Source organism: Gloeomargarita sp. (assembly GCF_053491055.1).
In genome coordinates this window covers 1-57,671 of the sequence record NZ_JBRCEP010000086.1, presented here as the reverse complement: position 1 = coordinate 57,671, position 57,671 = coordinate 1, and the positions used below count along the sequence as shown (strand labels likewise).

50 protein-coding genes, 1 tRNA gene and 1 riboswitch (1 of these 52 running past the window's edge) are annotated in these 57,671 nt (G+C 58.8%); of the genes, 27 read left to right on the top strand and 24 right to left on the bottom strand.

The features are described 5' to 3' along the window. The 7 genes from ACWISF_RS09455 to murD all read left to right on the top strand — a co-directional run. On the top strand, window positions 1-1,536 hold the 3' portion of the coding sequence (locus ACWISF_RS09455) for an ammonium transporter (RefSeq protein ID WP_448381336.1). Its footprint begins 21 nt before the window's first position; only the last 1,536 of its 1,557 coding nucleotides appear in the window; its start codon lies off the left edge, out of view; it ends in the stop codon at window positions 1,534-1,536. 225 nt (window positions 1,537-1,761) lie between these two features. Next, window positions 1,762-2,817, top strand: coding sequence for a photosystem II D2 protein (photosystem q(a) protein) (gene psbD / locus ACWISF_RS09450; RefSeq protein WP_448381335.1), 1,056 nt, complete (start codon window positions 1,762-1,764; stop codon window positions 2,815-2,817). Next, window positions 2,801-4,186 (top strand): photosystem II reaction center protein CP43, encoded by a 1,386-nt coding sequence (gene psbC / locus ACWISF_RS09445; protein WP_448381334.1) that lies wholly within the window; start codon window positions 2,801-2,803, stop codon window positions 4,184-4,186. Before psbD ends, psbC begins: the two co-directional genes overlap by 17 nt. A 138-nt stretch (window positions 4,187-4,324) precedes the next feature. Further along, entirely contained in the window at window positions 4,325-4,636 is a 312-nt protein-coding gene (locus tag ACWISF_RS09440; protein ID WP_448381333.1) for a hypothetical protein, read from the top strand. An 11-nt stretch (window positions 4,637-4,647) separates the two neighbouring features. Then, window positions 4,648-5,205: a hypothetical protein gene (locus ACWISF_RS09435; RefSeq protein WP_448381332.1), complete on the top strand. Its 558-nt coding sequence runs from the start codon at window positions 4,648-4,650 to the stop codon at window positions 5,203-5,205. A 44-nt stretch (window positions 5,206-5,249) separates the two neighbouring features. Beyond that, window positions 5,250-7,376: a glycine--tRNA ligase subunit beta gene (gene glyS / locus ACWISF_RS09430; RefSeq protein ID WP_448381331.1), complete on the top strand. Its 2,127-nt coding sequence runs from the start codon at window positions 5,250-5,252 to the stop codon at window positions 7,374-7,376. Beyond that, entirely contained in the window at window positions 7,376-8,740 is a 1,365-nt protein-coding gene (gene murD, locus ACWISF_RS09425; protein WP_448381330.1) for a UDP-N-acetylmuramoyl-L-alanine--D-glutamate ligase, read from the top strand. Before glyS ends, murD begins: the two co-directional genes overlap by 1 nt. A gap of 67 nt (window positions 8,741-8,807) precedes the next feature. Here the strand turns inward: murD and ACWISF_RS09420 are convergent. Then, window positions 8,808-8,879 (bottom strand) — tRNA-Lys (locus ACWISF_RS09420). Between the two features lie 55 nt (window positions 8,880-8,934). Beyond that, a complete protein-coding gene (gene groL / locus ACWISF_RS09415; protein WP_448381329.1) occupies window positions 8,935-10,566 on the bottom strand; it encodes a chaperonin GroEL in 1,632 nt (543 codons plus the stop codon). A gap of 158 nt (window positions 10,567-10,724) precedes the next feature. Here groL and map point away from each other — a divergent pair, with 158 nt between their 5' ends. Together map and ACWISF_RS09405 are read left to right on the top strand one after the other, a co-directional pair. Further along, window positions 10,725-11,525, top strand: coding sequence for a type I methionyl aminopeptidase (gene map, locus ACWISF_RS09410; protein WP_448381328.1), 801 nt, complete (start codon window positions 10,725-10,727; stop codon window positions 11,523-11,525). A 27-nt stretch (window positions 11,526-11,552) separates the two neighbouring features. Then, window positions 11,553-12,020, top strand: coding sequence for a CRR6 family NdhI maturation factor (locus ACWISF_RS09405; protein ID WP_448381358.1), 468 nt, complete (start codon window positions 11,553-11,555; stop codon window positions 12,018-12,020). 155 nt (window positions 12,021-12,175) lie between these two features. Here the strand turns inward: ACWISF_RS09405 and ACWISF_RS09400 are convergent, their stop codons facing one another. Both ACWISF_RS09400 and ACWISF_RS09395 read right to left on the bottom strand, forming a co-directional pair. Continuing rightward, on the bottom strand, window positions 12,176-13,789 hold the full coding sequence (locus tag ACWISF_RS09400; protein WP_448381327.1) for an FAD-binding oxidoreductase: 1,614 nt from the start codon (window positions 13,787-13,789) through the stop codon (window positions 12,176-12,178). 356 nt (window positions 13,790-14,145) lie between these two features. Then, the gene (locus ACWISF_RS09395) at window positions 14,146-15,204 is read right to left on the bottom strand and encodes a branched-chain amino acid ABC transporter permease (RefSeq protein ID WP_448381326.1); all 1,059 of its coding nucleotides are present in this window, start codon (window positions 15,202-15,204) and stop codon (window positions 14,146-14,148) included. 209 nt (window positions 15,205-15,413) lie between these two features. On the opposite strand from ACWISF_RS09395, the gene ACWISF_RS09390 reads away from it, so the two are divergent. After that, window positions 15,414-16,019, top strand: coding sequence for a superoxide dismutase (locus ACWISF_RS09390; protein ID WP_448381325.1), 606 nt, complete (start codon window positions 15,414-15,416; stop codon window positions 16,017-16,019). Between the two features lie 134 nt (window positions 16,020-16,153). Beyond that, window positions 16,154-17,119 (top strand): RNA polymerase sigma factor, RpoD/SigA family, encoded by a 966-nt coding sequence (locus ACWISF_RS09385; RefSeq protein WP_448381324.1) that lies wholly within the window; start codon window positions 16,154-16,156, stop codon window positions 17,117-17,119. Here ACWISF_RS09385 and ACWISF_RS09380 read toward each other — a convergent pair. Then, the gene (locus ACWISF_RS09380; RefSeq protein WP_448381323.1) at window positions 17,116-18,267 is read right to left on the bottom strand and encodes an NAD-dependent epimerase/dehydratase family protein; all 1,152 of its coding nucleotides are present in this window, start codon (window positions 18,265-18,267) and stop codon (window positions 17,116-17,118) included. The two genes, ACWISF_RS09385 and ACWISF_RS09380, sit on opposite strands and share 4 nt — an antisense overlap. Window positions 18,268-18,438: 171 nt before the next feature. Here ACWISF_RS09380 and ACWISF_RS09375 point away from each other — a divergent pair, with 171 nt between their 5' ends. Then, the gene (locus tag ACWISF_RS09375; RefSeq protein WP_448381322.1) at window positions 18,439-19,032 is read left to right on the top strand and encodes a tetratricopeptide repeat protein; all 594 of its coding nucleotides are present in this window, start codon (window positions 18,439-18,441) and stop codon (window positions 19,030-19,032) included. A gap of 69 nt (window positions 19,033-19,101) precedes the next feature. Here ACWISF_RS09375 and ACWISF_RS09370 read toward each other — a convergent pair whose 3' ends face one another. Further along, complete coding sequence (locus ACWISF_RS09370) at window positions 19,102-21,009, bottom strand: iron uptake porin (RefSeq protein WP_448381321.1); 1,908 nt, start codon at window positions 21,007-21,009, stop codon at window positions 19,102-19,104. A gap of 141 nt (window positions 21,010-21,150) precedes the next feature. Next, window positions 21,151-22,833 carry an EAL domain-containing protein gene (locus ACWISF_RS09365; RefSeq protein WP_448381320.1) on the bottom strand — a complete coding sequence of 561 codons (1,683 nt, stop codon included), beginning with the start codon at window positions 22,831-22,833 and terminating at the stop codon, window positions 21,151-21,153. A gap of 230 nt (window positions 22,834-23,063) precedes the next feature. On the opposite strand from ACWISF_RS09365, the gene clpS reads away from it, so the two are divergent. Genes clpS through cbiB form a run of 4 tightly spaced genes read left to right on the top strand, consistent with a single transcriptional unit; the run spans window position 23,064 to window position 27,103 of the window. Then, window positions 23,064-23,366, top strand: coding sequence for an ATP-dependent Clp protease adapter ClpS (clpS, locus tag ACWISF_RS09360; RefSeq protein ID WP_448381319.1), 303 nt, complete (start codon window positions 23,064-23,066; stop codon window positions 23,364-23,366). Continuing rightward, window positions 23,363-25,363 (top strand): excinuclease ABC subunit UvrB, encoded by a 2,001-nt coding sequence (gene uvrB / locus ACWISF_RS09355; RefSeq protein WP_448381318.1) that lies wholly within the window; start codon window positions 23,363-23,365, stop codon window positions 25,361-25,363. Before clpS ends, uvrB begins: the two co-directional genes overlap by 4 nt. Beyond that, window positions 25,360-26,133 (top strand): peptidase, encoded by a 774-nt coding sequence (locus ACWISF_RS09350; RefSeq protein ID WP_448381317.1) that lies wholly within the window; start codon window positions 25,360-25,362, stop codon window positions 26,131-26,133. Before uvrB ends, ACWISF_RS09350 begins: the two co-directional genes overlap by 4 nt. Further along, the gene (gene cbiB, locus ACWISF_RS09345; protein ID WP_448381316.1) at window positions 26,117-27,103 is read left to right on the top strand and encodes an adenosylcobinamide-phosphate synthase CbiB; all 987 of its coding nucleotides are present in this window, start codon (window positions 26,117-26,119) and stop codon (window positions 27,101-27,103) included. Before ACWISF_RS09350 ends, cbiB begins: the two co-directional genes overlap by 17 nt. Here cbiB and ACWISF_RS09340 read toward each other — a convergent pair. From ACWISF_RS09340 to ACWISF_RS09330, 3 genes are read right to left on the bottom strand one after another with little or no spacing between them, the layout of a single operon-like run. Further along, on the bottom strand, window positions 27,035-28,834 hold the full coding sequence (locus ACWISF_RS09340; protein WP_448381315.1) for an Rqc2 family fibronectin-binding protein: 1,800 nt from the start codon (window positions 28,832-28,834) through the stop codon (window positions 27,035-27,037). The genes cbiB and ACWISF_RS09340 overlap by 69 nt on opposite strands. 1 nt (window position 28,835) lies before the next feature. Continuing rightward, the gene (locus ACWISF_RS09335; RefSeq protein ID WP_448381314.1) at window positions 28,836-29,726 is read right to left on the bottom strand and encodes a tetratricopeptide repeat protein; all 891 of its coding nucleotides are present in this window, start codon (window positions 29,724-29,726) and stop codon (window positions 28,836-28,838) included. A 54-nt stretch (window positions 29,727-29,780) separates the two neighbouring features. Next, the gene (locus tag ACWISF_RS09330) at window positions 29,781-30,230 is read right to left on the bottom strand and encodes a pentapeptide repeat-containing protein (protein WP_448381313.1); all 450 of its coding nucleotides are present in this window, start codon (window positions 30,228-30,230) and stop codon (window positions 29,781-29,783) included. Window positions 30,231-30,457: 227 nt separating this feature from the next. Here ACWISF_RS09330 and ACWISF_RS09325 point away from each other — a divergent pair, with 227 nt between their 5' ends. The 5 genes from ACWISF_RS09325 to ACWISF_RS09305 are packed head-to-tail and all read left to right on the top strand — an operon-like array spanning window position 30,458 to window position 36,038. After that, window positions 30,458-31,747, top strand: coding sequence for a tetratricopeptide repeat protein (locus tag ACWISF_RS09325; RefSeq protein ID WP_448381312.1), 1,290 nt, complete (start codon window positions 30,458-30,460; stop codon window positions 31,745-31,747). A gap of 44 nt (window positions 31,748-31,791) precedes the next feature. Beyond that, the gene (fabG, locus tag ACWISF_RS09320; RefSeq protein WP_448381311.1) at window positions 31,792-32,538 is read left to right on the top strand and encodes a 3-oxoacyl-[acyl-carrier-protein] reductase; all 747 of its coding nucleotides are present in this window, start codon (window positions 31,792-31,794) and stop codon (window positions 32,536-32,538) included. Window positions 32,539-32,598: 60 nt separating this feature from the next. After that, window positions 32,599-33,336, top strand: a complete 738-nt coding sequence (locus ACWISF_RS09315; protein WP_448381310.1) for a YaaW family protein — start codon at window positions 32,599-32,601, stop codon at window positions 33,334-33,336. After that, window positions 33,321-34,481 carry an O-antigen ligase family protein gene (locus ACWISF_RS09310; RefSeq protein ID WP_448381309.1) on the top strand — a complete coding sequence of 387 codons (1,161 nt, stop codon included), beginning with the start codon at window positions 33,321-33,323 and terminating at the stop codon, window positions 34,479-34,481. Before ACWISF_RS09315 ends, ACWISF_RS09310 begins: the two co-directional genes overlap by 16 nt. A 27-nt stretch (window positions 34,482-34,508) precedes the next feature. Next, the gene (locus tag ACWISF_RS09305; RefSeq protein ID WP_448381308.1) at window positions 34,509-36,038 is read left to right on the top strand and encodes a DUF2254 family protein; all 1,530 of its coding nucleotides are present in this window, start codon (window positions 34,509-34,511) and stop codon (window positions 36,036-36,038) included. Here the strand turns inward: ACWISF_RS09305 and gpmI are convergent. Further along, window positions 35,998-37,596 carry a 2,3-bisphosphoglycerate-independent phosphoglycerate mutase gene (gpmI, locus tag ACWISF_RS09300; RefSeq protein WP_448381307.1) on the bottom strand — a complete coding sequence of 533 codons (1,599 nt, stop codon included), beginning with the start codon at window positions 37,594-37,596 and terminating at the stop codon, window positions 35,998-36,000. The two genes, ACWISF_RS09305 and gpmI, sit on opposite strands and share 41 nt — an antisense overlap. A 526-nt stretch (window positions 37,597-38,122) precedes the next feature. Between gpmI and sigC the strand changes: the two genes are divergently transcribed. Further along, window positions 38,123-39,283, top strand: coding sequence for an RNA polymerase sigma factor SigC (sigC, locus tag ACWISF_RS09295; RefSeq protein WP_448381306.1), 1,161 nt, complete (start codon window positions 38,123-38,125; stop codon window positions 39,281-39,283). Window positions 39,284-39,293: 10 nt separating this feature from the next. Here sigC and ACWISF_RS09290 read toward each other — a convergent pair whose 3' ends face one another. The 13 genes from ACWISF_RS09290 to ACWISF_RS09230 form a co-directional block, all read right to left on the bottom strand. Next, on the bottom strand, window positions 39,294-40,322 hold the full coding sequence (locus ACWISF_RS09290) for an NAD(P)/FAD-dependent oxidoreductase (RefSeq protein ID WP_448381305.1): 1,029 nt from the start codon (window positions 40,320-40,322) through the stop codon (window positions 39,294-39,296). After that, entirely contained in the window at window positions 40,319-43,321 is a 3,003-nt protein-coding gene (locus ACWISF_RS09285) for an AAA family ATPase (RefSeq protein WP_448381357.1), read from the bottom strand. The genes ACWISF_RS09290 and ACWISF_RS09285 overlap by 4 nt, the downstream gene beginning before the upstream one ends. Before the next feature lie 107 nt (window positions 43,322-43,428). After that, window positions 43,429-44,652, bottom strand: a complete 1,224-nt coding sequence (locus tag ACWISF_RS09280) for a tetratricopeptide repeat protein (RefSeq protein WP_448381304.1) — start codon at window positions 44,650-44,652, stop codon at window positions 43,429-43,431. Between the two features lie 505 nt (window positions 44,653-45,157). Continuing rightward, window positions 45,158-46,675, bottom strand: a complete 1,518-nt coding sequence (locus ACWISF_RS09275; RefSeq protein WP_448381303.1) for a serine/threonine protein kinase — start codon at window positions 46,673-46,675, stop codon at window positions 45,158-45,160. 50 nt (window positions 46,676-46,725) lie between these two features. Then, window positions 46,726-47,799 (bottom strand): adenylate/guanylate cyclase domain-containing protein, encoded by a 1,074-nt coding sequence (locus tag ACWISF_RS09270; RefSeq protein ID WP_448381302.1) that lies wholly within the window; start codon window positions 47,797-47,799, stop codon window positions 46,726-46,728. A 360-nt stretch (window positions 47,800-48,159) separates the two neighbouring features. Further along, entirely contained in the window at window positions 48,160-48,993 is an 834-nt protein-coding gene (locus ACWISF_RS09265) for an energy-coupling factor ABC transporter ATP-binding protein (RefSeq protein WP_448381301.1), read from the bottom strand. A 4-nt stretch (window positions 48,994-48,997) separates the two neighbouring features. Further along, complete coding sequence (gene cbiQ, locus ACWISF_RS09260) at window positions 48,998-49,783, bottom strand: cobalt ECF transporter T component CbiQ (RefSeq protein ID WP_448381300.1); 786 nt, start codon at window positions 49,781-49,783, stop codon at window positions 48,998-49,000. 37 nt (window positions 49,784-49,820) lie between these two features. After that, entirely contained in the window at window positions 49,821-50,126 is a 306-nt protein-coding gene (locus ACWISF_RS09255) for an energy-coupling factor ABC transporter substrate-binding protein (protein ID WP_448381356.1), read from the bottom strand. A 5-nt stretch (window positions 50,127-50,131) separates the two neighbouring features. Further along, a complete protein-coding gene (locus ACWISF_RS09250; RefSeq protein ID WP_448381355.1) occupies window positions 50,132-50,881 on the bottom strand; it encodes an energy-coupling factor ABC transporter permease in 750 nt (249 codons plus the stop codon). Window positions 50,882-50,904: 23 nt separating this feature from the next. Beyond that, window positions 50,905-51,048, bottom strand: a riboswitch (cobalamin riboswitch). A 42-nt stretch (window positions 51,049-51,090) separates the two neighbouring features. Further along, window positions 51,091-51,903, bottom strand: coding sequence for a thiazole synthase (locus ACWISF_RS09245; RefSeq protein WP_448381299.1), 813 nt, complete (start codon window positions 51,901-51,903; stop codon window positions 51,091-51,093). Window positions 51,904-51,950: 47 nt separating this feature from the next. Beyond that, window positions 51,951-52,751, bottom strand: coding sequence for a phosphate ABC transporter ATP-binding protein PstB (gene pstB / locus ACWISF_RS09240; RefSeq protein WP_448381298.1), 801 nt, complete (start codon window positions 52,749-52,751; stop codon window positions 51,951-51,953). Between the two features lie 134 nt (window positions 52,752-52,885). Further along, complete coding sequence (locus ACWISF_RS09235) at window positions 52,886-53,368, bottom strand: hypothetical protein (protein WP_448381297.1); 483 nt, start codon at window positions 53,366-53,368, stop codon at window positions 52,886-52,888. Between the two features lie 7 nt (window positions 53,369-53,375). Then, entirely contained in the window at window positions 53,376-54,434 is a 1,059-nt protein-coding gene (locus ACWISF_RS09230) for a ParM/StbA family protein (protein ID WP_448381296.1), read from the bottom strand. Between the two features lie 112 nt (window positions 54,435-54,546). Between ACWISF_RS09230 and ACWISF_RS09225 the strand changes: the two genes are divergently transcribed. From ACWISF_RS09225 to ACWISF_RS09205, 5 genes are all read left to right on the top strand, one after another. Next, window positions 54,547-54,936 (top strand): ATP-binding protein, encoded by a 390-nt coding sequence (locus ACWISF_RS09225; protein WP_448381295.1) that lies wholly within the window; start codon window positions 54,547-54,549, stop codon window positions 54,934-54,936. A 10-nt stretch (window positions 54,937-54,946) separates the two neighbouring features. Beyond that, window positions 54,947-55,579, top strand: a complete 633-nt coding sequence (locus tag ACWISF_RS09220) for a cofactor assembly of complex C subunit B (RefSeq protein WP_448381294.1) — start codon at window positions 54,947-54,949, stop codon at window positions 55,577-55,579. Then, window positions 55,576-55,980, top strand: a complete 405-nt coding sequence (locus ACWISF_RS09215) for a hypothetical protein (protein ID WP_448381293.1) — start codon at window positions 55,576-55,578, stop codon at window positions 55,978-55,980. The genes ACWISF_RS09220 and ACWISF_RS09215 overlap by 4 nt, the downstream gene beginning before the upstream one ends. Before the next feature lie 66 nt (window positions 55,981-56,046). Then, the gene (gene argC / locus ACWISF_RS09210) at window positions 56,047-57,099 is read left to right on the top strand and encodes an N-acetyl-gamma-glutamyl-phosphate reductase (protein WP_448381292.1); all 1,053 of its coding nucleotides are present in this window, start codon (window positions 56,047-56,049) and stop codon (window positions 57,097-57,099) included. Between the two features lie 72 nt (window positions 57,100-57,171). Further along, a partial coding sequence (locus ACWISF_RS09205) for an ArnT family glycosyltransferase (RefSeq protein WP_448381291.1) occupies window positions 57,172-57,671 on the top strand: 500 nt, incomplete at its 3' end.

Below are 57,671 nucleotides of genomic sequence, written 5' to 3'. Positions count from 1 at the left end.
ACTCGTTTGCCTTTTCGTCTGCGCCCACGGAAGGTGCGCTTTCGGGAATTTCGGATTCCCCGCGCTTGGTTGACCCTGCTGGGGTATCTGTACGCGCCGCTGGTGGTGTTGGGCATTGTTACCTGGGCTACTTGGGTGGGTGCCCAGACCCCGACCCCTAGCCCGGTGATGACGCCTGCGGCGGGGGAGGTCACTGCGATTAAGGAGGGCCTCAAGGCGGTCACGGACCAGGCAACGAACTTGAAGGTGGCTGTCGATACGGTGTGGGTGTTGCTGGCGGCCTTCCTGGTGATTTTTATGAACGCCGGGTTTGCCATGGTGGAGGCAGGCTTTTGTCGGCAGAAAAATGCGGTGAATATCCTGTCTAAAAACCTGATTGTGTTTGCCGTTAGCACCATTTCGTTTTGGATTTTTGGCTTTGCGTTCATGTTTGGGGATGGCAATGAGTTTTTGGGTCTGAATGGGTTTTTCTTGACGGGGCCGGATAACAGTCCGGCAACTGGCGATGCCTATCAGGGGATATTTAGTGCTTTGAATTGGACGGGTGTCCCCCTGGCGGTGAAGTTTTTGTTCCAGGTGGCCTTTGCAGGGACGGCAGCGACGATTGTCTCTGGGGCAGTGGCGGAACGGATCAAGTTTATTGACTTTCTGTTTTTCAGTTTTATTTTGGTGGGTTTTGTGTACGCCATTGGCGGTCACTGGGTTTGGGGCGGTGGCTTCCTGGCGGATTTGGGCTTTTGGGATTTTGCCGGTTCGACGGTGGTGCATTCGGTGGGGGGTTGGGCGGCCCTGATGGGGGCGGCGCTGCTGGGTCCCCGCATCGGCAAGTACACCGAAAGCGGCATCAATGCCATTCCCGGCCATAATTTGGGGTTTGCTACCTTGGGGTGTTTGATTTTGTGGTTGGGCTGGTTTGGGTTTAATCCCGGTTCGACGATGGCGGCCGACCCGGCGGCGATTGGGCATATTGCGCTGACGACGAACTTGGCGGCGGCGGCAGGGGCAATTGCGGCGACGGTGACTTCCTGGAGTTGGTTTGGCAAGCCGGATTTGTCCATGATTATCAACGGTATTTTGGCGGGGCTGGTGGGGATCACGGCAGGCTGCGCCTTTGTTGGCCAGGTGTCGGCGGTGATCATTGGTCTGGTGGCCGGGGTGCTGGTGGTGGCAGCGGTGGCCTTCTTTGACCGGCTGAGAATTGACGACCCGGTGGGGGCAGTGTCGGTCCACTTGGTCTGCGGGGTGTGGGGCACGCTGGCGGTGGGCTTGTTTGCGGAAGGGGCCAAAGAGGGGGGTCTCTACACGGCTGGCCCGGCGGCGGGGCTGTTTTTTGGCGGTGGCTTGGGTCAACTCTGGGCGCAATTTTTGGGGGTGGTCATTGTCGGCGGCTGGGTGGTCGTCACCAGTACGGTGGCTTGGTTAATTCTCAAAGGGGTGTTTGGCCTGCGGGTGCCCCCGGAAGAGGAACTCAAGGGGCTGGATATTGGGGAACATGCCATGGAAGCCTACGCGGGCTTTGTCAAAGAGGAACTGTAATGCCGGGGGCCAAGGCGGCGGGTCAGACCCGCCGTTTTTTTTTGCCAGGGGTTGGACAGGAACCCCACAATCTGCCAGGTTGCGCCTATAATTTAAGACAAACCGTAAAGAAACGTAAATTTTCCTTATAGCCACACGGACTCCGTTGGGAGGCTAGAGTGGTAACTACAGGAGAATTTACGGGGCGGTTGTGTCCTACATTTTTTCTCGGTTTGGAGAACTATCATGACCATTGCACTTGGACGCACCCAGGAGCGGGGATGGTTTGACGTCCTCGACGACTGGTTGAAGCGGGATCGGTTTGTGTTTGTGGGCTGGTCGGGGCTGTTGCTGTTCCCCTGTGCCTATTTGGCGTTGGGGGGCTGGCTGACCGGCACGACCTTTGTTACCTCTTGGTACACCCACGGTTTGGCTTCTTCGTATCTGGAGGGCTGTAATTTCCTGACGGCGGCGGTTTCCACGCCGGCGGATGCCTTTGGGCATTCGTTGCTGTTTTTGTGGGGGCCGGAGGCGAATTGGGATTTCACCCGTTGGTGCCAAATTGGCGGCCTGTGGACCTTTGTGGCGTTGCACGGGGCGTTTGGCCTGATTGGATTCTGTCTGCGCCAGTTGGAGATTGCCCGGCTGGTGGGGGTGCGCCCCTATAATGCGATTGCGTTCACGGCGCCGATTGCGGTGTTCGTGTCGGTGTTTTTGATCTATCCCCTGGGGCAATCCAGTTGGTTTTTTGCGCCCAGTTTTGGGGTGGCGGGGATTTTCCGCTTTATTTTGTTTTTCCAAGGGTTCCACAACTGGACCTTGAACCCCTTCCACATGATGGGAGTGGCGGGGGTGCTCGGTGGGGCGTTGCTGTGCGCCATCCACGGGGCGACGGTGGAAAATACCCTGTATCAGGATGGGGATTCGCCGAACACCTTCCGGGCGTTTGAACCGACCCAGTCGGAGGAAACCTATTCGATGGTGACCGCCAACCGGTTCTGGTCGCAAATTTTCGGGATTGCCTTTAGCAACAAGCGCTGGTTGCACTTTTTCATGTTGTTTGTGCCGGTGACGGGGCTGTGGATGTCCTCGATCGGCGTGGTGGGTCTGGCGCTGAACCTGCGGGCCTATGACTTTGTGTCCCAGGAGTTGCGGGCGGCCGAGGACCCCGAGTTTGAAACCTTCTATACCAAGAACATTCTCTTGAACGAGGGCATCCGGGCCTGGATGGCACCGATGGACCAACCCCACGAAAACTTTGTCTTCCCCGAGGAGGTTTTGCCCCGTGGAAACGCTCTATAGTCCTGGTTTGGTGGCAGGCGGTCGGGACCAGGATTCCACTGGTTATGCCTGGTGGGCCGGCAATGCCCGTTTGATCGAGTTGTCGGGTAAGTTGTTGGGGGCGCACGTGGCCCATGCGGGTCTGATCGTGTTTTGGACGGGGGCGATGACCCTGTTCGAGGTGGCGCATTTTAACCCCAACCAACCGATGTATGAGCAGGGGCTGATTCTTCTGCCCCACCTGGCGACCCTGGGGTATGGGGTTGGTCCGGGCGGGGAAGTGGTGGATATCACGCCCTATTTTGTGACCGGGGTGCTGCACCTGGTCTCGTCGGCGGTGCTGGGCTTTGGCGGGCTGTACCATGCCCTGATCGGCCCGGATACCCTGGAGCAGTCGTTTCCGTTTTTCGGCTACGACTGGCGGGACAAAAACAAGATGACCACCATTTTGGGGATTCACCTGATCATCTTGGGGTTGGGGGCGCTCCTGTTGGTGGTCAAGGCCATGTTCCTAGGCGGGGTGTATGACACCTGGGCGCCGGGGGGTGGCGATGTGCGGGTGATTACCAATCCCACCTTGGACCCGCGGGTGATTTTTGGCTATGTGCTGAATTCGCCCTTTGGGGGTGCCGGTTCGATTGCCGGGGTGGACAATATGGAGGATGTGATCGGCGGCCATATCTGGGTCGGGTTCCTCTGTATCCTCGGCGGGATTTGGCACATCCTCACCACGCCGTTTGGTTGGGCGCGGCGGGCTTTGATTTGGTCCGGGGAAGCCTATTTGTCCTACAGTCTGGGGGCCTTGTCCCTGATGGGCTTTATCGCGTCCTTTACGGTGTGGTACAACAACACGGTCTATCCCAGCGAGTTTTACGGGCCGACGGGGCCGGAAGCGTCGCAAGCGCAGGCGTTGACGTTTTTGATCCGGGACCAAAAGCTGGGGGCCAATATCGCTTCGGCGCAGGGGCCGACGGGTCTAGGGAAGTACCTGATGCGCTCGCCTACCGGGGAAATCATCTTCGGTGGGGAAACCATGCGCTTTTGGGATTTCCGGGGGCCGTGGTTGGAGCCGTTGCGCGGGCCGAATGGTCTGGACTTGAACAAGCTGAAAAATGACATCCAACCCTGGCAAGAACGGCGGGCGGCGGAGTACATGACCCATGCGCCCTTGGGTTCGATCAACTCGGTCGGTGGGGTGGCGACGGAAATCAACTCGGTGAACTATGTGTCTCCCCGGGCGTGGTTGGCCGCTTCCCACTTCATCCTGGCCTTTTTCCTGTTGGTCGGACACCTGTGGCATGCGGGGCGTGCCCGGGCGGCGGCGGCGGGCTTTGAAAAAGGCATTGACCGCAAGGCCGAACCGGTGTTGTCCATGCGGGAGTTGGATTAAGGGCCAAGGCTGCCGGGATGCCAAGCCCCTGGGAGCGATCCCAGGGGTTTGGTTTTGGGGCGGCTATGTTATAACTGGGTTTAGGGGATGAGCTAGGTAGGCGGCGGTTAGGCAGCAGAGAGAGGGAGAGAAAGGGGGATGCGTGCGATTGTTGTTTGGACTGTGGGGGCGATGCTGGCAATGGCCACACCGGCCTGGGCGCAGGCCAGCAATCTTTTTGCGCCCCGGCGGCAGGATGAGTACCAAGGCCCGACGGCAGAAACTACTTCACCGGTGGTAAATATGCTGGAATTTATTAACCATGCGTCCTTCAAGGCCAACAGCCGCAGTATGGCTGAGTTTCTCGAAGACAGCCAGGGGGGAATTTCCCGGGCAGCGGAGGCCTTTCGGGCCAAACAGCGGCAACTGCTCAACCCGACGAGCACTGTTGAGGTGAAACCTGCTCCCTAGGTTGGTCGTCCATGCCACCCACCTATCGCCCGGAGGAAGTGCAGGGGATTTTGCAGTGGGCGATTGCCCGGCAGATGCAGCAGGGGACGGCGGCGGATACCTTGACCCAGGCGCAGTTGCAGGAAATTGCTCAGGAATTGGGGATTTCGCCAGCGGATTTGGCGGAGGCGGAGCGGGCCTGGCGAGAAGCGCAGCAGTTGGACCAGCAGCGGCAGGCATTTCACCAGTGGCGGTGGCGGGCTTGGCGGGCGCATGTAACCCGCTCCGGGGTCATTACGGTTTTGGTGACCCTGCCTTTTGTGTTGCTGGATTGGGCTTGGGACGGGCAGGTGGTGGTCTGGACCAGCCGCGGGTTGGCCTGGCCTTACTACATGCCGTTGGTGGTGGCGACGTCTTTGGGGCTGGCGGTGCTGTGGCATCTGTGGCAGACCCTGCAACGGGAGGGGGAAGCCTACGAGCGGGATTGGCAAGCCTGGCAACGGCAGCAGCGGTTCCAACAGCTCAAGCAAAAGGCGGTGCGGAAGTTGGCGGGGGTGGTCGCCTGGCTCGAACGGCTGCTGGGAGATTAGCGCCCGCTCCTGGGGTACACTAGGAGGCGGGTTTAGGGCAGGCCATGACCGATTTTGTCTGGGAATTGGGGACGGAGGAATTACCGGCCGATTTTGTGGCGGCGGCGCTGGCGCAATGGCAATCCCTGATTCCGGCCAGTTTCCAGGAAGTGGATGTGCAGCCGCAGCGGATTGAGTATTACGGCACGCCCCGACGTTTGGCCGTCTATTGCCAGGGGTTACCGGCAAAGCAGGCGGACCAGCAGGTGGAAGTCAAAGGCCCGGCGGTGCAGGTCGCCTACCGGAATGGGGAACCGACCCCGGCGCTGTTGGGGTTTTTGCGGGCGCGGCAGGCGGAATTGTCCCAGGTCGAAAGGCGGCAGACCCCTAAGGGTGAATTTGTCTATCTGCGGCAAACGTTGCCGGGACGTCCCATGCCAGAGGTGCTGGCGACCTTGATCCCGCGTTGGTGGCAGGGGTTGAGCGGGCCGCGGTTTATGCGGTGGGGAGATGGGCCGGTCAAATTCAGCCGTCCCATTCGCTGGCTGCTGGCGCTGTGGGGGGAGCAGGTGGTGCCGGTGACCCTGGAAAATGGCTCGGAATGTCTGCACAGCGACCGTATCAGCTACGGCCATCGGGTGTTGCATCCGGGTCCGGTGGTCATTCCGCGGGCAGAGGCGTACTTAGACTGTCTGCGCCAAGCGGGGGTGGAACCGGATGTGCGCCTGCGCCAACGCACGATTCAGCAAGAACTGGAGCGGGTGATTCCTGCCGACAGTCGGGTGGATGTGCCGGATGAGCTGTTGGCGGAGGTGACCCAACTGGTGGAATGGCCAAGTGGCATTTTGGGCCGTTTTGACCCGGCCTATTTGCATTTGCCCCCGGCGGTCATTACGACCGTCATGACCCAGCACCAGCGCTATTTCCCGGTGTTTGCCGCCCAGGGAGACCTATTGCCCTATTTTGTTGCCGTCAGCAATGGTCATCCGGCCTGCGCGGACACCATTCGCCAGGGGAATGAGCGGGTGTTGCAGGCGCGATTGGCAGATGCCCAATTTTTTTACCAGACGGATATGCGCCAGCCCCTGGCTGCCTACGTTCCCCAACTGGCGCAGGTGACGTTTCAGGAGCAATTGGGTTCGGTGTGGGACAAGGTGCGTCGCATCGAACGGTTGCTGACCCAAACCCTAGGCGAGACGTCCTACCCAGAGGCGTGGGTGCGGGACATTCTGCGGACGGCCCATCTGTGTAAAGCGGATTTGGTGACCCAGATGGTGGGGGAATTTAGCGAATTGCAGGGGGTGATGGGGGGGCATTATGCGGCGCAGACGGGGGAAACGGCGGCGGTGGCGCAAGCGATTGCTGAACATTACCAGGATGTGCCGACCACGTTGGTAGGGCAGTGGGTGGCCTTGGCAGACCGGTTGGATACGGTGGTGGGCATTTTGGCGGTGGGCCTGATCCCGACGGGTTCTTCTGACCCTTTTGCCCTGCGGCGGGCGATGCGGACGATTGTGTTGATGACTGTGCAGATTTATCCCACCTATCCGTTGAATTTGGCGCAGTTACTCGCCAGGATGATGGACATTTTGGCGGCAGATTACCCTGGCTTTCATCGGGAAGAACTCCAGCACCACTGGTATTTCCTATTGGGGCAACGGCTCCAGAGTTTGTTGCAAGAAAAAGGGTTGGATTACGACTTAATTCAGGCGTTGGTTGACCCGCACCAACCGGCGATGCTGGCGAAAATCAGCGCCAATCTCCCGGACCTGTTTCACCGGGCAGACCTATTGCAAACACTGCGGGCCAATGGCGTTTTGCAGGCTATTTATGCGACGGTGAATCGGGCGACCCGTTTGGCCAATCAGGGTACTTTGCCGCCGGATGTATTGACGCCGGAGGGTGTGATTGACCCGCAGCACTTTCAGCAACCGATTGAGCAGGAGCTGTACCAGGCGGTGACCCAATTGCTCAATCAAGCAACGGCGACCCAGCGCACCGGGAATTACGACGGTTTGATTCAAGGGTTGCAGGCAATTAACCCGGTGTTGGCGCGGTTTTTTGACGGCCCGGAAAGTGTGTTGGTCATGGATGCCAACCCGGATATTCAACGCAATCGCTTGAATTTATTGGGTCTAATTCGCAATAGCGCTTTGGTGTTGGCGGACTTTGCCCAGATTGTCAAAACCTGATGGCTAAGGCGTTGGTGTTGGGGTTAGGCAAATCGGGATGGGCGGCGGCGCAGCTTTTGCATCGCCAGGGGTGGCAGGTGGAGGTGCAAGACAGTCAGGTATCCCCCGCTTTGCTGCAGCAGCAGGCCGAGTTGGCGGCCCTAGGGATGACGGTGCGCCTGGGACAACCGTTTGCGGTGGCGGCTCCCTGGCCGGAACTGGTGGTGGTCAGTCCGGGCGTGCCTTGGGATGTGCCTATTTTGCAGCAACTGCGGGCGGCGGGTGTGGATGTGGTGGGGGAACTGGGGCTGGCCTGGCGTCACCTGCGGGCCTATCCCTGGGTGGGGATCACGGGCACCAACGGCAAAACCACCACGACCAGTTTGGTGGGGGCCATCCTCAAGGCGGCAGGGTATCGGGTGACCGTCTGCGGCAATATCGGTACGCCTGCCTGTGCGGCGGTGGGAGAAGCGTGGGATTGGGTGGTGGCGGAAATAAGCAGTTTTCAGATTGAGTCTTCCGGGGAAGTTGCCCCCAGAATCGGGGTATGGACCACCTTTACGCCTGACCATTTGGATCGCCATTACACCCTAGAAAACTACTGCCGCATCAAAGCCCATTTACTCTCCCAATCCCAGATCAAAATTCTCAACGGCGATGACCCCTACTTGCGGGCGCATTTTCCTCAGGTTTGGCCGGATGCCCTTTGGACCAGTACCCAGGGGCCTGAGGCCTTACCGCCATCTCAGCAACCCGGCATTTACATCGAAAAAAATCAAGTGATGTGGGAGAATCAGGCGATTTTTTCCCTAGAGGATTTCCGTATGCCGGGGCAACACAATCGGCAAAATTTATTGCTAGCCATTGTTGTCGCCTGTGTGTTGCACGTTGATCCCCAAATCATTACCCAGGCGATGCGTACTTTTCCGGGGGTGCCGCACCGCTTGGAAGTGTTGGGCAGTTATCAAGGCATTACCTACATCAACGACAGCAAAGCCACAAATTACGATGCGGCGCAAGTGGGTCTGGCAAGTATGACCACGCCGACGGTGCTCCTAGCCGGGGGGCAGGCCAAACAGGGCGAGGATGGGGCTTGGTTGCAGACCATTCAACAGCACGCGGTGGGGGTGGTGTTGTTTGGGGCGGCGGCCAACCAGTTTGCCCAACGCCTACAGGCCATCGGCTATACCCCTTTTATCCAGGTACAAACCCTAGAGGAGGCGGTACCGGCAGCCCACCAATTGGCCCAGGCCACCGGGGCGCAGACCGTTCTCCTATCCCCCGCCTGTGCCAGTTTTGACCAGTACCCCAACTTCGAGGCCAGGGGGGAGCATTTCCGGCAACTGTTCCACGCCTTGCAAGCCTCAGCGTCGGTGTCGGCGTAGGGCTATGACTCCTGCAAATGCCCATCAGAGGCGGGCTTTGTGGGAATTGAATCCAAAAATCCAGATATGGGTGACCAGGGATTCGAACCCTGAACCAGCGGATTAAGAGTCCGATGCGCTACCGTTGCGCCAGTCACCCTTGGCCCCCTGCCCGCGCAGGGGGTTCCTCAATAATTACATCAAATCTTACATAATTACATACCTGCACCGTTCATGCCACTCCCGCCCGGTTTGGATGCCGGTTTGGGTTCCGGTTTCTCGACAACTAGGGCTTCCGTGGTCAAGAACATACTGGCTACGGAAGCAGCATTCTCCAGCGCCGTGCGGGTGACCTTGACCGGGTCAATGATCCCAGCGGCAATGAGGTCTTCGTAGGTGTCGGTGAGGGCGTTGTAGCCCATAGGTAACTCCATTTGCCGCACTTTTTCGACCACGATGGGGCCGTTGGCTCCACTGTTGGTGGCAATTTGCCGGAGGGGGTAACTCAAGGCCCGCGCCACGATGTCCACCCCGGTTTTCATTTCCGGATCATCCAGGGATTGTGCCAGGGTGGGCAGTTGTTTGGCCAGATGCACCAGAGTCGCCCCGCCACCGGGAATGATCCCTTCTTCCACCGCGGCCCGGGTGGCATGCAGCGCATCTTCAATGCGGAGTTTTTTCTCCTTGAGTTCGGTTTCGGTGGCCGCACCCACTTTGATCACCGCCACCCCACCGGCCAGTTTGGCGATGCGCTCTTGCAGTTTTTCCCGGTCGTACTCGGAATCGGTTTCCGCCAATTGTTGCCGAATCTGGGCAATCCGTTGCTGGACTTGGGTTTGGGTGTTTTGGTCGGCCACGATCACGGTTTTGTCTTTGCTGACCGTGACCCGGCGCGCCGTCCCCAGCATATCCACCTGCACCTGGTCGAGCTTGAAGCCCAGGTCTTCCGAGAGAAATTGCCCGTTGGTGAGAATGGCAATGTCTTCCAGCATGGCCTTGCGCCGGTCGCCAAACGAGGGCGCTTTGATGGCACACACATTCAAAACCCCCCGCATTTTGTTCACCACCAGCGTCGCCAGGGCTTCGCCTTCCACATCCTCGGCGATGATCAACAGGGGTTGCCCCACCCGGGTCATTTTTTCCAGAAGGGGCACCAGGTCGGCCACGGCACTGATTTTTTTATCCGTAATCAACAGCCGTACCGACTCGTACTCGGCGACCATCCGCTCTTGGTCCGTGACCAAGTAGGGGGAAATGTAACCCCGGTCAATCTCCATGCCCTCGACCACTTCCAGTTCCGTGAGCAGGGATTTGGATTCTTCGACCGTGATCACCCCGTCTTTGCCCACTTTCGCCATCGCTTGGCCGATCATCTCGCCGACTTCCCGGTCGTTGCCCGCCGAAACGGTCGCCACTTGGGTCACCATGTCCCCCGAAACGGGCTGGCTGACTTCGCTCAGTTTTTGCACCAGGTAGTGGACCGCCTGCTCCATCCCCCGGCGGAGGTTCACAGGATTGGCCCCGGCAGCTACGTTTTTTAAGCCCTCGAGGATCATCGCCTGCGCCAACAAACAGGCGGTGGTGGTGCCATCGCCGGCCACATCCGCCGTTTTTTCCGCCACTTCCTTGAGCAGTTGCGCCCCGGTGTTTTCCATCGGGTTGCTCAGCTCGATTTCTTTGGCAATCGTGGCGCCGTCATTGATAATCTCCGGAACCCCATATTTTTTCTCTAAAACGACATTGCGCCCCCGCGGACCCAGGGTGACGCGCACCACATCGGCCACGGCATTGACGCCCCGCTCTAGAGACTTCCGGGCTGCTTCGTCAAAATCGATCAGCTTGACCATGGTGCTTGTCCCGAAATCACGTCACCGTTGATCCTAGCACCCCTTAGCACTCAACGGTGGAGACTGCTAAATTTGCCAGAAAGGGCGGGACTCGTTTAACATAACTTAAGTATCTTAACCATGGTTCCATGAACGTTTTTGGCTCGTTGAGTGTCCCGATGCGGCGGCCAGCGGTCGAACCGGCGCGTCCGCAGCAGCGCCCGATTACCATCAAATCTGCCCGTGAGATTGAGGTGATGCGGGTGGCAGGCCGGATTGTGGCGACGGTTTTACGGGAAATCAGCGAGTTGGTCCGACCGGGGATGACCACGTTGGATTTGGACCGCTATGCGGAACAACGGATTCGTGAGTTGGGGGCGACGCCCAGTTTCAAGGGGTATCACGGGTTCCCGGCCTCGATTTGCGCCAGTGTGAATCACGAGGTGGTGCATGGCATTCCCAGCAGCAAGAAGGTGCTCAAGGCGGGGGACATTCTCAAGGTGGACACGGGCGCCTATTACCAGGGATTTCACGGGGATTCATGCATCACGATTGCGCTTGAACCGGTCAGCCCGGAGGCCCGGCGGTTGATGCAGGTGGCAGAAACGGCCTTGTACAAGGGGATTGAGCAGGTGAAGGCGGGCAATACGTTGATGGACATTGCCGGGGCGATTGAGGATTACGTGCGGTCGCAGGGGTTTCAGGTGGTTGAGGATTTTACCGGGCATGGGGTGGGGCGGTATTTGCACGAGGAACCGTCGGTGTTCAACTACCGCACCAATCAGTTGCCGAATGTGAAATTGCGGGCGGGGATGACCTTGGCGATTGAACCGATTGTGAATCAGGGGTCGGCCAAAACGAAGATTCTCCGGGACCGCTGGACGGCGGTGACGGTGGACAACAAATTGTCGGCGCAGTACGAACACACGGTGCTGGTGACGGCCACCGGGTATGAAATCCTCACGGATCGCAATTTTTAGCTGGTGGGGCGAGCGGGTGCGGCGGTGATGGGTCTGGTGGAAGTTCCCCTCTCGCGCCAGGTGATTGAGCGGCTGGATTTAAGCCCGGTGCGGCAGGTACTGCCGGCGTGTCCTGACCCGGATTGGCAGTTGCGGTTTGCCATTGATTACCCCCGCGACCCCAGCGACCCGCGCGAGTTGTCGGAGGTGCCGGAGGTGCGCCTGTGGTTTATCCGTTTGGATGCCCATTACCCCTGGTTGCCGTTGTTTTTGGATTGGCAGGGGGAGTTGGCCCGTTATGTGGCGATGTTGGTGCCCCATCAGTTTAGCCCCCAGGACGGGATTCAGTTCAACCCGGAGGCCCTGGATATTTTTATCATGAGCAAGGTGTTTTATCTGTACCATTGGCTGCAACAGCAGGGCCAGGAACGGCTGGGGAAGTTGCAACAGATGACAGAGGTGCTGGGCTATCAACTGGACCCGGCCCTATTCGACCTGTTGGCGGCGGCTCCCTAAAGGCGGCGGTGGCCTGTGATGGCGTTCACATCAATTCTCGCAGGTTGTGCTAATATAAAAAATGTTCCGATGATCCTTGAGGACAGGTATACCCGTCAGTCATGGTTGGCTGATGGTTTTTTTTTGTACCTGATTTCGCTGGGGTGGGGAACAATCTAGCGTATGGTTGGCAGGACATAATCCCGGCCACTGCCGTAGTGAAGTTGTTCCCAGAGGCGGGCTTGGGTGTAATTGAGCGTGGTTGGCAGGGGTTTTTCGCCCCAGGCGTGCGCCAAGAGGGTGTAGAGGCTGAGCATGGCGTAGTGCCCTGTCCAATCCAGGAGCGCCCCCACGCCAACCCGTTGAACCACCTGCGCGACCAAGCAGGGATTTTGACGCACCATCCCGACCAGGGTGTGGGTTAACCCCGACAGTTGGATCACATCCCGCAAAAAGGGCTTGAGGACTGCATCCCCGGCTGTGGCCATCACCCCAAACGCTGTGGCCAACACTTCGTTGACCAAGTTGGGCGGCCAATTTGCCCCCACCGGCACCCGCATCACCTGCTGGAACAGCCAAGTTAACGCCAGATTGGGCTGGTAGGGTTGCAACAAACTCAAACTGTGCCGATCCAGCGCATCCGCTTGGAGCGCCGCATCGATTCCATTGAGCAGCCGCGGTAAATGCCGTAATAGGGCGCCAAAGCCGCCAAAACTCAGGGGCGATTGCATCCCACTACTGTCACCCACCGGCAGAATACGCGCCCAATGACTCCCCAAAGGACTGCGCCGATAACTGGGGAAGAAACCAAAAACAAAGCGCTGCCACATCAAGGCATCCACATCCACCCCTTGATAGGCGGGTAAATGCGCAAAATAGGCAGCAAACAACTCGGTTAAACTCGGTCGTTGCGGGTGGGTATCCACGTAGGTAAATAGGTAGGTTGTCCGTCCGTCCTGCGCCGGAAATGCCTCCCAAAAATACTGGCAATCGTTGATGATCGGCGTGGTCGTAACGATTAAATCTCCATGGGAACTTTCTGGGAATCCTTGGGCGCACCCCCCCACCACCAAACACACCCCATCCGGCACTTGCCCCCGGCGCGCCAACTGCGTTAATGGGGAAAAATGCCCCATCATATCCAACAAAAGACGGCTACGATAGATGCGCTGCTGCCCCTGGTGCACGGTGGTAATTTCAATCGCATCCGCCCCAATTTTGAGACCAACCACGGGTTGAAATTCCCCGATGTAGCCTCCCTCTTGCAGGAATTTCTGTTGCAACACCTGCAAAAAAATATCGGGACGCACCCCCACATTCAAAACATCCGTAACCCACCAGGCGGGACTATTGGCAAATTGAATCCGCCCAGGGTTATATTCCGTCACGATGGCCGTCGCCAACTCCGCTGGCGTGAGCAATTCCAAATCCAACAAAGACTGTAACTCCGCGCGGGAGATATTCCATTCCTGCCGCCGTCCCTGGAGTGCCCCCCGCTCCAGCACCGCCACCCGATACCCCCGCCGTCGCAGCCCCCACGCCACGAGCAGTCCCAGCGTGCCCCCGGCAACCATCACATCCCAATCCGCCGCCCCCAGCACTGCCGCCGTTTCCTGCACCGGCATCGGTGTCGCCCGGACATCCGTCCACGTGCCCCGCCCCGCCCCCCCTACCGCCGTCGCCGTCATCACCTGCCCCTGCTTGCACGCCGCCCACGCCCGGTCGGCCCGTTGCAACTCTTGCCAAGGGTTCCCCGGTACACGCTGCAATCGCTCCTGAACTGATGGCACAGGGAGAAAGGAAGCGAGTAACTACACTCTCATGATACAAACCTCCCAAACCCGTTTTTGGCAGCCAGAGCCATGCTCCCTGCCAACATGGCCGCACAATTCCTAGCAAAAAACAACTTCCAGAATCCTAACTGCTTGCAACCCAATCATCAAATTGCGGGTGCGCCCAAGCTGTGGCCTCACCCCACAAAAATACGTCACTTCCAAACCAACAAATTCAGGAGTTGCCCGGTGTTACCGAGTGACACCCCCAGGAGCGAACCACCAAACGATACGCTCGGTAACACCGGCTATGGTCGAGGATAGCAACCCACATTTTATGCGTAAATCCCCCGCCGTCTCAGCAGTGCCTCGCCTCAACCCAAGGTCAGTTCTTCCTTTTTGCCCAGCAATCCTTGCGGCCGCCACACCAGCACCAAAATCAACAAAAGCCCAATGACCATCACCCGCAACGCCCCCATGCGCCCACCGTCCAAAGGCAGGATCGCAGGCAAAACAAAACGGGTCACCGAATCATACAGCCAAAAAATCAAAGCACCCAGAAGTGTCCCCGCATGATGGCCACTGCCACCCAGAATCACAATGATCCAGGCTTGAAAGGTAATTAAAGGCACAAATGACTCCGGGTTAATAAAGGTCAATTGCCACGCGTAAAATGCCCCACTCACACCGCCAATGAGGCCCCCCAAAACCAGGCTGTGTAACTTGTAAACAAACACATTTTTGCCCAACGCCGCCACCGCCACCTCATCCTCACGAATACCCTTGAGCAGACGCCCCCAAGGCGAATGGCTCAGGTGTTCCAAAAGCAAAAATATCCCCAACAACATGGCCGCCAACAACACCAGCAACCTGGCTTTGTAATCCCCGGCATACAAGGCTGTCAAACCCGCCAAATAAATACTGAACAATAAAAGCGCTGTTCCCAAAATCAACAAACGTCTAGACCAGAGCGGTATCCGCAGGGCATAGCACAAACGCTGGACGCTCACCCCAAACAACACCGTCCACAGCGCCAGCGCCGGCCAACGACTCCACGCCCCCTGCCAGGGCAACGGATAGCCAAACACCCCCAACGCCCCCCGAGTTAACCACTGTTCATTCAGGGCAATCAAACGCACCAGTTCCGATACCCCAATCGTGACAATCGCCAGATAATCTTCCCGCAAACGCAAGGTAGTCAAGCCCATCAGCACCGCCAACACCATGGCCAACCCCACCCCCACCGCCATCGCCCAAAACCAAGGCAACCCCTGCAAACTCAGCAAAACCGTGGCATAAGCCCCCAAAGCCATAAACGCCACATGACCAAAATTAATTAACCCCGTAACCCCCCACTGCACATTTAACCCCAAACTAAAAAGGGCAAAAATTCCCGTATTCAGGGCCAAGAAAATCAGATAATCGCGAAACATGAATGGCTTACCCAAGACAGCCGCTACCGTATTGTACCGGAATCGCCCCCGCCCCCTCGACCCATCCGTAACACAGGCGTTATGCTAAGGGGGGGGGGAGAGGGGAGCATTCAAGGAAGGGGCATTAAACAAACTCATTACGAGTACGTTTGGCACGGGGATGCGCTACAGTAGAGGGGCAAAGCATTCCATCTGAGGACGTTTGGATTATGTCTTACGAGTTACCCGAATTGCCCTATGCCCAGGACGCCTTGGCGCCCTACCTGACGGCAGAAGTGTTGAATTACCACTACGGCAAACATCACGCCGCTTATGTGACCAACTACAACAACCTGGTCAAGGACACCGAGTATGCCGACCAGCCCATCGAGGACGTGATCAAAAAAACCTACGGCGACCCCAGCAAGGCGGGGATTTTCAACAACGGCGCCCAAGCCTGGAACCATACGTTTTACTGGCGCTGTATGAAGCCGGGCGGCGGCGGCGCACCCACCGGCGCACTGGCAGAGAAAATCAACGCCGATTTTGGCAGCTTTGAGGAATTCAAGACCGCCTTTAAGCAGGCAGGGGTGACCCAATTTGGCAGCGGTTGGGCGTGGCTGGTGTTGGAAAACGGCACCCTCAAGGTCACCAAAACCGCCAACGCCGACAACCCCTTGTGCTTTAACCAAATCCCCCTGCTGACGATGGACGTCTGGGAACACGCCTACTACCTGGTGTACCAAAACCGCCGTCCCGACTACGCCCAGGACTTTATTGACCACCTGATCAACTGGGATTTCGTCAGCGAACAGTACGCCGCCGCCACCGCCTAACCAACTCCCATCACCGCAGAGCGCCAACACGGCAGGGACACCCCCTGCTTTTTTTGCCTTGCCAGACTTTGACAACATTGCCGTTGTTAAAGTAGGCTAGAGGAGACTTAAGAAACATTGGAGTTGTTTTAGTGATGGCTTCTCGGGCAGCGCTTGACCCTTCCTTCGACCCGGTGCGGGTGTATTTGCGGGATATTGGCCGGATTCCCCTGTTGAGTCACGAGGAGGAAGTGGCCTTGGGGCGGCAAGTCCAGATGTTGACGCAGTTGCAGGCCCAGCGGGCCCAGCGGGAGCAGGAACTGGGGCGTCCGATTACCCAGGAAGAGTGGGCGGCATTGGCGGGGTGTTCCCTGGCGGAGTTGGAACAGCGGTGCAAAGCGGGGGAACGCGCCAAGCGGAAGATGATCGAGGCAAATTTGCGGCTGGTGGTGTCGGTGGCGAAAAAGTACGTGAAACGGAATGTGGATTTATTGGATTTGATCCAAGAAGGGACGATTGGCATGCAGCGGGGGGTGGAAAAATTTGACCCCAGCAAAGGGTATCGCTTTAGCACCTACGCCTACTGGTGGATTCGCCAGGCCATCACCCGCGCCATTGCCGAAAAAAGCCGCACCATCCGCCTGCCCATTCACATCACCGAAAAAATGAACAAATTCAAGCGCACCCAGCGGGAGTTGGCCCAGCAGTTGGGGCGGGCAGCCACGATTACGGAATTGGCCCAGGCCTTGGAACTGACCCCCAACCAGGTGCGGGAATACCTCGAGCGGATGCGGCAGCCCCTGTCTCTGGACGTGAAGGTAGGGGAAAATCTGGACACGGAGCTGGGGGATTTGCTGGAGGACCAAGGGCCGAGTCCTGAGGATTACGCCGCCCAACATTCCCTGCTGGCGGACATTGACCGGGGGTTGCAGGAATTGACGCCCCAACAGCGACAGGTCATCGAGCTGCGCTATGGCCTGAGTGGGGAAGGCCCCCTGACCCTTTCCCGGATTGGCGAATTGATGAACATCAGCCGGGAGCGGGTGCGGCAGATCGAGCGGGAAGCCCTCACCCGCCTCAAGCGCCGCCGGGGGGATATGCGGCACTACCTGGCCGGTTAACGTCGCCAGGTCACCTTGGGGAGAATCTGTTGCTGATCCACCCGGTGTTTGTAGCGCAGGGCAAAATTCAGCAGCGAATCCAGCAGCGAATCGGAGAGGTAGTGGGGTTGCAGGCCCAAATCCAGCAGTTTGGTGTTTTTGGCGTTGAAGTAATGCTCCTCCTTTTCCACCCGCGGGTTTTCCAGGTGCTGAATCGTCACCTTGAGGCCCATCGCCGCCCCCGCCTGTTGCACCTTATAGGCCAGCTCCGCCACGCTGAACTGTTCCGTGAACTGGTTAAACACCCGGAATTCGCCCGGCTGCGCCGGATGGTTCACCGCCAGTTCCACACAGCGCACCGTATCGCGGATGTCCAAAAAGCCGCGCGTTTGGCCCCCCTTGCCATACACCGTCAGGGGATGTCCAATGGCCGCCTGCACACAAAAGCGATTCAAGGCCGTGCCAAACACCCCGTCGTAGTCCAGGCGGTTGATGAGCGCCTCATCCATGCCGCATTCTTCCGTCAGCACCCCATAGACCACCCCCTGGTTCAAATCCGTCGCCCGCAGCCCCCACACCCGGCAGGCAAAGTGGATGTTGTGGGAATCATGCACCTTGCTGAGGTGGTACATGGAACCCGGTTGTTTGGGATAAGGCAGGGTATCGGTGCGCCCGTTGTGCTCAATCGTGATGTAGCCCTCCTCGATGTCAATGTTGGGGGTGCCGTACTCGCCCATCGTACCCAGCTTCACCAGATGACAGTCTGGGAACTCCTCCTTCATGGCATAGAGAATGTTCAGCGTCCCCACCAAATTATTCACCTGGGTCAGCACCGCGTGTTCCCGGTCAATCATGGAAAAGGGCGCCGAACGCTGTTCCCCAAAATGGACAATGGCCTCCGGTTCAAACTGGCGCAGTGACTTGATCAAAAACTGATAGTCGGTAATGTCCCCCAAAAACAGCTCAATCCTTTGGCCGGTGAGTTCCCGCCAGCGGCGCAACCGTTCCTGGATCGGGGCAATCGGGGTGAGGGTATCCACCTGCAACTGCATATCCCAGTAGCGGCGTATCAAGCTATCCATAATCCCGACCCGGTGGCCGCGATTGGCCAGGTGCAGCGCCGTCGCCCAGCCGCAGTAACCATCCCCACCAATCACCAGAACGTTCATAAACCTCTGCCCGTATTTTGTGATATTTGTTTACTGTACCAGCTTTGGGGGTCGCGCTCACGCAGGTGTCGGGAGTAATGACAACAAAAAATAAAAAAAAATAAACAAATCAACAACCAATGAGAGGTAGGAGGGACAAACCCCATGAGGTCAGGGCGAAAACGTAGGAAGATGCGCCGCTGGTGGTGGCGTCAGCAGGGATTTGTCGGGTGTTTGGTCGTCCTTTTGGGGCTGATGCCTCACCCTCCCAACCTCGCCCAATCGCCCAAGCTTCCTGCGGCCTTGCAAACCTATTTCGACCATTTGGAAGCAGGGCAAGAATCCCTGACCTTGCGGGACTACCCTGCTGCGATTGCCGCGTTTACCCAGGCCATCCGGGTGTTCCCCCAGCGGTTTGAGGCCTACTACCAGCGCGCCCAGGCGTACAGCTTTCTTCCTAACGACGCAGCGGCCCTAGCCGATGTGAACCAGGCCATCCAACTCAACCCCAAGTACGCCCCGGCCTACACCCTGCGGGCGTCCTTACACTTCCGAAGTCGGCAACTGGCCGCCGCCCTGGCCGATGTGAACCAATCCCTCGCTCTCGACCCCCAGCAACCTGCCGCCTACGGCCTGCGGGGCGCCATCAAGCGCGAAATGCAGGACATCCCCGGCGCCCTTGCCGATTTCCACCAGGGCATGACCATCGCCCAAACCCGCAAACAATTCTCCCTCTACAAGACCCTGCAACAGGAACTGGAACGCACCCAGCAACTGCCCCGTTAATTCAAAAGCAAAAACAGCTAGCCCACCACGAGCTAGCCGCCTCGAATGTTACTCCCTTATACCGAAAACCTAGAAGCTAAAGGTCGTCCGGATCGTATAAACCACGATGGGATCGTTATCCGCCTGACCGTTGGGGTTGAACACCACAAAGGCACCCGGCGTCACCTGGATAAACTTGTTCACCTGGAAGCGATAGAACGCCTCCAAATGCACCGGCACCGAAGTATCCCGCAGATTCAACTTGCGCGGGCCTTGCTGATTGGGACCAGCAACCCCCGCCGGAATGTTGCCAGCAGCAGCAGTAGCACCATTCCACTCACTCGCCGTCACGTAGGGCGGAATCCCCACCACCACCGCTGCCGTATCACCCCTGCGACCAAACACATCCGGGAAGATGAATTGCAAAGCAGCAGTCAACAGGTTCGCCCTGCGGGTGCCTTGTCTGACCCCTGCCGGAGGTGCCGTATCACTCTCACCCCGCACCCAGCCATAGCCAAACCAACCCGCCAAAGTGAACTGGGGCAACGCCCGCCACTGGAACATCAGGTTCACCGTCTGCATATTCACAGCGGTACGCGTAGCGGGAGCTAATCCAGGTGTCCCCGCCGGGTTGAACGGGTTAACGGCAAAATCCGTCCCCGTGCTACCCGTCAAGTTGATCCCAGCGGCAGCAGTCGCTCCAGCATCACTGTTGGTCACATTCTCGTTATAAACATACGTACCGCCGACCCCGAACTTAAAGTTCCGTAGCGGTTCCACACCCAGCAACAAACTAGCCGTATAGTTGGAACCAAACAAGCCCAAATCCGGGTTAGCGGCGCTCAGCGCAATACCGGGGTTATACGCCAAATATCCCGCATCTACACGGAAGATATCGTTAAACCTGTAGCCCACAAAGCCACCTGCTCCCGTGCCACCCCCTGCCCGGTAGAAAAGGGGATTGAAGCGACCAAACCGAGAAATACTACCGGCTGCACTCGACGCCAGGGGAGTGTACGCATCATAGAAGTCATCATGCTCGGTGCCCGCCGCCGCAATCATGACCGTCCCCCGCCCCCTGTCAAAGGTGAAGCGGTAGAACATTCGGTTGAGCACGGTATTGCCACCCTCACCGGCATCGAAGCCAAGACGTGCTTGATTCGTACCGGTCGCCCCATTCAAGTTGGCAATATCCCCCGTCTGCAACCGCACCCGTAGGAGGTCATTACCGGTGAAGCTGGTGTCAAAGTTCAACCGCACCCGGTAGCCAAACGCAACCTTGTCGGCAGTATTTGCCCTGAGTCCCCGTGGGTTAGCACCAGAAGCCACCACAGCACCCCGAGCCGCACCCGCAGTCAACGCACCCGTAAAGTTGCGGTTCCCACTCAGCAGGGCATCCTCGATCCGGTTGTAGGCGACTTCCGTATCCGCCACCCCATAGGGCGCAAAAATAATTTCACTGCGGAGCTTGGTCACCGTCGAGAACTGTTGCTGCTCCAACAGCGCCGTCCGGGCTTCCAGGGCATCCACCCGCCCCCGCAAAATGGATAACTCCGCCGCAAACTCCTCTTGTAACTTCTGCAAAACCAGCAAATCTTCCTTCGTCACCAACGGCTCGACCGCCGCCGCAATCAACTCATTAATCCGATCCAAACAAGCATTCAAACCTGCCGCAAACTCAAACCGCGTCGTCGCCCGCCGCCCCTGATAGGTCGGGGGATTGGTGGGCAAACCCACAATACACCCGTACCGCTCCACCAACGATTGCAACGCCAAAAACGCCCAGTCCGTCGGCTTTACATCCGCAAACTCCGAAACCGACGTCACCTGCGCCTGGTTCATCACCGCAGGCCCCACATAATACTGCTCCGACTTCTGCAACGTAGGGTTGACCGACTCGGTAGGCACCGCTTGGGCTTGGGCGACCCCACCGAAGACCACTACCGCCCCAAAGGCCGCTGGGGCAACTTGTAACACTCTGGCCAATGAACTACGCATCACAACACCTCACACCTGAACTCTGAGTTGGTGAACCCATGCCTCTAATATACACGCTTCGTTCACGTTTGTGACTCTACCGCGCCAATGTTAAGAACACCTTGTCCTAAGGTTAACGGAAGATTAAAAAATTCTATCGGTTTACCAGCGGGGGGGATGGGCAAGCAGGCGTTCCACCTGGGCTGCGTCCAAAGGCGGCGAAAAGAAGTATCCCTGGCCGTAGGCGCAACCCAGCTCTCGCAGTTGGCGCCATTGTTCCTGGGTTTCGATGCCCTCGACCACCACCGTTTTGCCCAGGGCGTGGGCCAGGGCGACAATCCCCTGCACCAAGGGGAGATTCTGGCTGTCTAGGGATTGAATCAGGGATTTATCCACCTTGACCACATCGGTAGGCAGGGTACGCAAGCGCGCCAGGTTGGAATAGCCGGTGCCAAAGTCATCCATCAAAATCTGCACCCCCAGTTCCCGCAGTTGCGAGAGCATGGCAATGGCCGCCTCTTCGCTTTCTGTCAACAAACTCTCGGTCAATTCCAGCTTGAGGTGGTTCCCCGGCAAACCGGTTTCCCGCAAGACCTGGGTGATCTGGGCTACCAGGTCGGTCTGGATAAATTGCTTGCTGGAGACATTGACGCTCATCGTCAGGGGCGACCGCTGCGGAAATTGCTGTTGCCATTGGCCCAGTTGTTGGCAGGCCTGGCGCAGAACCCACAGCCCAATGGGAATAATGAGCCCGGTTTCTTCAGCAATCTGGATGAGCTGGTCTGAAGGAATCCAACCCACCTGGGGGTGATGCCACCGCACGAGGGCTTCAAAACCCACAATTTGACCGGTTGCCAGGGCCACAATCGGCTGGTAGCGCAGGGACAGTTCTCCCCGGGCAATCGCCCGGTTCAAGTCGGTTTCCAGGCGCAGGCGATTGCCAGGTTCTGCCATCCCCGGTCGGAACACCTCCAAACGGCCCCGCCCCAGATGTTTGGCCCGTTGGGTCGCCGCCCGTGCAAACCGCAGCCAGTCCTCCGGTTGACTCACTGGCAGGTCGCTAAAACTGACCCCCATGCTCACCGTGATAAACACCTCCTGGCCGTCCAGGTCGAAGGCGGCGGATAAATCCTGTTGGATGGCTTCCACCAGCCGCAAGGCCGCTTCCAGGCTGGTGACACTTTCCAAAAGCAGGGCAAATTCATCTCCTTCCAGCCGCACCGCCGTATCCCCAGGGGCCAACCGCTGCCGCAACTTCCGGGCAAAGGCCGCCAACAGTTTATCCCCGGTGCGATACCCCAGGCTGTCATTGACCTGTTGCAGGCGGTCAATATCCAAATGCACCACCGCAAACTGCAACCGGGTTTCCACCGCCAGCCGTTCCCACAGGGTCTCCAGCAGACAAATAAACATATTCCGGTTGGGCAGGCCGGTCAGGGCATCGTGGTACACCTCCGGCACGACCATCGTGCTGTCACCCGCCGGTTTGGGCGGGTAGGTCGTTGGGGCCGTGCCCACCGTACTCAGGGCAATTTTGTACGGCCCAATCTGGAAACAGTCCCCATCCCGAATCCGCCGGTTGGTGCCCAAAAAGTGCTGCCCGTTGAGAAACGTGCCGTTGGTGCTTTTATCCACCAATTCCAGGCCGTCCCCTTGCGCCACAATCAGGGCATGGCAGCGGGAGACTTGCCTGTGCGCCAAAACGACCAAACTACCGTCCTGGTTGTTCATGGCCGACCGCATGGCCTGCTCATCCCGCCCAAAGGCCACAGGGACGGTGACCGTGCGCTGCTCCAGCGTGCCCAAAGCGGGGTCTTCCCAGGTCAATTGCAGTTCTGCGGCCATGGGTTTGTGGGTGTATCCTGACGCTTCCGCTACTGAAATATTAATCCGACTCTACAACGAATATTGGTAGTCTGAGGGGGGAGGCCGACCTGATTCATGGCCGCGCAATTCCGGGTATAAATTTCTATAAAATTTCTATACTAGAGCCAACAACCCCTGCTGCATGGATCCACGCCAGCGGTGGGTGGAAACTGAGCCAAAATCGCTTACGTACTCTCTATCGGGGAGTTATGAGTTACGCTACGGTGTCTACCCAAGTGTTGCTGGAACGGGGGAGTCAAACCCGGCAGCATCTTTATCCCAACTACAAAGTGATTGTCCTCAACGATGATGTCAATACCTTTCAGCACGTGGCCAATTGCCTGATGAAGTACATTCCCGCGATGACCCCTGACCGGGCGTGGGAATTGACCAATCAGGTGCATCACGAGGGGCAAGCGGTCGTCTGGGTCGGCCCGCAGGAACCCGCAGAACTGTACCATGAGCAACTCAAGCGGGCGGGGTTGACGATGGCGCCGCTAGAACCGGCATGACCACGGCGTTTCGGCTACAAGCGCCCTTTGTCCCCACCGGGGATCAGCCCCAGGCCATTGCCCAATTGGTGCAGGGCCTACAGGCGGGCTATCGCTACCAAACCCTGTTGGGGGCAACGGGCACGGGCAAAACCTTTGTCATAGCCAATGTAATTGCACAGGTGGGGCGGCCGACGTTGGTCTTGGCGCACAACAAAACCCTGGCCGCCCAGTTATGTAATGAGTTGCGGGAGTTTTTCCCAGAGAATGCGGTCGAGTATTTCATTAGCTATTACGATTACTACCAGCCGGAAGCCTACATTCCCGTTACGGATACGTATATTGCTAAGAGCGCGGCAATCAATGACGAGATTGACATGTTGCGCCACTCGGCGACCCGTTCGCTCTTTGAGCGGCGGGATGTGATTGTGGTGGCTTCGATTAGTTGCATTTATGGGTTGGGCATTCCCGGCGAATACCTGCGGGCGGCGCTCCATCTGGAAGTGGGGATGACGGTGGATTTGCCGCAGCTATTGCGGGGGTTGGTGGAGATGCAATACGAGCGCAACGATGGGCAATTGGGGCGGGGGAAATTTCGGGTGCGGGGGGATGTGGTGGAAATTGGCCCTGCCTACGAAGACCGGGTGGTGCGGGTGGAATTTTGGGGGGATGAAATCGAGCAGATTCAATTATTAGACCCGGTGACAGGGGCAGTCTTAGAACGGGTGGAACGGCTGAATATCTATCCGGCACGCCACTTTGTCACGCCCCCGGAACAACTGGAGCGGGCCTGCCAGGCGATTGCGGCAGAACTAGAGGCGCAATTGGCCTATTTGGAATCCCAAAATAAACTGGTCGAAGCCCAACGGCTCAGGCAACGCACCCTTTATGATTTGGAGCTATTGCGTTCGGTGGGGTACTGTAATGGGGTGGAAAATTATTCCCGGCATTTGGCGGGTCGTCCCCCCGGTTCCCCGCCGGAATGTTTGGTGGATTATTTCCCGGCAGATTGGTTGTTGATTGTGGATGAATCCCACGTGACGGTGCCCCAGTTGCGGGGGATGTACGAGGGGGACCAATCCCGTAAACGGGTGTTGATTGAGCATGGCTTTCGCTTGCCCAGCGCTGCGGATAATCGTCCCTTGCAAGCAGAGGAATTTTGGCAAAAGGTGAACCAGTGTATTTTTGTGTCGGCGACACCGGGGGATTGGGAATTAGAAGTATCGCAACAGGTGGTGGAGTTGCTCATTCGTCCGACGGGGGTTTTGGACCCGGAAATTTCCGTGCGTCCGACGGCCAATCAGGTGGAGGATTTAACGGGCGAAATTCACCGGCGAATTGAGCGGGGCGAAAAGGTGTTGGTGACCACCCTGACCAAGCGTATGGCGGAAGATTTGACCAGTTATTTTCAAGAGCATGGGCTGCGGGTGAACTATCTACATTCGGAAATTGATGCGATTGGCCGCATCGAAATTTTGCAGGGTCTGCGGGCGGATGAATGCGATGTGATTGTGGGGGTGAATTTGTTGCGGGAAGGGTTGGATTTACCGGAGGTTTCTTTGGTGGCGATTTTGGATGCGGATAAAGAGGGGTTTTTGCGTTCGGAACGGTCGTTGATTCAAACCATTGGTCGGGCCGCGCGTCATGTCCGTGGGCAGGCTATTTTGTATGCAGATGTGATCACCGAAAGTATGGCGCGGGCGATCCAAGAAACCCAACGCCGTCGCCAAAAACAAATGGCGTACAATCAAGCGCATGGGATTACCCCCCAACCCATTCGCCGCAAACCGGCCAATGCCATCTTGCAAACGTTGGAATTGTCCCGGCGGGTGCAGGCCAAGGAGGCCCCAGGCTCCTACACCGTCCCTGCGGTTCCTGTGAGTGACCTACCGGCTGTGATTCAGGAATTGGAGCAACGGATGCAGCAGGCGGCGCAGAATTTAGAGTTTGAACAGGCGGCGCGCTATCGGGATCAAATTCGCCACCTCAAGCAGCAATTATCGGCCTCGGAACGATGACCTATTGTTTGGGGATTCTCACCCGGTGGGGCTTGGTCATGGCCGCTGATTCCCGCACCAATGCCGGGGTGGATTACATTTCCACCTATCGCAAATTGTTTGATTTTTCCGTGCCGGGAGAACGGATTTTGTTGCTGTGTACGTCGGGGAATTTGGCCATGACGCAGGCGGTGATTGCCCAACTGCGCCAGGATATTCACCATCAACAGCAGGAAAATTTGCACACCTTGGGTTCCCTCTACGAAGTTGCGACCTACATCGGCCGCAAAATTCGCCACCTGCAGGAGGAAAATCGGCGGTGGCTGGAGCGGGACCACATTGATTTTCAGTGCAGTTTATTGCTAGGAGGGCAAATTCAAGGGGATGAGCCGGGATTGTTTTTGATCTATCCCCAGGGCAACTGCATTCATGCCACGCCGGAAACTCCTTTTTTACAGATTGGGGAAACCAAGTACGGCAAACCCATTCTCGACCGCACATTGACCTATCACACGTCCCTGGAAGCTGCGGCCAAATGCGCCCTCTTGTCCATTGACTCCACGATGAAATCCAACATTTCGGTCGGGCCGCCCATCCATTTGGTGCGCTACGAGCGGGACAGTTTCCGGTTGCGCCATTGGTTGGAATTGGGTTTGGGGGACCCCTATTTGCTGCAGATGCGTCGCTCCTGGGAGCAGTCGTTGCAACAGGCGTTTGCCCAATTGCCTGCCCCCCAATGGCAGGAATGGGGGATTGAGCGCGACCGCTGGCCCCATGTGCAGCCGCAATAGTCCCTTGCCGGCGGCGTGGGTCGTTCTCTTGGGCGCTAGTGTGCTGGATTATTGGCTGGGTGATCCGCCCCAATGGCTGCATCCGGTGCAGGTGATCGGCTGGGGTATTGAACGCTACTGTCGCTGGGTGTGGCAGCGGCCCTGGGGGGCGCGGGCGCAAAAAATCGCAGGGGTTGCCCTGGTGCTGCTGACGGTGGGCCTGACGGTGGGAACAGTAGGCGGCCTGCTGGCGTTGGCTGCCTGGGTGCATCCGGCGCTGGCGGGCCTAACCCATACGCTTTTGTTGGCCAGTTGCTGGGCAGGACGGAGTTTGCGGCGGGCGGCCCTGGAGGTGCTGGCGCCTTTGGAACGGGGGGATGTGCCAACGGCGCGGCAGGTGTTGCGGCAGTACGTGGGACGGGATACCCAGGACCTACCGGCTGCAGAAATTCTGCGGGCGGTGCTGGAGACGGTGAGCGAGAATGCCACCGATGGGGTGATGGCCCCCCTGTTTTACGCCTTGGTGGGGGCCATGTGCGGGCAACCGCCGGCGCTGTGGGCTTTTGCCTACAAAGCCGTCAGTACGCTGGATTCGATGGTCGGCTATCGCACGCCCCCGTTTACCCACCTGGGTTGGGCCAGCGCCCGTACTGAGGATGTGCTGACGTGGCTGCCCTGTCGCGCGGTGGTATTCACCATTGGGCTGTTGTCGGGTAAACCGGGGGAGGTGTGGCGGCTCTGCTGTCGGGATGCGCCCTGGGACCCCAGTCCCAATTCCGGTTGGAGCGAGTGTTGCTATGCGGCGGCTTTGGGGGTGCAGTTGGGCGGGGTGAATACCTATGGGGGGGTGGTCAAACGCAAGCCGCTGTTGGGGGAACCGCACCGACCGATTACGCCCGCGGTGATTCAGGAGGCGTTGGGGCTAACCCGGCGCTGCTTTTTGCTGTGGTTGGGGTTGGGGCTGTTGGCTTTGGGGGTCGGCCCAGGTTGAGGCGGCGACGGGCGCTTGGGCAGGCTGGCCCCAGATCACCTGTGCGTGGCGGTAGGTAACCGTGCCGGGGGGCTGCCCTTTGAGCCGTTGCACGTAGCGGACGGGGGTATAGACCACGGGCACCCGATGGCTATGGCGACTGCGGCTGTAGTAGGCGGCGATATCGGCGGCGGTCTGGACATCGGCGGGGCTGGGGTGGGTTTTGGGGGGGAGGCGCAAAATCACATGGCTGCCGGGGATTTCCTGGGCGTGGAACCACAGGTCGTGGTCTTTGGCGTAGGTGAAGGTCAACAGTTCGTTTTGGCGGTTGTTGCGCCCGACATACACCAGGTAGCCCTGGGGGGTGGTGAAGGTCAAAAAGGGCACGGTTTTGGGGCGGGCAGGGGGACGGTAGGCAGGGGGTTGCCACGCGTAACCCTGCTGGGCCAGTTCACTGTAGATGTCGGCCAGGATGAGTTCTGGGTTGGCGTCTGAGTTGAGGTCCAGTTGCTGCACAAAGGTTTCTACCTGCTCCAGATAGGCAATCTGGGCCTGTACCTGCGCAAGCAACGGCAACACTGTCTCTTGGGTGCGTTTGAGTTTTTGGTATTTGCGGTAGAGTTCCTGGGCGGTTTGCAAGGCGGTTTTGTCCGGGGGAATGGCCACACGGATAGGTGCTGCGGTGGCAAAGTCTGGCAATTCCAACACCCGCATGCCCGGTGACCACCGGTGCAAATGGGCCAGGAGTAAATCGGCCTGCTGGCGATAGGTGTCGGCGGCCTGGCTTTGCTGTAGTTTTTCCTGAAACGCCTGGGCCTTGTGCCGGAGTTTGTGCTGCTGATGGCGCAGTTTTTGGGTGAGGGCATGGACCTGGTGCTGCAGGACCTGGGCGGTCAGGCGCGGTTGGTAGTAGGCCTGGAGCAGCTCGCTGACGGTGGGAAATGCCTGGATGATGCCCCAGCCCAACACCGTGTAGCCCTGGGCGGTCAGGCCGGGTGTGAACTGGCCCTGGGTCAAGGCCGCCAACCATTCCTGCCAGAGATGCCACCAGCGTTGCCAGTCCTGGGGGGTGATCTCCGTAACCGGCGTATCCGGGTCCAGATGCACCTGTTGCCCCATATCCCGCAGGAGTTTGCGGCTCAAGCCGCGGTAATTTTCGATCAGGGCACGACTGAGCGGCCAAGGGACCTGGGTGAGTTTGGCCTGCCAGATGGCAAAGGGTTCCTCCAGCCGGGGAATGGCCTGGGTGAGGGCGGGGGGCAATTGGTAGGGCGTGCCGGTCTGGAGGGGGCGCACCCGCGATTCCTGGGGGCTGACCTGGTGGGCGCAGGTGAGAATGGTGCCGTCGGCGTGGGTGAGAATGGCATTGCTGTAGCGCCCCATCACCTCCAGGTACAGATGCCATTGGGGGGGGTCGCCAGGGCGGGCGGCAAAGTCGCACACCACTACCCGTTCCCAAGGGTCAATCAAGCGCAGGTCGGTCAGGGCCAAATGCCCCAGTTGGTGCCATAGCTGTTGGCTAAAGGTAAAGGTGTCGGCCACCGGGGGTGGCGCAGGACTGAGGTGGAGACGGCTGGCCTGGGGATGCCACGACAGCACCAACCACCCCCTTTGCTTGAGGGTACGTAGCCCCAGGTACAGATGATATTTGTCCGTCTGCACCACCCGTTCGATGCGCGCCGGCACCCAATCCCGCCGCAATTCCTGACAGACCGCCCTCAAGGTGGTCACATCACAAGGCTGGAGCGTCATCCTACTTTTGCAGGTAGGCCACCAACCCCCGCGCCCGGTGATAGGCCGTGGTATTCCCCTGGCGATGGAAAATCTGCGCCGCCCGGCGGGCATCTGCTAAAGCCGCCGCCTTCTGCCCCAGCCCTGAATAGGCCAAGCCCCGCTGGAACAGGGCTTCCCCCGAATCCGGGTTGAGCCGCAACACCTGGTTAAAATCCTCAATCGCCCCCTGCCGGTTCCCCTGCGCCGCCCGCACCAAACCCCGCCCATAGTAGGCCCGCGGTTCCTGGGGCGCCTGCTGCACCCACACATCGTAGGCCGCCAGACTGCGCTCGTAATCCTTTAACTCCCGATACACCGCCGCCCGCTGGGCATGGGCTTCCGTCAATTCCGGCTGCAACAACAACGCCCGCTCCCAATACTCCAGGGCCACCTGTCGCTGCCCCAGGGCATGATAGGCCAAACCCAAATTATAGCACAATTCGCCACTGGCAGGTTCCAGACGCAGCGCCTGGTGCAAATCCTGGACGGCGGCTTCCCAGTGGCCCAGGCGGCTGTGTACCCAGGCCCGGATGGCATACACCGGCCACCAGTCCGGGCGGAGCGCCTGCACCTGCGCCAAATCCGGCAAGGCCGCTGTCGCTTTTTTTCCAAGACAGTAGAGGTAGGCCCGCAACACCAAAGCTTCTGTCAGGCCATCGTCCAAGTACAGCGCCCGTTGACAGGCGGCCAGCGCTGCGGCAAATTGACCTTGCTGGGTATAAACCAGCGCCTGCACAAGGTGGGTTTCCGGCTGGTGGGGTTGACGCGCCAAGGCCTGGCGTAGGGTCAGCAACGCCGTCGCATTATCCCCCGCCAAAGCGTGTTGCACCCCTTCTGTCAGATAATGGCCGACCGGCTCCCCTGGTTTCATGGGTTGACCCTAGGGTTTAGCCCCATGTTCCCACAGGTGGCAGTCCGGTCGCAACTAGCGGGGCAGGGGGAAACGGCGCAAGGGGCGTACCGGGGATTGGCGCAGGGTGGCCCGCCCAGGCACGTCAATCAGCCCGCCGGTGCGGATGGCATCTTCCAGTTCCGTGCCTGTGAGGTTGGCGCCGGTAAAGTCGGCCCCCCGCACATCCGCCCCTTGCAGATTGGCATAGCGCAGGTTGGCGTTGCGGAAATTGGCCCCGCGTAGGTCGGTGTTGGCCAGGTTTGCCCCGCTGAGGTCGGCCTCGCTGAGGTTGGCACGCGTCAGGTCGGAGCCGCTGAGGTCGGCATTTTTCAAATCCAGACGGCGCAAATCGGCTTCCCGCAGGTCGCAGTTGGTGCATTTGTTGGTGCGGAGCAATTGCCGGACCTGCTCTGGTTCGGCACTGTAGCCCGGCCAGGCCCACAGGGTCAAAACGACAAGTGTGAGGATGGGAATTCTCAGCATAAAAACCTCCTCCATGCTTGGAGAACATGGCCTGATGATCACTGTTTAGAATGACAGCAACGCCGGGGGCCAAGTTCCATTTCCCGGCCCGCAGGAGACGTACAATAAAAGCAGGATTGGCGGTGGACTCAGGCTCACCCCACACCGTTGGGGATCGCCGCTAGAGCCGTACCATGATGATAGGAATTGGGTTTCCTGCCGGTACAGCGTTCGCTGAGAGACCCGCTATGATTGTGGAGAATTTCTTCATCCGGGCTTTTGATAAGGCACGGCGGGGGGATTACCAGGGGGCCATTTGGGATTACACCCAGGCGTTGCGGGTAAATCCAGGGGATGCCAAGGCGTTTAATAACCGGGGGTTTGCCCATTTTATGTTGGGGGATTATGCCCGGGCCGTCAGCGATTACACCAGCGCCTTGCAGTTGGACCCCCGCTTTGGGGAAGCGTATTACAACCGGGGGATTGCCCGGTTTATGTTGGGGGATTACGAGGGGGCGGTGGCGGATTACACCCAGGCGATTCACCTGCGTCCCCGCGACCCCAAGGCGCACGGCAATCGCGGTTTTGCCCATCTGATGTTGAAAAACTACACCCAGGCGGTGGCGGATTATACGGCGGCCTTGGCGCTCTACCCGCAGGATGCCAAAGCGTACTACAATCGGGGGGTGGCCTATCTGGGCTTGGAGCAGTACCAGGCGGCCTTGGCGGATTTACAGCAGGCGTTGCGGTACAACCCGGAGTTTGCCGAGGCGCACAACAAGCTGGGCAGCGCCTATTTCGAGCTGGGCCAGGTACAGGAGGCGTTGCACCACTATCAGGAGGCGTTGCGGTTGAACCCGACGCTGGCAGAGGCCTATTACAACCGGGGGGTGGCCTACGGGGAGTTGGGGCAGGTGCAGCGGGAAATTGAGGATTATTCCGAGGCGATTCGGTTTAACCCGGAATTTGGCGAGGCGTATTACAACCGGGGGATTGCCCGGTTTATGGTGGGGGACAAGCAGGGGGCGTTGGCGGACTACACCAAGGCGATTCAACTCAACCCGGAGGATGCCCGGGCCTACAGCAACCGGGGGTTTACCTACCACAGTTTGCACCAGTTGGCGGAGGCGGTGGCGGACTACACGCGGGCGTTGGAGTTGGACCCGAATGCGGCGGAGGTCTATAGCAAGCGGGGAAATGCCCGGTTTGACCTGGGGGATGTGGCAGGGGCAATTGAGGACTATACGGAGGCGATTCGGATTAACCCGGATTATGCGGTGGCCTATTACAATCGGGCGACGGCGCGGTTTGATTTGGGGGATGTGCTGGGGGAGATTGAGGATTACAATCGGGCGTTGCGGTTGGACCCGGAGTTTGCCGATGCCTATTTGAATCGGGGGTTGGCAAGGCTGCGGTTGGGGAATCGGCGGGAGGCGCTGGTGGATTTTCGCAAGGCGGCGGCTTTGTTTGCCCAGCGGGGGGATGGGGCGATGCACCAGCAGATTCTTGACCTGATGCAAAAAGTGACTCAGAAGTAGCGCCTGTGGGATAATGCTGGGTTGGTGAGGGAACAGGCCCCAGGATGACGGAATCGCCGGTGGTGTTGGTCACAGGTGCGTCGCGAGGGATTGGGCGGGCAACGGCCCTGGCCTTTGCGGCAGCCAAAGCGCGGGTGGTGGTGAACTATCACCGGTCGCCGGAGGCAGCCCAGGCGGTGGGGCAGGCGGTGCAGGAGGCAGGCGGCGAGTCTTTGCTGGTGCAGGCGGATGTCTCCCAGCCGGAGCAGGTGGACCGTCTGTTTGACCAGGTGCTGCACCACTGGGGGCGGCTGGATGTGCTGGTGAATAATGCGGGGATCACGCGGGATGGGCTGTTGGTGCGCATGAGTGATGCGGACTGGCAGGCGGTGATGGGTCTGAATTTGGACGGGGTGTTTTACTGCATGCGGGCGGCGGTGAAGGTCATGCTGCGGCAAAAGGCGGGCCGGATCATCAACATTACTTCGGTGGCGGGGATGATGGGCAATCCGGGCCAGGCCAACTACAGCGCGGCCAAGGCGGGGGTGATCGGGCTAACCCGCACGGCGGCCAAGGAATACGCCAGCCGGGGCATCACGGTGAATGCGGTGGCGCCGGGGTTTATCGCCACGGAAATGACGGCGGAGTTGCCCGCGGCCAAAACCGCAGAGGTGCTGAAACTAATTCCCCTGGGGCGCTACGGGCAACCGGAGGAGGTGGCGGGGTTGGTGGCGTTTTTGGGGCTGCATCCGGCGGCGGGCTATATCACCGGGCAAGTGATTCCCATTGACGGCGGCCTGGTGATGGACTGAAGGGGGGGAATCCTTTAGGATAGTGGGTAAATACGTGATTAACGAATGTTTGGGTTCCTCATGGCAGACGACCTACGTGCAGCCCTGGAATTGGCGACGGTGGAGGAGTTAGAGGATTTGACGCAGATTTTGTTTGGCCGCCGTTTGAACCCCTTGGACTATTTGTGGACGCCGACGCCAGAGCAGGTGCGGGCGCAGGGGCGCCAGGCTTGGTTGGATGCTCTGGAGGCGCGGTTGCGGTTTTTGGCTGCGGATGGGCTGACGGTGTTGCAGGGACGGGCCGGGCAACTGAGTTACCAGCAAATTCTGTTGCAGGTGTGTCGTTATTTGAAACTGCCCTGTACGGCGGAATTGAGTGTTTTGGATTTGGAGTCGGAAATTTTTCTGCATGTGCTGCAACGGTCCTGGGACAAACTTCCGCCGCAAAAACGGCGGGAGGTGCAGGCGGAGTTGGCGCAGGAGTTGACGGGGCCATGGCAACGGGAAGCCCTGCAGTCCTTTTTGCAAAAAGGGAGTGTGGTGGCCCTGGGGTCGGTGGTGCGGGTACTGTTGTTGCGGAAATTGGCGGGTTACACGGCGGCAATGCATCTGACGCGCACGGCGCTGGTGCAGGGGGCGCGGGTGATGGCGGTGCGGGGGGTGACGGCGTTGCTGGGGCCGGTGTTGTGGGGTTGGTTTCTGGCGGAGTTGGGCTGGAGCGCCATTGCCACCAATTACGCCCGCGTGATTCCGGCGGTGCTGACCCTGGCGCAAATCCGTTTGCTGCGGGATGAATCCCTAACTTGGGCGCCCGCATAGGTTGGCTGGGGTTGGGGCTGGCGGTTTTGCCCTTCTGGTCGGCGCTGGGCTTGGCGGTCTGGGCCGGGGGGATGCTCGGGCTGTGGTGGCGCCAGGGACGGGCATTGTGCCAACGGCGGGATACCTGGCTGTGGTTGCTCTTGGCGGTTTTGTTCCTGGTGAGTGCGCTGCAATCGCCGGACCGGGGGAATGCCCTGTTGGGGCTGGGGAATTTTTTGCCGTTTTTCGGGTTTTTTCTGGCGGTGCGTGCCCAGGTGACGCCGGCGCAACGGCATCTGTGGGCGCAGATTATTGGTGTTACGGGGCTTGTGGTCGCTGTTGTGGGCATGGCGCAGTTGTTGGGGGGGCAGGCCACGTTCTCGCTCTGGGGGCTGGAACTGAATTGGCATCCCCGCATCCCTGGGCGGATCGATTCGGTGTTTAGCGATGCCAATGTGATGGCGTCCTATTGCGTCATGGTCGGGGCGGTGCAGGGGGGATTGGCGGCCAGCGCGCCGGCGGGGTCGTGGAGGCGGTGGGGATGGGGGGCCGCCAGCGCGCTTACCCTGGGGGCGGTGGTGCTCACCCGGTCGTTGAACGGCTTGGCGGTCGTCTGGCTCTTGGGTCTGGGCCTCAGCCTCATGTACCGGCGTTACCTGGTGGCAGGGGGGCTGGTGCTGCTGGGGCTGGGCATCCTGGGGGCGGGGTGGGACTGGCCGGGGTGGCGCACGGTGGTTCCGGAAGTCCTGTGGGGTCGCCTTTCCAAATACCTGGCGGGGCAGGCGGAGGATTTACGCACGGTGCAATGGCAAATCGCCTGGGCGTGGTTGGGGCAACGGCCCTGGTGGGGTTGGGGCCTGCGCTCTTTTCCCGCGCTGTACCACCAAAGTACCCATAGCTGGGTGGGGCATCCCCACAATCTTTGGGTGATGTTGCTGGTGGAAACGGGCATCTGGACGACCGGGTTATTGACCGTGCTGGTGGGGCGGGTCGTGGTGCAGGGCTGGCGGCAGTGGCGGCAGAGTGGGGATGCGCTGTACGGGGGGGTGTGGTTGGGGTTTGTCGGGATTAGTTGTTTTCACGTTTTGGATGTGACGTTGTTTGATGGGCGGATCAATGGCCTGGCCTGGTTGTTGCTGGCGTTGCTGGCCGCGCGTGCTATATAAGGGTCAGGGTTGGGAAGGTAGGCGGTAGTGAAAGCGTCGGTCTGGGGCCAGCGGCTGGCGGTCTATGGCGGGTTGGTGGTCATTGCCCTGGGGGTGGTCGGGCCGGGGGCGCGCTGGATTACGCCCAAAATCCAAAATCTGGAGGCCCTAGCCGGTTTTGTCGCCACCCTGGCGGAAGTCTTGGCCGGGGTGTTGGGTTTTACCATCTCCGCCGTGGCCATTGTGGTGCAGTTGAGCGCCGAACGGTTTAGTCCCAAGGTCACAGAATTATTTCTGCGGGAGCGCACCAATTGGCTGACCATTTTATTCCTCATCTTGGCAAATTTAATCAGCGTTTGGACAACCCTGGCTTTTGCCTTTGACCCGATGCCCTTTGCCCTACTGGTGATTAATTTGCTCCTGGGGAGTATGGCCTTTATTATCCTCATTCCCTACTTTATTTTTGTGCTGGATTTTCTGCAACCGAATTCCATCATCCAAAGCCTACAACAGCAGGTGCAGCGGGGCATCAAGCAGCGGTTTGACGCCAAGAGCGAACCTGCCAAAATTACGCAGGCCCACGCCAGTTGTCTTTCGGCTTTGGGGGAATTTCGCTCCATTGCCATCAGCGCCATCCAGCAGCGGGACCAGGCGATTATCTTGGGCTGTTTGGAAAGTTTGCGGGATTTGGCCCTGTTTTATGGCCTCTATAAAACCCAACTCCCAGAGGCTTGGTTTCGCCTGACGCCCCCCATCTACAAAGACCCAGAATTTATCTCGGTTGATGCCATGAAACTGCGGGAAATCGAAGCGCAACACATCTGGCTAGAGGTGAAAATTTTTCGCCAGTATCAGGGCATTTTGACCAATTCCCTGCTGGTCTCTGCCGAAACCTGTACATTGGTGGGGATTTGCACGCGGGAAATTGGGGAACAGGCTTTGGATTTAGGTCATCTTCCGGTGATCCATCTCACCGTGAAATTTTTTAATACCTATCTGCGGCTGATCATCAATCAGCGGGACATTCGCGCTGGTTACAATATCATCAAACAATATCGCCTCTTAGCGGAAGAAGCGCTGTTGCGGGGGTATGACGATACGGCTATCGAAATTGCCCAGCACTTCCGCTACTACAGCGTTATTGCCTACAAGGCCAACCTCTATTTCCTATGCGAAACCTTTGCCTATGATTTGGGGCATTTGGTGCAGACCTGCTCGAATTTGGGAGAACAGGTGCATCGCCAGTTGTTGGACATTTTCCTCAAAATTGACCAGGACCCAGAGAGCGAACAGCAGGAGCAATCCTCGCGGGGGGTGCGCAAATCCCAGGTGAAATTGGCGGCCTATTATTTGAGTCGGGGGGACAAGGAACTGGCGCGTTTCATTTTTCAGGATATGCACCAGGAACCCTACAGCCGCATCCAGGTCATCTGCGAAGAATTGCTGGCAACGGCAGAGGATTTTTGGGAATTTACCGACCGCGGCGAGAGTTTTTACTATCTGGAACCCGCCTTGCATCCCTACGTGCGGGAATTTTTCAGTTGGTTTGCGCCGCCAGCAATTCCGACTCCGGGATGAGGTCGTAAGGGGCAGGCAGAATCAGGGACTGGCCGGTCATCTCCGCGGGTTGGGGCAAGCGCAACAATTCCAAAATCGTGGGAGCGACATCGGCCAAGCGTCCTCCCTGCCGCAGTTGCACCGCGCCCCCATGCCCAGGGACTTTGGCCCCCTCCCCTTCTACCAAAATCAAGGGCACCGGGTTGGTGGTGTGGGCGGTCCAGGGGTTGCCCTGGTCGTCCGCCATCATTTCCGCGTTGCCGTGGTCGGCGGTAATCAGCACCGTGGCCCCCACTTGGCTGGCCGCAGCCAACAGTTGCCCCAAACACCGATCCACGGTTTCGATAGCCGTCACCGTCGCGGCCATGTGCCCCGTATGGCCGACCATATCCGGGTTGGCGTAATTGACCACCACCAGGTGATACTGGCGCGACCGCAGGGCCTCGACCACCGCTGCGGTCACCTGGGGCGCCGCCATGGCCGGTGCTTGGTCGTAGGTCGGCACCTGGGGGCTGGGGATCATCAGCCGTTCTTCCCCCGGAAAGGGCTGTTCCCGACCGCCGTTAAAAAAATAGGTGACGTGGGCATATTTTTCCGTCTCCGCCGCGCGCAACTGCTTTAGCCCGTGTTTGGCCACCACTTCCCCCAGAATGTTGGTAAAGTTTTGGGGTGGAAACACCACCGGCAGCCCCAAGCTGGGGTCGTATTCCGTAAAGGTCACCACATCTAAAGGTTCCAGATAGGGGCGGGGAAAACCGGCAAAATCCCGGTCCACAAACGCCCGCACCAACTGCCGCATCCGGTCGGGACGGAAATTGTAGAAAATCACCCCATCGCCGCTTTGAATTGCCCCAGGCGCCAGCCGGGTGGGGGGGATAAATTCATCCGTCACCCCTTCTTCATAACTGCGGGTCAGAAATTCCACCGCGCCCAGGGTTGTCCCCACCCCGTCGGTGGTCATCACCTGATAGGCCGCCTGGGTGCGCTCCCACCGCTTATCCCGGTCCATCGCATAGTAGCGCCCGCTGACGGTGACAATGGCGCCGATGCCCAGATGGGTCAAATAGGCCTGCACCTTGCCCAGATATTCCTGCCCGGAGGTCGTCAGGGTGTCCCGCCCGTCGGTAATCGCATGCACACAGACCTGGCAAAACCCCTGGGCTTTGGCAAAATCCAGCAACGCCAGCAGGTGATCCAAATGGGAATGCACCCCACCGGTCGAACAGAGTCCCACCAGATGCAGATTGCCCGCCCGCTGCCGCACCCGCGCCGCCAGTTCTAGCAAGACCGGATGGCGCAAAAACTCGCCTTCCGCCGCCGCATCGGAAATCCGCACAAACTCCTGGGGGATCACCCGCCCGGCCCCCAGATTCAAATGTCCCACCTCGGAATTGCCCATCTGCCCCGCCGGTAACCCCACATCCCGCCCGGACGCCTGCAGCAAGGTGTGGGGGTAGGTCTGCCACAGACTGTCCATCACCGGGGTCTTGGCGCTGGCAATCGCATTGGCCGTTGGGTTTTCCCGATACCCCCAACCGTCCAAGATCACTAACACAACCGGAGCCGTAGGATGGGACATAGATCGTTCTCTCTGGAGATGGATGGTGTTCTTGATGGATGAATATATTTTATTTACGACCAAGTCGCCAAAAATAGCAAATGAGCACCTAGGCCCTGGCTGGGGCGACCCCTTATCCCACCCAAACCGCCACCGGTACAGCTCGCCTGGCCAAAGCACACTACCGTTGCCCAGCCCTTGGCCCTGACCCGACCCGCTGGGGGGCGTCAGAGCAACTTCACCTGCTTAAACAGCCTTTTGCTGCCCACCGCAAAGGCCACCAAACCCGCCAACAGGGCAAAGTAGGTAAGAACGCTCGCCATAAACGCCGATGCCATTCGTCACATCCTCCTCCATCATACCCGCCAGGGAGAACCACCACCAACTCAAATGCCCCCGTCCCGAAAATCTAAGGATTTTATTAAAAAAACGTTTTTTCCCCACCCCCGGCGCCCCATTGTAACCTCCGGCACTGGATTTTTGCGAAAACCAGGGTAGTCTAGTGGTGTCATTCCCTTGCTGCGCTTCCCCAGCCGGAGCATCATCCATGCGCCGCGACCCGTTTGCCTATAGCATCACCGACATTCCCGAACCAACAGCCAGTGGGACACCGGATTTGGTGCGGCTGTACCTCCAGGAAATTGGGCGCGTCGAACTGCTGAGCCGGGAAGAGGAAATTGCCGAAGCCCAACGGGTACGCAAATACGTGCAACTGCGGGAATTGGCCCAGCAGGTGGCGCAGGGGCATCAGGCCGCACCACCAGCACACCAGGCTTTGTTGCGGGAGTATTTGGCCCTCAGTCAACTGCGGGAGCAACTTACGGCCCAGTACGGCCATCGTCCCACGCCGCAACAATGGGCGCAAGCGGCAGGCCTCAGTGCCGCTACCCTCAAACAAACCCTGTCCCAGGCCCGCAGTTTATGGGCGCAGTTGGCAGGCATTACCCCCACCGAGCTGGCCCACATCGAACAAGAGGGCTTGCGTGCCAAAAAACACATGCTCGAGGCCAATCTGCGGCTGGTGGTCTCGGTGGCGAAAAAATACCAAAACCGGGGCCTGGAACTTTTGGATTTGGTGCAGGAAGGCACTCTGGGACTTGAGCGAGCGGTGGAAAAATTTGACCCCGCCAAGGGGTATCGCTTCAGCACCTACGCCTACTGGTGGATACGCCAAGGCATTACCCGGGCCATTGCCACCCAGTCCCGCCCCATCCGTTTGCCGGTCCATGTGATCGAGAAATTAAATAAATTGAAAAAAGCCCAACGCCAGGCGGCGCAAGTCCAAGGGCACAGCCCCAGCCTGCAGGAAATTGCCCAGGAGATGCACCTGACCCCGGATCAGGTGCGGGAATGGTTGGCCTGCATCCCCCGGGCGGTCTCCCTGGAAACCCGCGTGGGACGGGAACAGGACACGGAATTGGGAGAGTTGCTACAAGCAGACGCCCTTTCCCCCGAAGAAAAACTGCTCCACGAGGCCTTGCATCAGGATTTGCAGGAACTCATGGGCGAGCTCACCTTGCGGGAACGGGATGTGATTGCCATGCGCTACGGCTTGCGGGATGGGCATATTTATTCCCTGGCCGAAATTGGCCGCGCCTTAAATTTATCGCGGGAGCGGGTGCGGCAAATCGAAACCAAAGCCATGCAAAAACTGCGGCAACCCAAACGGCGCAACCGGATGCGGGCGTATCTGGACGCTCTCAATTGAGGAACGTTGGCTACGTCCTGGCCGTGATCACCTGGCGGACCCAAGCCGCCGTAAACGGCGCCAGTAAAACGCCATTGCGGTAATGTCCGGTTGCCCAGAGGATGTGCGGCTGCTGGGGGTCACGCTGCAAGCGGGGCGCCGGTTGGCCCACAGGCCGGGGGCGTAACCCATACCACTGCCGCTGCCAAGGTCGGCCCCGCAAAAGGGGACATAAACCGGTTGCGCGGTCCCAAAGCTGGGTTAACTGCACCGGGTCGGGCAGGGGTGGCTCGGCCGGGGAATATTCCACCGTCGCACCCACCCACACCACCCCATCCGCCTGCGGTACAATTGCTGTCTCTTGTCCATATACCACGGGATAGGTGGCCAATTCGGGACAGACCACGGCAATTGCCTGCCCCAGCACGGGTTCCAACGCAAAGGGCGCGGTTAATCCCCCAAGTTGCGTCGAACCCAAACCGGCACAGACCACCAGCCAGTCGCAGGCATGCAGGCGATCCGGCAATTGCAAGCGGATGGGTGGCCCTGGGAGGACCCGGACCACGGGCGTCTGGTAGTGTACCTGCACACCCTGCTGCTGTGCCCTGGCCAGCCACTGTTGCGTAAGCGGGATGGGCTGCACCTGCCGTTCCTGGGGTGAGAACACCGCACCGACCACCTGGGTCGTATCGAGGTGGGGAAATTGCCTTGCCACCATCTGCGGGGTGAGGGGCTGGAGTCCCCAACCCTGGCGCCGGGGTAAAAGGTTGTGCACGTGCTGCCAGGTCTGGGGGTCGTGATAAAGATGCAGAATGCCTTGGGCGTTGCCGGGGAGCGGGAGGCTGGTTTGCATTTCGCGATAGCGTTGTAAGCTGGCAAGGCGTTTGGCTGCGCCCCGCTCACTCAGAACCCCCATAAGCAAGCCCAACGCGGCGGCGGTGCAGCCCTGGGCAGGGGCGGCTTGCGCTTCAAAAACGTGAATTTCTCCCAGGCCAGCAAGTTCCTGGGCGATGGCAGCGCCAATGACGCCGGCGCCAATAATGGCAATCTGCTGGGTCACACCACCAACTGTACTTGGGAACCTTGGTCGGTTTTGCGGACTTCGAGGCGGGTTGGGAAGGCTTCTTTGAGGTTGGGCATGTGGGTCACCAGGAGAATGCAGGCGTATTCGTCAGCAATGGCGCTGATGGCGGCAATCAGCCGGTCACAGCCCTGGGCGTCTTGGGTGCCAAATCCTTCATCCACAATTAACAACTGCAAGGTGGCGCCTGCCCGTTGGGTGAGTAAGCGCGCGAGGGCCAACCGGATGGCAAAATTTACTCGGAAGGCTTCCCCGCCGGAGTAGGTTTCGTAGGGACGGGTGCCTTGGGGGTCGGCAATAAAAATGTCGAAGGTTTCGGCCAGTTGATTTTTTTGACTGCCGCTTTTGACGGGTTTTTGGGTTCTAAATTTGACGTGGAGTTGGTGGTTGGTTAGCCGCCCTAAAATGTGGTTGGCGGTGGCTTCCAATTGGGGCAATACTTGTTCAATCATCAGGGCTTGAATGCCGTTTTTGCCAAAGGCTTGGCTCAAGGCGTGATAGATTTGATATTGCCGTTGATGGTGGGCCAATTGCTGTTCGTTTTGCCGGTATTTTTCCCGTAGTTGCCCTAGTTGCTGTAGCCGTTCTTGCAAGGTGCCGCTGTGAATGTATTGGTTGTGTAATTGCTGTTGTTCGGCCTGGATTTGGGCGGTGAGGGTGGCAAGGGTGGCGCTCAGGTCGGGTAGGGCGGCCAGGGTCGCCTGGATGGCGGCGATTTGTTGCGTCAGTTCCTGCTCCCGCTGGGCCAGGTGGGCGGCGGCGGCGGCCAGGTGTTCCCATTCCTGCTGGAGGCGGGGGTATTCCTGCTGGGTGTGCTGGAGTTCCTGGTACCGCCGGGGGATGTGCTGCGCCTGCTGTAACTGCTGGCGGATGGCCTGGTGGGCGGCGGGGTCGTAGGCCAATTCGGCCAGGGATTGGGCAAGACGGTCCAGTTCGTAGCGCAGGGGTGAATCGTGGGTGGCCTGGTGTATTTGCCGGTCTAACTCCTGGGCTTTTTGTTCTAACTGCCGCAACTGTTCACAGATCAGGTGGTACTCTTTTTCGGCGTTGTGCAGTTGTGCCTGTTTGAGTTCGGCCCAGCGCCATTTTTCCACTTCCGCCCGCGCGCAGATGTGGGCCTGTTCGTCGTAGTTGAGGGCGGCAAGTTGGGTAGCCATTTGCTCGAGTTCGGGGCTGTTTTCCGGTTGGGCCAGGGCGGCTTGAAGTTGGGCAATTTGGGCTTGGGTTTGCTGAATCTGGGCCTGCAATTCCTGCTGTTGTTGCCGCTTTTGCTGGAGTTGGCCGAGCTGTTGATTGAGGGGTTCGCGGGCTTCCCACTGTTTTTTGACGTCCCGATATTCCTGCCGTAATACCTGGATTTCCCGTTCGGTGACGGTGATTTGTTCTTGGGTGAGCCAGATGGCTTCTTCGAGTTCCCGCCGTTCCTGTTCTTGTTTGTGGTGGACCCGCTGCCAATCTTCCGGGGCAAGGGGACGCTCGCACAAGGGGCAGATGGCTTCCGGTTGCTTCATTAGCTGCATTTTTTGTTCCAATTGGGCCAATTGGCTGCGATAGTGTTCTAGGCGGGCTTTGAGCTGGTCTTGGAAACTTTTGCGTTCTTTGCCTTTTTCTTCGACGTGGTCTAAATACACCTTTTTTTTGTCCAATTCGGCCAACTGCTGGGTGAGGGTCGCTGCCTGTTGCTCCAAATCCCCAAGTTGCGCCAGTTGCTGTTGCCAGTGCTGGAGTTGCTGCTGCTGGTGTTGGAGTTGGGCTTCCCGGCGGGCGCGCTGCTGGTGCTGTTCCTGGAGGAGTTGCTGGTAACGGGAAAACAGGGGTTTGTACTGTTCGGCCAGGCGGTCGAGGTGGTCGAGATGGGCGCGGGCTTGGGCCAGTTGGGCCAGGGCGGGGGCGAGGTTGGGGGCTTCTTGGCAGGTAGCGGCCAGCTCTGCCTGACGCTGGCGGCGGACTTGGTATGCGCTGTGGCAGTCCTGTTTTTGCAGTTCGAGTTCGTGGAGGCGGCGCTGGTATTGGGCCTGGAGGTGGTTGTATTCTTGTTGGAGTTGCTGCTGCTGCTGGGCTTTTTGGTTGTATGCCTCTTCCTGGTGTTGCCAGGCGATGTAGGTGTGGTAGGCCTGGGTAATTGCTTCCTGCTCGGCCAACAGGGCGGCCAGGTGGTCCAACCGCTGGCGGAGGCGTTCTTGGGTGGCTTGGTTTTGGGCTTGGTCCTGACGGAGTTGACAGCGCTGGTGTTCGAGCCATTGCTGCTGTTCGACCCACTGTTGCCGTTGCTGTTGGTGCTGTTGGCACTGCTGGAGTTGCTGGTGTAACTGCGCCAGCCGGGCCTGGGTGGCCTGAATGTCCTGTTGCAGGGCCTGGTATTCCTGGCGGATTAGGGGTTCTTGCGCCAATTCCTGGGCTTGGGTCAGCAGGGTTTGCTGTAAATGTTTCACCTGCAATTCGTGGTCGTTGGCACGTTTTTTCGCCTGTTCGGCCAATTCGTCGTAGTGGTCCAGTTGCAATAAATTCGTCAGTACCTCTTTGCGTTTGCTGGGGGTTTTGAGCATGAATTCGTCGGCGCGGCCCTGGCGGAGGTAGGCCGAATGGATAAAGGTGGTGTAATCGAGTTTCAATTCCCGGTTGATCAACTCCTGGGTCTCTTTGAGGCTCCGTTGGGTGAGGGGATGCCAGCGCCCCTGGCCCCACACCTGAAATTCCAAGCTGGTATGACCCCGGCGGCGCGCCCGGATGACCCGGTAGGTCTGCTGGCCGCAACTGAAACGAAAGTCCACTTGGGCTTCCGTACTGCCGGTGCGGATCACATCGTCGGCGCTGGCGGCCCGCGATTCTCCCCACAAGGCCCAGGTGATGGCTTCCAGCAAAGAGGATTTGCCTGCACCATTGGGGCCACAAATACACACCACATGCAGGCCGCTGAATTCTAACGTGGCCTGCCGATAACTGAGGAAATTTGTGAGGGTTAATTGCCGGGGAATCACAAAATTTGGGGTGCGGGAAAAGTTAGGCGTTGCGATACGGTTTTTCCCCATGATAGCGCAAGCTTCCTAAGGCTCCAAGCGGGGCATAGGAAGCGTGGGAAGCATATTTATGTATCAGCGTGACCGGCTGGGGGTGGGGGCAGCAATCCCAAACGTTGCAATTCCTGTTGCAATTTTTCGCCCGCAGCTGACCCCTGTTGCTGATACAAAGCGATGGCGGTTTGCCAATGGGTTTGGGCGCGACGTAAATCCCCCAAGTGACACCAAACGATGCCCAAATTTTGGTGGGCGGCGGCCAAGGTAGGGTCGAGTTCTAGGGCTTTTTGGTAGGCTTGGACGGCAGCCGGCAGTAGCTTTTGCGCCTTGAGGGTCAACCCCAAGTTGTAATAACCCGTTGCCCAGGTGGGGGCCAGGTGAACCACTTGCTCAAACAGGGTACGCGCTTGGGCCAACGCCCCCTGTTCGTGGTAAAGGCTGCCGAGGTTGGTGTAGGCCCCCAGTTTCACCAAGGGCGGGCAAGCGGTCTGGATGGCCTGTTGGTAATGGGTTTCGGCCTGTGGCCACTGCCCCTGGCGCCCGTAGAGCAAGCCCAGATGGAAATGCAGTTCGTACTGCACCATCGGTTCGGGGGGGTGCAAGGCCAATCCCTGGGTCAACCAGGTCAACGCCTGCTCCATCTGTCCTTCTGCCAGGTACAACGCCCCCAATTTGGCGCAGAGGTAGGCATCCTGGGGCTGACGCGCCGCCGCTTGGGTCAAAATCCGCATCATCCGGGCCTGTTTCTGCCGTTTCTCAATAGCAGCGGGGGTATAGCCCCAGTGCCGGAGGGCAACGGTCGCTAACTGTCCCACCCGCCAATGGGGTTCCCGCGCCTGAATCTGGGTAATGCTGTCGTCAATCAATTCGTGATACGCCCCTTGAAAATAAATATCCCGGCGGTTGCGAAACAGACGGGACACCAGGGTGTAGGGGTTTTGCTGACTGCCCAGTTCCTGGCGCACCAACTGCACCGCCAACAGGGTGGCATCCTGCACCACCTCGCCCAGGAGGGGTACTGCCTCAGGAAGCACCACCTCGTCCGCATCCAGTACCAAAATCCAATCCCCCTGCGCCAAAGACAGGGAATAGTTGCGGGCGGCGGCAAAGTCATCCTGCCAGGGAAAAAACGCCACCTTTGCCCCCATCTCCTGGGCAATCCGTACCGTATCATCCTGGGAACCCGTATCCACCACCACCACTTCCGTTACCCAATCCCGGACACTGGCCAGACAGACAGGCAACGCCTCCGCCTCATCCCGGACAATCATGCACACACTAATCGGCAGCCCCATCTTCTGTCCTCCGGCGACATGGTTTCCTAGCTGTCTTCCCTATCGCCATCGTAAAGAATGGAGAATAACCGCCGCAGGAGCGCCCAGAACAAAATTCTGCAAACCACAGCCGCCAGGGGAGTAAAACCTTCCGCTCAGCGAGGGCAATTCTCCCAACCAGAGAGTAACGCTATCTCATTGCTGATGCAGCCTGACATAACATGAATCAATCAAAAAATAGATTGATACAGAAACGTTGCATCTTAAGATTTTGAGGGTTTGTGCCAAAATGGGCATCGAGCCTCATGATACAAAGCATTGTCATTAAGGCGCTCCACTCTCATTGATAGTCATTCCCAACAAGTTTGCAACGTTCGCCTTGACCTGTAAACCCTGTCCTAGGGATACGGTGATGACCAGTGCCTCAACCTGTTGCATTTGCTTGTGAAACAACTACTTGATAATGAGCAAGACCAAGCGAATTCTTGCAGGACTGCCCTGGTGATTGGATTGTTTTACAGAACAGCTATATCTGCACCTGTTGGGAAAGACGGGCAATGATCTGGGGTTTGAGGCGTTCGTATTCCTGGCGCAGCAGATTTCTGCTCAAATCGGGCGCCGGAGCCAGGCAGGAAATTTGGCCCTGATCCGCCCATTCCTGGAGCAGGGGACGCTGAGCCGTAGCGATGGAAACCTCCAGGCGATGGCGAAATTTGCCCGGTTCCTCCAGGCTAAAAAGCAGCAGATAGTAATGGCCGATTTCTCCCAAATAGCGGCAGAGTTCCTGACCCTCAGGGCGTTTCAAATCCAGGTAGCAGGGAAGCCACCGAGGTTCCTGTTTTACCTGGTACAAGGCGGTAATCCACAGCACCATCGGGTGGGGCGAGGCCACAAACAGAAATTGGTTGTAACAGCGGTTCAATACCCGTTGGTTGATTTCCTCCTGGGGCAGCATCGCCCACAGACTGGGAATGCGGGCAGAACCGACGGGAATCAATTTGGGAAACACAATTTTTTGGATCGGTTTGTCTGGGGGCCAACTGAGCAAATCCCAGGCCTCTGCACGGCGTTCCAGGCTGGGGCCGGTGAACACCTGGGGATGGTACGTCTGGTCTGCCGGGAGGGTGGGACTGGCCTTGGGACGCAGACTTTGTTCGACGCGGTCTAACCCCTGAATGACTTCCCCCATGTTGGCGGGGCGGTCCTTGGGGTCCTTGGCCAAACAATGCTGGATTAGGCGTTCCAGTTCGGGATTGGCGGGCAATTTGGGGTTGACCGACTGGAGCGAGGGAGGCACCTGCATATGGTGCGCCCGGTACCAGGCCCCAATGGACTCGATGGGAGCTTGAATCGGCACCTGCCCCGTGAGCATCTCAAACATCATCACCCCGAAACTGTAAATGTCCGAGCGTTGATCCAAACTGCGACCTTCGAGTTGCTCCGGGGAACAGTAGGCCAACGTGCCCGTAAAATGGGAAGTTTGGTTGCTCTCGGGGTTTTCGTTGACAAATTTGGCAATCCCAAAATCGAGAATTTTCGCCAGCATCCCCAACCCTGGGTCTCTGACGACAAAGATATTGCTGGGCTTGATGTCCCGGTGCACGACGCTCCAGACCTGCCCGTCCACCACAATCCCCTGATGGGCCGCCTGTAACCCGCGGGCCACCTGCTGCGCCAAAGGTAAAAATTGTTCCAGCGTCAGGGGCTGGACATCAATCATTTCCCGCAGACTTTCCCCCTGCAAATACTCCATCACATAAAAGGGCAATTCCGTCTCGCTATCTACCCCGTAATCCGTCACGCGGACAATGTGAATACTTTTATTCCCCAGCAGGGCACAGGCGCGCGCTTCGCTGGCAAAGCGTTCTTTCCCTTTGTCGTCCATCAGGGCCTGGGAAAGAAATTTCACCGCCACAGGCACCCCCCCCAACACCGTATCGGCAGCCTGGTACACTTTACCCATGCTGCCCCGACCGACAATGGCCTGGAGCTGATAGCGTTTGGCCAATAGGCGACCGATCCAGGGGTCCTGCACCTTTGTCACGCTAATTCCCCCCTGCACCCCATTGCCTGCTCAGTGCCACTGCTTCTATCCTACACAAAGCGCTGGTTCTCAGATAGCGGATTGTGGGTGGGGGGTTCGGTCAAACCATAAGTCTGCAAAAATTCTCTTAATTGGGCATAGGAACTCCCCCAAACCGGCAACGGCGCGGTCGCGTATTTCAACTCAACCTGCCGGGGCTGCAACCACGTGGCCAATCCCGCCAACTGCAAATACTCATAGGTGGCTTCCCCCACCAATATATCCAGGTCCAGGGTGCGGGTGGCGGCCTCCAACTGGAACGCCACATTCACCGTATCGCCAATCGCTGTATATTCGGGGCGGTGACCACTGCCTGTATTGCCCACCATCGCAAACCCTGTGTTGATCCCCGTACCTATCCGCAAAGGAAACGGCAGGGGGTACTGCAAATGTAAACTGGTCGTGGTTTTGTGAATCGCCAACACGGCCTTGAGAATCCGCAACAGGTCCGACGGGTGAGGTGCATTTTGGGCATGGAGCCAGACCGCCATGACCGCATCGCCAATGTACTTATCCACCCGCGAGCCGTAGCGCTGCACAATGTCCCCCACCTGCCGAAACCAGGTGCCCACCACCTGCGCCAACAACTCCTCGGATACCTGCCGCGCTAGGGGTGTAAAATTCCGCAAGTCAATGACCACCACCGTCAACAAGGAACGCACCTTCATCTGGGAAGTCACCTGGTCCCACTCTGCCACCAACTCCGGTTTCAGGGGCACACTCAGGCGGGGCGCTTGCGAGGTAAATTGCAAGCGGGTTTGGCCGAACATTACCTCGTCCCGGTGCTGCAACCGCATGGGCACCGTCACCCGTTGCCCATTGACAAACGTGCCGTTGCGACTGCCTAAATCAACCACATAAAACTCGTTCGTTTCCAGCCGCTGGATCAGGGCATGTATCCGGGAAACCCAAGGACTACTCAAGACGATGGCTGCCCGGTCGCTCCGCCCCACCGTCCAACTCGTGCCGCCTACCAGGTTAAACGTCTCTGCTGGTTTGCCCTCCGGGGACAACCGGACAAGATGAGCCAGTGGCGCAACCGATAACGTCACGGGCGGGTTAGGACTGGGGGATAGATTGGCCATCGCTCCATTCACCCTCGATTAATATTTAAGCATAAAGTAAAGTCATCGTCCCTGATTGGTTTTTTAAAGTTATTTATTTTTCTAAATTATTTAAGTTATCTTTAGGTGCGTGTAATAACCATTCTCAGATGTGTATAGTTTACAGTTATTAATTATCAAGAAGTTCATCCTGTTCATTAGAAAGAATTATTACATTAGAAAGAATTATTAATTACATTTATTGCTAATTTCTTGCACCAGTCCCTTGGGCTATTGAAATGGGACCTTGAGCCCTGCTGGGTAAAGAGAGGTTTCCTAAGATAAGCAATTCAACGGAAACAACCGCAGGGGTCTTCCTGTCAGCAAGGGGGGCAAGACCGGTCATCCCCTGCGCCAACAGGTGTCCCAAGCGGTCAGGGTTTTTGGGGGGGGACGGTTCCCGCGCCAATCTGCCGGGAGGGCCTCCCAAGCCGCCAGCAGGGTCGGGCGTCCTAGGGGGTAGGCGGCCAGAAGTTCCCGATTTGCCCAAAACCGGTCGGCCTGCTCGGCACAAACCACTTCCCCCGCCTCCAAAAGAATTACCCAATCCGCCCAGGCGTAGGCCAAATCCAGGTCGTGGGTCGCCATCACCAGGGTTGTCCCTTGGGCATGAATCCGGGCCAGGTGCTGGAACAGGGTTTGGGTTTGCGGGTAGTCCAGATAGGTGGTCGGTTCGTCCAGCAGGAGCAACTCCGGCGCTAGGGCCATCACCCCCGCCAGCGCCACCCGGCGTTTTTGCCCCAAGCTGAGATGGTGCAACGGCGTCTGGGCCAGGTCGTGCAAATCAAAATCGGTCAGGGTCTGCAGCAGGCGTTTCCCAACAGTCGCACGGTCCAACCCCAGATTGCCCAGGCCATAGGCAATATCCTCGGCCACGGTTGCCGCCACCAATTGGTGTTCCGGGTTTTGCAAGATCAGGCCGATCCGCCGTCGCCATTCCCAGGTCAAGCGTTTTTTGGCAGGCAAGGGCTGCCCCCGCCAGGTGATGACGCCCTCTTGCACCGGATACAAGCCCGCCATCACGAGCAACAGGGTGGATTTGCCACAGCCATTGCGCCCTAGGACCACCGTTTTTTGCCCCGCCGGAATCGCCAGATTCACCTGCCGCAAACAGGGTTGGGACGTTCCCGGATAGGTATAGGTCACCGCGTGCAGTGCCAGCAAAATGCCATCCACGCCCCTAGCCAGCCAGCCGCATGTACAGTTCCCCGCCAAGCAAAGCCATGACGCCCACCAGGGCCTCCCGTTCATACCGGCAGCACCGCCGATAGGTCGCCGGTGTTTCTACCTGCACAGAGCCGTTAAACCCCCGCGCGGCCAGCCCCAGGCAAAAGCTCTGATACCGCTGGCACGACCGCACCAGTAACTGGCTGACCAACAGCCCCAGACTTTCTATCTGCCGTCGCCAGGTTCGGTCGCCCCCCCGCGCCCGTTGCGCCAGTTGCATCTGCACCAGTTCCTCCAGGGCCAAAAAAATAAAGCGGTACATCAGCAGTAGAACATCCAGCAAGGTTACAGGCAAATGCCAGCGGCGCAAAACCTGGAGCAATTCCGTAAAGGGCACCGTCAAAAGGAGAAACAGCAGACATACTCCCGTTGCCCAGCCCCGCAAAACCGCACGCAAAGCCAGGGTCACGCCCGTAGGACTGAGCGAAACCCACCAGGGACCAACGGCAATGCCTGGCGTATTCACAACCGCCGGGATGGGCGCCACCGCCACCAGCAGAGGAGGCAGACTGACGAGCCAAAACAACAGGATGCCCCCCAGCAGCCGCCCATAGACCGCCGGCGGAATCCGCGCCGCCCCCACTATCCAACGGCTCATCCACAGCCCGATTAACCCCTGGGTCAGCGGCTGCCCCACCAACGCCAGGGTCAACATCCCCAGCGCAAACCCCACCTTCTGCGTCGGCGGCAAGGGGCGCAGGGCATTGGTATAGGCATAAATATCCAGATGATGGTGCATTCCTGACCACCCGCCCCACCCTCGTCAGCCCGCGCAATTAAGGGGAATCCCGGTGCTGGGACCGCTCCTGATACCGCCCCACCACATAGCCGAGCATGCCAGCGCCCAACCCCGCCTGCACCGCAAACAGGAGCGATTCCAATTCCCCACTGGCCGGTTCTAAAACCGGTTGCACCCAGGGCTGGTAATCCGGTTGCAGCGCTTCGATGGCTTGGGTAGCCAGCGCATCGGCACCCTCAAAACTGCTCTGGCGGGCGATCAACAAGGGCAGTACCACCAGCGCCACCACCCCCACCAACAACAGCCCGTTCTGCCCCGCCGTTGATTTGGGAGAACCCTGCATCGTCCTCACGCTCCTTCTTCACGTAACGCCAAAGACGCCAACTCCGAGCGGCTATAGGTCTGGAGCCAATTCCACACCAGCACCGTCAGCAAACCCTCGCTCACGGCCAAAGGCACCTGGGTCAGGGCAAAAATCGCAGCAAATTTGGCAAAGGCAGCACCGAATCCCCCCACCGGAAACGCCAGCGCCAACTGCACCGAAGTCACCACATAAGTCACTAAGTCCGCCAAGGCCGCTGCCAAAAAGACTGCCAGCCGTTGCCGTCGGGACAACCGCATCACAACGCGATACACCCCAGCGGCCACCAACGGCCCCACCACAGCCATTGCCACCCCATTAGCGCCCAGCGTCGTCAGTCCCCCGTGCGCCAACAACAGTGCCTGGAACAGCAACACCAGCCCCCCCAGTACTGCCATCACGCCAGGGCCAAACAGGATCGCCCCCAACCCCATCCCCGTTGGATGGGAACAACTCCCTGTGACCGAAGGCAATTTCAACGCCGACAACCCAAACGCAAACGCTCCGGCCAAAGCCAACAGCAACTTAGTCTCCGGGACTTGCCGGGTGATCCGCTCCAGGGCGTAACCTCCCCAGACCAAAAACGGCAAAAAAACCACCCACCAAAAAATTGCCCAGCCCGGCGGCAAATACCCTTCCATAATGTGCATGGCCTGCGCTGGTTGGGCTGCGCCTCCCACCAGATAAACCGTTAGCCCGGCCAGCAACGCCAGGCGCCAAGCCTTCCCGATTCGCATCAATCCGTACCTCGCAGATTGGTTGACGTGACACACCCCCGGCGGGCATCCTGACTGAGGGGCGCGCGACCCCATCACAGTTGCGGGACAGCGACGGATTCTCACCGTACTTTCCCCTTTACATCCGTTGGCTGACCCCCAACGGAACCGGCGGCTTTATTAACCTAGCATCCCCTGGCTGGCTGTGGATGTGAATATTCGTAAATCCCTCAGACCACCTGTTGGTCCACCGGCGAACTGGGCGTGGCATAGGACTGCACCGGTATCCGGCCGGCCCGATAGGCCAAGCGCCCTGCTTTGACCGCCAACGCCATCGCCTCAGCCATCCGGGGAGGGTCCTGCGCCTGGGCAATTGCCGTATTCACCAACACCGCCTGCGCCCCCATTTCCATCGCCTGCGCCGCCTCGCTGGGGGTACCAATGCCCGCATCCACCACCACCGGCACCTTGGCCTGGGCAATGATGATGGCGATATTGCTGGCGTTGCGTAGCCCCTGCCCCGACCCAATCGGCGACCCCAAGGGCATCACCGTCGCACAGCCTACTGCCTCCAACTGCTGCGCCAACACCGGGTCCGCATTGATGTAGGGCAACACGGTAAACCCCTCTTTCACCAACTGCTCCGCCGCGCGGAGCGTACCCACCGGGTCCGGGAGCAAATAGCGGGTATCGGGAATCACCTCCAACTTGACAAAATTGTTCTCCTCCTGCCCCAACACCTTGGCCATTTCCCGGCCCAGACGCGCCACCCGCACCGCCTCCTCTGCCGTGCGACAGCCCGCCGTATTGGGCAACAACCACAGCTTCCGCCAGTCGAGGGCCTCCACCAACCCCACATGCCCTGCTGCCTGGGCCTGCACCCGCCGCACCGCCACCGTCACCATCTCACAGCCACTGGCGGCAACACTGGCCTGCATCTCCGCCAACGTGCGATAGCGACCGGTACCTACAAACAAACGGGAGTGAAACACCTTGCCGCCAATCACCAAAGGGTCAGCGGTCGGGGCAACCGTTGCCACCATAGGCAACCCAACCAAAGCGCAGCTCTTCTATTGTAAAGCGGAGGCGCTCAACCGAAACGTCCCCCCACGTAGGCTTGGGTTGCCTCCTGGCTGGGCTGCTGGAAAATTTTGGCCGTCAGGTCGTACTCCACCAACTGCCCCGTGCGGCTGCCTTCTTTCATCTCCACATTGAAAAAGGCCGTCATATCCGACACCCGCGACGCCTGCTGCATGTTGTGGGTCACGATCACAATCGTGTACGAATCCCGCAACTCCTGCATCAGGTCTTCGATCCGCCGCGTAGAAATTGGGTCGAGGGCCGAACAGGGTTCGTCCATCAAAATCACTTCCGGTTGCACCGCCACCGCCCGCGCAATACACAAGCGCTGCTGTTGCCCGCCAGAAAGCGCCGTCCCCGGTTTTTTGAGCTTGTCTTTCACCTCATCCCACAGCGCCGCCTGCCGCAACGCCCGTTCCACCAACTCGTCCATATCCCCCTTGTAGCCGTTGATGCGCGGCCCAAAGGCAATATTCTCATAAATACTCTTGGCAAAGGGATTGGGTTTTTGGAACACCATGCCGATGCGACGCCGTAGGGTCACCGGGTCCACCGACCGGTCGTAGATATTCTTGCCATTGAACAAAATTTGCCCCTCCAGCCGCGCCCCCTTAATAAAATCATTCAGCCGGTTAAAACAGCGCAAAAGCGTACTTTTACCACATCCGGACGGCCCAATAAACGCCGTAATCCGGTTGCGCCGAATTTTCAGGTCAACGTTGCGGAGTGCCAGAAAATTCCCGTAGTAAAAGGCATTCACAGTCGCGTGTAAGACCACCTCATGGTCTGGAATGGCACTCGATGTCCCCATAACCGACTCCTTGCAACGGCTCTATACAACAAACGAAGGTTTCCCTCACACCTGATGGCTCGGTGCAAACAAGCCCGTACCTCAATATAAGAACTTTGTCGCCCCCTGATGGTTAATGTTTGGTTAAATTTCGGTTAAAAATCCTCCGCCAGCAAAGCGCCTAACTCGGCCAGCAGGGGGTCGGCGGTAGGGGAGGGGGGCGGCGCCGGGGAACTGGGTGCGAGGTATTGCTGAATGAGGTGTTCAATTTCGGCGCGGCTGAGGGGTTGCGGTTGTCGTTGCAATTCGGCCACCGCCTGTTCCAAGCGCTGGATGCGGGTTTCTAAATCGGCAGGCGATGGGGCTTGGAGCCGTTGTTTGACCCACTCGCTAAACGACAGCCCCTGGGTTGCCAGTTCGTTTGCCAAGCGTTGTTCCCATGCCTTTTCCGCCGCCGTAAATTGCACGGTGTAGGGGGTCGTGGCCAAGGCGGCTTGGCAGAGTTCTTTGCACAGGTCGCTAAAGGGCATCTGCCGCAATTCGGCCAGGCGGTCCAACGCCTCCAGAAGGTGCTGGTCCTCCGGCGTCGGGTAAAAGGTAATCGAGCGGTTGGTGCGTTTGTTTGGGCGTTCGGTCATGGGGAGTTTAGGCCCCTTTGTCTTTACTTAACTGCACCTGTCCATAAACGTATTGTCCCAGGGCGTTGGCCGTGCGGCTGGGGTTGGCCAGATGGGGGGTGAGGCCGTATTCCTGCAGCAGGGGGGCAAAGTCGTTCCAGAAAAAGTCGCCGCCGCCGCCGGTGATGATCACATCGGTCACCTGGCTGGGAAGCCATTGCCGCACCCGCTCCCAGAGTTCCCTGGCAAAAATTTCCCGCAGCCGGGGCAAGATGAGGTCCAAATCCATCGGCTTTTCCCCGCGGGGGCGGTAGAAGCGCTTGCCGGGGGGTTGATGCACCGCTTCGATCAGGGTTAAATCTTCGCTGTTGGCGCCTTTAATCTGGGCGGCCACCTGTTCGTAAAACTGGCTCATGCCAAATTCTTCGCTGCGGGAGGTGCCCCGGGCAAAGTGGAATTTGTCCACCTTGAGCATATCGGTGGTTTGGTGGCCAATATCAATGACCGCCACGTGCAAATTGGTGAAATCCACTTTTTTCTCCGCCGTTTTGTGGCACCAGACCAGGCTGCCAAACCCTTCGGGCATCACCCAGACTTTGGTGATATTGACCGTGATGTTGCGCCCGCGGTAGCCCAGGGCGTGGGGGGCTTGCATTTGCGCCACCAGTTGCCGTTTTTCCGTGTCGAATTGCTCCTGGGACAGGTAGGGCAACCCCAGGGAAACCGCCAAATCCCCACTCAAGTCGAAGTAGCCGATGCAGGCGAAGGTTTTCACCAGGGCATCTTCCACCTTGCGGGAGCTTTTGACCCGGCCATCGCTGCGCACCCCCATGCCCAACCCCGCGCCAAAATCGGCGGCCAGATGCCCTATGGCATAAGCCCGTCCCTGGTATTCCACCCAGAGGTCCAAAAGGGGCGACCCCCCCTCAAACCGTCCCTGCCGCACCTGTTCCACGGTCATGGGGGCGACGTTGGCGGGAATGATCACCACGGCGTCCGGGTCGCTCGACACGCAGGCTTTGGTGGATGTCCGTCCCAGATCAATGCTCAAAAGGGTGGGGGAACCGGCAAATTTGGTGTAGGTCATAGCCCAAAATACCTGTTACGGCGAAACATAGCATGGAATGGCCTGGCGTCCCATTGCCCCGTTGGGATGTTAAGCTAAGCATAGCATCCTGTCGTCATTTGACCCAATCCCTGTGCGTAACCGGCAACTGACGCTCAGTTTTCCTTCTACGTTATATCTCAGTCCGGTGTTGGATTTATTGGTGGCGGATGTGCCGCCGGCCTTGTTGCCCCTGGTGCGGTTGGGCTTACAAGAGGCGCTGGTGAATGCGGCCAAGCACGGGAACCAACTCGACCCCCGCAAGGCGGTGCGGGTGCATTACGAGGGGGGGGCGGACTGGTGGTGTTGGGTGATCGAGGACCAGGGCCAGGGCTGCCCGGAATGTCCCTGTTTGCCCCAGGGGCCGGAGTGGACCTGGGAATCGGGGCGGGGTCTGTACATCTTGCATCAGGTGTTCGACCGGGTGGAATGGTGTACCCAACGCCAGCGGCTCCATTTGACCAAACGCTTAAACGGGAGCTAAGCCCAAACCGATGGGGCGGCGGTGGGCCTGGTTGCCCTTGGGGGTCGGCAGTGTGGGGGCGGTGGCGCTGCTTGTCAATCGCGGGTTGAGTGAGACGCTAACCCCGGCCCAAACCCGTGCCGATGCCCTGGGGATTGTGCTCAGTGCGGTGTTGCTGTTGACCGGCTTGCTTTGGCAGCAGGTGCAACCGGAAGCGGCGGCAGCGGTGGAATTGCAAGGCAGGCAGGGTTTGGAATTCCATCCTGATTTATCCCCGGCCCAAAAGCAGGAACTGGCCTGGCTTTCCCATACGTTGTTAACCACAACGCCGACGAAAACGGTGGTGGTTTACTACGGCGGCAAAACCTGTTTGCGGCGGGGAATTTTGGGCGCCAATCCCCAGGTGCAACCGGGGCCAATTGTGCAGCGGGTGTTGGGGCAAAAAAAGCCGGTTTATCTGGTAAATTTGCCTTTGTATCCGGGGCGGGTAGAGTTTGACTATCTGCCTGCCAATACCCAGGCGGTGATTGTGCAACCGATTGATGGGCAGGGGGTGTTGGTGGTGGGGGCGGCTGCGCCCCGCAGTTACACGCGCCAGGAGGAGGGTTGGATTGCCGCTTTGGCTGATAAACTGGCAGTGACGCTGGCAGCAGGGAGTCCATGAGGTGGTGGCTATGGGGATGCCTGGCAGGGGGCATCGCTTTGGGTGGCGGACTGGGCGTGACGCCGCCACTACCGGCGCGGCCCGTTCCGACGGTTGTCAGTCAACCACTGCGGGGGCTGCGGGTGAGCAATCGCACCAAGCACCCGCTGCGGTTGGTGTTGTTGGCGCGCAAGGGGACAGGCTACCTAGAGCCAGTCCATTGGGATTTTGCCCCGGGAGAAGGGGAGCGGGAGGGGTTGCTTTTGAGTTTGCCAGAGGGGGCTTTGGTGCTCCAGCCGGGGGATATTTTGGTGGCGTTTAGTGTGGATGGTTCCCGGCGCTACTGGGGGCCGTTTGTGGTGGGCAGTACCAGCAAACCGACGCGGGTGGGGGAAACGGGGGAATGGCAGTTGATTTTTTAGCGGCTGAGGCTACCGCCAGGAGGGGAGCACTCATGCTAGGCTAACGGCAAGACGCTGGGGGCGCAGGTGACGGACAAACTTCCGGTGGCAGTTGTAGGCGCTTCGGGGTACGGGGGGGTGCAGTTGGTGCGGCTGATCCTCGACCACCCTTACCTGGAGTTGGCCTATTTGGGGGGCGACAGCAGTGCGGGGCAGGAATTTGCCGATATTTATCCCCATCTGGGGCATTGCGTGCGGCGGGTGATTGAACCGGTGGATGTGGCGGTGATTGCCCAGAGGGCCCAGGTGGTGTTTCTTTCTTTGCCCAATGGGGTGGCGCCCAAGTTGGTGCCGGATTTGTTGGCGCAGGGGTGTCAGGTGTTTGACCTGTCTGCCGACTACCGCTTTCGGGATATGCAGGTTTACCAAACCTGGTATGGGATCGAGCGCACGGATGGGGCGGTGGCGGCCAAGGCGGTGTACGGTCTGCCGGAACTGTATCGGGAGTCGTTGGTTCATGCCACGTTGGTGGGGTGTCCGGGGTGTTATCCGACGGCGAGTTTGTTGGCGTTGGCGCCCCTGTTGCGGCAGGGGTTGGTGGCCTGGGACAGTATTGTGATTGATGCCAAATCGGGGACATCGGGGGGGGGACGGCAGGCCAAAACCCATCTGTTGCTGGCGGAGGCGGACAATTCCATCAGCGCCTATGGGGTGGCTCGCCACCGACATCGTCCGGAGATTGAACAAATTTGCGCCGATTTGGCAGGTCAACCGGTGAAGGTGCAGTTTACCCCCCATTTGGTGCCGATGGTGCGGGGGATTTTGGCGACGGTCTATGCCCAGGTGCGCGACCCCGGCTTGACCACGGAGGATTTGCTGCTTATCTACCAAGCCTTTTACCGGGAAAAACCCTGGGTGCGGGTACTGCCGCCGGGGGTTTATCCCCACACCAAATGGGCCTGGGGAACCAATATGTGTTACATTGGCCTGGAATTGGACCCGCACACGGACCGGGTGATTGTCATGAGTGCGATTGATAATTTGCTTAAAGGGCAGGCGGGACAAGCCGTCCAGTGTCTGAATATCAGCCGGGGTTGGCCAGAAACGACGGGGTTGCCGCAGTTAAGTTTTTATCCTTGAGCGCCCGTTTGTCGCCATCCCGGTCCTTGGGGGAAAATAGAGAGAATTGGCAAGCAGGGCAAAGCGGTTGGTATGTCCCGCGGGTGGCTTCCCTATGGGTGGCTGATGTTCCTACTGGTCCCGCTGCTGTTTTGGCAGGGGGGGGAGCAGAGTTTTTTGCCCTATGACGAGGGGTTGTATGTGTGGCGGGCGCGCAGCATGCTGCTATCTGGAGATTGGTTGGTGCCCCGCTCGTGGGATACGGTGCACTACCACAAGCCGCCCGGATTTTATTGGCTGTTGGCTGGCCTTTTTCACCTGGCGGGGCTGAGTGAGGCGGTGGCGCGGCTGCCGTCCCAATTGGCAAGCATGGCGACTACTTTATTGCTTTATGACCTGGGGAAGCGGTTGGTTCCGGCACCGGCGACCTGGTGGGGGGCGTTTTTGCTCAATTTGCATTTTCTCTGGTTTGCCTACAGTCGGCAGGCGACCCCGGATATGGTGACCGTGCTGTTGGGGGTAGGGGCGGTCTGGGCGCTGATCCGGGCAGAAGCAGCCTCGGAGCAACGGGGGGAATTGTGGCGGTTGGGGGC

Excerpts from the sequence above, each read along its gene's own strand:
- ACWISF_RS09365 (WP_448381320.1), bottom strand. The coding sequence starts at position 22,833 with ATGGCCGCAGAACTGCAATTGACCTGGGAAGACCCCGCTTTGGGCACG.
- psbD (WP_448381335.1), top strand. The coding sequence starts at position 1,762 with ATGACCATTGCACTTGGACGCACCCAGGAGCGGGGATGGTTTGACGTC.
- ACWISF_RS09350 (WP_448381317.1), top strand. The coding sequence starts at position 25,360 with ATGACCTATTGTTTGGGGATTCTCACCCGGTGGGGCTTGGTCATGGCC.
- ACWISF_RS09325 (WP_448381312.1), top strand. The coding sequence starts at position 30,458 with ATGATTGTGGAGAATTTCTTCATCCGGGCTTTTGATAAGGCACGGCGG.
- ACWISF_RS09220 (WP_448381294.1), top strand. The coding sequence starts at position 54,947 with ATGGGGCGGCGGTGGGCCTGGTTGCCCTTGGGGGTCGGCAGTGTGGGG.
- sigC (WP_448381306.1), top strand. The coding sequence starts at position 38,123 with ATGCGCCGCGACCCGTTTGCCTATAGCATCACCGACATTCCCGAACCA.
- clpS (WP_448381319.1), top strand. The coding sequence starts at position 23,064 with ATGAGTTACGCTACGGTGTCTACCCAAGTGTTGCTGGAACGGGGGAGT.
- uvrB (WP_448381318.1), top strand. The coding sequence starts at position 23,363 with ATGACCACGGCGTTTCGGCTACAAGCGCCCTTTGTCCCCACCGGGGAT.
- ACWISF_RS09280 (WP_448381304.1), bottom strand. The coding sequence starts at position 44,652 with ATGGGGCTGCCGATTAGTGTGTGCATGATTGTCCGGGATGAGGCGGAG.
- ACWISF_RS09405 (WP_448381358.1), top strand. The coding sequence starts at position 11,553 with ATGGGTCTGGTGGAAGTTCCCCTCTCGCGCCAGGTGATTGAGCGGCTG.
- ACWISF_RS09230 (WP_448381296.1), bottom strand. The coding sequence starts at position 54,434 with ATGACCTACACCAAATTTGCCGGTTCCCCCACCCTTTTGAGCATTGAT.
- map (WP_448381328.1), top strand. The coding sequence starts at position 10,725 with ATGCGGCGGCCAGCGGTCGAACCGGCGCGTCCGCAGCAGCGCCCGATT.
- ACWISF_RS09370 (WP_448381321.1), bottom strand. The coding sequence starts at position 21,009 with ATGCGTAGTTCATTGGCCAGAGTGTTACAAGTTGCCCCAGCGGCCTTT.
- ACWISF_RS09270 (WP_448381302.1), bottom strand. The coding sequence starts at position 47,799 with ATGGCCAATCTATCCCCCAGTCCTAACCCGCCCGTGACGTTATCGGTT.
- ACWISF_RS09340 (WP_448381315.1), bottom strand. The coding sequence starts at position 28,834 with ATGACGCTCCAGCCTTGTGATGTGACCACCTTGAGGGCGGTCTGTCAG.
- gpmI (WP_448381307.1), bottom strand. The coding sequence starts at position 37,596 with ATGTCCCATCCTACGGCTCCGGTTGTGTTAGTGATCTTGGACGGTTGG.
- ACWISF_RS09380 (WP_448381323.1), bottom strand. The coding sequence starts at position 18,267 with ATGAACGTTCTGGTGATTGGTGGGGATGGTTACTGCGGCTGGGCGACG.
- ACWISF_RS09255 (WP_448381356.1), bottom strand. The coding sequence starts at position 50,126 with ATGCAGGGTTCTCCCAAATCAACGGCGGGGCAGAACGGGCTGTTGTTG.
- cbiB (WP_448381316.1), top strand. The coding sequence starts at position 26,117 with ATGTGCAGCCGCAATAGTCCCTTGCCGGCGGCGTGGGTCGTTCTCTTG.
- cbiQ (WP_448381300.1), bottom strand. The coding sequence starts at position 49,783 with ATGCACCATCATCTGGATATTTATGCCTATACCAATGCCCTGCGCCCC.
- ACWISF_RS09335 (WP_448381314.1), bottom strand. The coding sequence starts at position 29,726 with ATGAAACCAGGGGAGCCGGTCGGCCATTATCTGACAGAAGGGGTGCAA.
- pstB (WP_448381298.1), bottom strand. The coding sequence starts at position 52,751 with ATGGGGACATCGAGTGCCATTCCAGACCATGAGGTGGTCTTACACGCG.
- ACWISF_RS09375 (WP_448381322.1), top strand. The coding sequence starts at position 18,439 with ATGCGCCGCTGGTGGTGGCGTCAGCAGGGATTTGTCGGGTGTTTGGTC.
- murD (WP_448381330.1), top strand. The coding sequence starts at position 7,376 with ATGGCTAAGGCGTTGGTGTTGGGGTTAGGCAAATCGGGATGGGCGGCG.
- fabG (WP_448381311.1), top strand. The coding sequence starts at position 31,792 with ATGACGGAATCGCCGGTGGTGTTGGTCACAGGTGCGTCGCGAGGGATT.
- glyS (WP_448381331.1), top strand. The coding sequence starts at position 5,250 with ATGACCGATTTTGTCTGGGAATTGGGGACGGAGGAATTACCGGCCGAT.
- ACWISF_RS09395 (WP_448381326.1), bottom strand. The coding sequence starts at position 15,204 with ATGTTTCGCGATTATCTGATTTTCTTGGCCCTGAATACGGGAATTTTT.
- ACWISF_RS09390 (WP_448381325.1), top strand. The coding sequence starts at position 15,414 with ATGTCTTACGAGTTACCCGAATTGCCCTATGCCCAGGACGCCTTGGCG.
- ACWISF_RS09385 (WP_448381324.1), top strand. The coding sequence starts at position 16,154 with ATGGCTTCTCGGGCAGCGCTTGACCCTTCCTTCGACCCGGTGCGGGTG.
- ACWISF_RS09235 (WP_448381297.1), bottom strand. The coding sequence starts at position 53,368 with ATGACCGAACGCCCAAACAAACGCACCAACCGCTCGATTACCTTTTAC.
- ACWISF_RS09435 (WP_448381332.1), top strand. The coding sequence starts at position 4,648 with ATGCCACCCACCTATCGCCCGGAGGAAGTGCAGGGGATTTTGCAGTGG.
- ACWISF_RS09315 (WP_448381310.1), top strand. The coding sequence starts at position 32,599 with ATGGCAGACGACCTACGTGCAGCCCTGGAATTGGCGACGGTGGAGGAG.
- ACWISF_RS09250 (WP_448381355.1), bottom strand. The coding sequence starts at position 50,881 with ATGCGAATCGGGAAGGCTTGGCGCCTGGCGTTGCTGGCCGGGCTAACG.
- ACWISF_RS09330 (WP_448381313.1), bottom strand. The coding sequence starts at position 30,230 with ATGCTGAGAATTCCCATCCTCACACTTGTCGTTTTGACCCTGTGGGCC.
- ACWISF_RS09245 (WP_448381299.1), bottom strand. The coding sequence starts at position 51,903 with ATGGTGGCAACGGTTGCCCCGACCGCTGACCCTTTGGTGATTGGCGGC.
- ACWISF_RS09440 (WP_448381333.1), top strand. The coding sequence starts at position 4,325 with ATGCGTGCGATTGTTGTTTGGACTGTGGGGGCGATGCTGGCAATGGCC.
- ACWISF_RS09215 (WP_448381293.1), top strand. The coding sequence starts at position 55,576 with ATGAGGTGGTGGCTATGGGGATGCCTGGCAGGGGGCATCGCTTTGGGT.
- groL (WP_448381329.1), bottom strand. The coding sequence starts at position 10,566 with ATGGTCAAGCTGATCGATTTTGACGAAGCAGCCCGGAAGTCTCTAGAG.